41 protein-coding genes and 1 pseudogene (2 of these 42 only partly in view) are annotated in these 57,671 nt (G+C 41.2%); 32 read left to right on the forward strand and 10 right to left on the reverse strand.

From position 1 onward, the window contains the following. Positions 1–896 carry the 5' portion of a T9SS type A sorting domain-containing protein gene (locus IPM48_02150; protein MBK9270372.1) on the reverse strand. 625 nt of this gene lie to the left of the window's left edge, so the window shows 896 of its 1,521 coding nt (coding positions 1–896); it begins with the start codon at positions 894–896; its stop codon lies off the left edge, out of view. Between the two features lie 260 nt (positions 897–1,156). On the opposite strand from IPM48_02150, the gene IPM48_02155 reads away from it, so the two are divergent. The 9 genes from IPM48_02155 (at position 1,157) to IPM48_02195 (ending at position 7,720) form a co-directional block, all read left to right on the forward strand. Then, entirely contained in the window at positions 1,157–2,338 is a 1,182-nt protein-coding gene (locus IPM48_02155) for a class I SAM-dependent rRNA methyltransferase (protein ID MBK9270373.1), read from the forward strand. Positions 2,339–2,342: 4 nt separating this feature from the next. Beyond that, entirely contained in the window at positions 2,343–2,699 is a 357-nt protein-coding gene (locus IPM48_02160) for a hypothetical protein (GenBank protein MBK9270374.1), read from the forward strand. 127 nt (positions 2,700–2,826) lie between these two features. After that, the gene (gene rpsF, locus IPM48_02165) at positions 2,827–3,282 is read left to right on the forward strand and encodes a 30S ribosomal protein S6 (protein MBK9270375.1); all 456 of its coding nucleotides are present in this window, start codon (positions 2,827–2,829) and stop codon (positions 3,280–3,282) included. Between the two features lie 34 nt (positions 3,283–3,316). After that, positions 3,317–3,583 carry a 30S ribosomal protein S18 gene (locus IPM48_02170; GenBank protein ID MBK9270376.1) on the forward strand — a complete coding sequence of 89 codons (267 nt, stop codon included), beginning with the start codon at positions 3,317–3,319 and terminating at the stop codon, positions 3,581–3,583. 36 nt (positions 3,584–3,619) lie between these two features. Next, a complete protein-coding gene (gene rplI / locus IPM48_02175) occupies positions 3,620–4,066 on the forward strand; it encodes a 50S ribosomal protein L9 (protein MBK9270377.1) in 447 nt (148 codons plus the stop codon). 104 nt (positions 4,067–4,170) lie between these two features. Next, positions 4,171–4,806 carry a pyridoxamine 5'-phosphate oxidase gene (gene pdxH / locus IPM48_02180; GenBank protein MBK9270378.1) on the forward strand — a complete coding sequence of 212 codons (636 nt, stop codon included), beginning with the start codon at positions 4,171–4,173 and terminating at the stop codon, positions 4,804–4,806. A 16-nt stretch (positions 4,807–4,822) separates the two neighbouring features. After that, a complete protein-coding gene (locus IPM48_02185) occupies positions 4,823–5,719 on the forward strand; it encodes a hypothetical protein (protein ID MBK9270379.1) in 897 nt (298 codons plus the stop codon). Positions 5,720–5,814: 95 nt separating this feature from the next. Beyond that, positions 5,815–7,098 carry an amidohydrolase gene (locus IPM48_02190; GenBank protein MBK9270380.1) on the forward strand — a complete coding sequence of 428 codons (1,284 nt, stop codon included), beginning with the start codon at positions 5,815–5,817 and terminating at the stop codon, positions 7,096–7,098. Between the two features lie 85 nt (positions 7,099–7,183). After that, positions 7,184–7,720: a hypothetical protein gene (locus tag IPM48_02195; GenBank protein ID MBK9270381.1), complete on the forward strand. Its 537-nt coding sequence runs from the start codon at positions 7,184–7,186 to the stop codon at positions 7,718–7,720. 253 nt (positions 7,721–7,973) lie between these two features. Here IPM48_02195 and IPM48_02200 read toward each other — a convergent pair whose 3' ends face one another. Beyond that, positions 7,974–9,428, reverse strand: a complete 1,455-nt coding sequence (locus IPM48_02200) for an anion permease (GenBank protein ID MBK9270382.1) — start codon at positions 9,426–9,428, stop codon at positions 7,974–7,976. A gap of 102 nt (positions 9,429–9,530) precedes the next feature. Between IPM48_02200 and IPM48_02205 the strand changes: the two genes are divergently transcribed. The 3 genes from IPM48_02205 to IPM48_02215 all read left to right on the forward strand — a co-directional run bounded on the left by IPM48_02205 (position 9,531) and on the right by IPM48_02215 (position 11,963). Next, positions 9,531–10,553, forward strand: coding sequence for an aldo/keto reductase (locus IPM48_02205; protein MBK9270383.1), 1,023 nt, complete (start codon positions 9,531–9,533; stop codon positions 10,551–10,553). Positions 10,554–10,660: 107 nt separating this feature from the next. Then, positions 10,661–11,374, forward strand: a complete 714-nt coding sequence (locus tag IPM48_02210; protein ID MBK9270384.1) for a pirin family protein — start codon at positions 10,661–10,663, stop codon at positions 11,372–11,374. Positions 11,375–11,384: 10 nt separating this feature from the next. Continuing rightward, positions 11,385–11,963 (forward strand): nitroreductase family protein, encoded by a 579-nt coding sequence (locus IPM48_02215; GenBank protein MBK9270385.1) that lies wholly within the window; start codon positions 11,385–11,387, stop codon positions 11,961–11,963. A 162-nt stretch (positions 11,964–12,125) separates the two neighbouring features. Here IPM48_02215 and IPM48_02220 read toward each other — a convergent pair whose 3' ends face one another. The 5 genes from IPM48_02220 to IPM48_02240 all read right to left on the reverse strand — a co-directional run bounded on the left by IPM48_02220 (position 12,126) and on the right by IPM48_02240 (position 20,086). Beyond that, positions 12,126–13,910, reverse strand: a complete 1,785-nt coding sequence (locus IPM48_02220) for a T9SS type A sorting domain-containing protein (protein ID MBK9270386.1) — start codon at positions 13,908–13,910, stop codon at positions 12,126–12,128. Between the two features lie 30 nt (positions 13,911–13,940). Beyond that, complete coding sequence (locus tag IPM48_02225; GenBank protein ID MBK9270387.1) at positions 13,941–14,762, reverse strand: hypothetical protein; 822 nt, start codon at positions 14,760–14,762, stop codon at positions 13,941–13,943. Between the two features lie 35 nt (positions 14,763–14,797). Then, a complete protein-coding gene (locus IPM48_02230) occupies positions 14,798–16,870 on the reverse strand; it encodes a hypothetical protein (protein MBK9270388.1) in 2,073 nt (690 codons plus the stop codon). Between the two features lie 545 nt (positions 16,871–17,415). Continuing rightward, a complete protein-coding gene (locus IPM48_02235; GenBank protein MBK9270389.1) occupies positions 17,416–18,150 on the reverse strand; it encodes a class I SAM-dependent methyltransferase in 735 nt (244 codons plus the stop codon). A gap of 43 nt (positions 18,151–18,193) precedes the next feature. Beyond that, positions 18,194–20,086, reverse strand: a complete 1,893-nt coding sequence (locus tag IPM48_02240; GenBank protein MBK9270390.1) for an amidophosphoribosyltransferase — start codon at positions 20,084–20,086, stop codon at positions 18,194–18,196. Between the two features lie 193 nt (positions 20,087–20,279). Here IPM48_02240 and mutL point away from each other — a divergent pair, with 193 nt between their 5' ends. The 8 genes from mutL to IPM48_02280 all read left to right on the forward strand — a co-directional run bounded on the left by mutL (position 20,280) and on the right by IPM48_02280 (position 32,594). Next, complete coding sequence (gene mutL / locus IPM48_02245) at positions 20,280–22,073, forward strand: DNA mismatch repair endonuclease MutL (GenBank protein ID MBK9270391.1); 1,794 nt, start codon at positions 20,280–20,282, stop codon at positions 22,071–22,073. Beyond that, entirely contained in the window at positions 22,070–22,672 is a 603-nt protein-coding gene (locus IPM48_02250; GenBank protein MBK9270392.1) for a rhomboid family intramembrane serine protease, read from the forward strand. Before mutL ends, IPM48_02250 begins: the two co-directional genes overlap by 4 nt. Position 22,673: 1 nt before the next feature. After that, entirely contained in the window at positions 22,674–23,558 is an 885-nt protein-coding gene (locus IPM48_02255) for a rhomboid family intramembrane serine protease (protein MBK9270393.1), read from the forward strand. Continuing rightward, on the forward strand, positions 23,555–24,601 hold the full coding sequence (locus tag IPM48_02260; GenBank protein MBK9270394.1) for an endonuclease/exonuclease/phosphatase family protein: 1,047 nt from the start codon (positions 23,555–23,557) through the stop codon (positions 24,599–24,601). The genes IPM48_02255 and IPM48_02260 overlap by 4 nt, the downstream gene beginning before the upstream one ends. 7 nt (positions 24,602–24,608) lie before the next feature. Beyond that, complete coding sequence (locus tag IPM48_02265; GenBank protein ID MBK9270395.1) at positions 24,609–26,351, forward strand: hypothetical protein; 1,743 nt, start codon at positions 24,609–24,611, stop codon at positions 26,349–26,351. Positions 26,352–26,458: 107 nt separating this feature from the next. Then, positions 26,459–28,402, forward strand: coding sequence for a tetratricopeptide repeat protein (locus IPM48_02270; protein ID MBK9270396.1), 1,944 nt, complete (start codon positions 26,459–26,461; stop codon positions 28,400–28,402). A gap of 343 nt (positions 28,403–28,745) precedes the next feature. Continuing rightward, on the forward strand, positions 28,746–31,811 hold the full coding sequence (locus IPM48_02275) for a M1 family metallopeptidase (protein MBK9270397.1): 3,066 nt from the start codon (positions 28,746–28,748) through the stop codon (positions 31,809–31,811). 6 nt (positions 31,812–31,817) lie between these two features. After that, positions 31,818–32,594: an enoyl-CoA hydratase/isomerase family protein gene (locus IPM48_02280; GenBank protein MBK9270398.1), complete on the forward strand. Its 777-nt coding sequence runs from the start codon at positions 31,818–31,820 to the stop codon at positions 32,592–32,594. A gap of 9 nt (positions 32,595–32,603) precedes the next feature. Here the strand turns inward: IPM48_02280 and IPM48_02285 are convergent, their stop codons facing one another. Both IPM48_02285 and IPM48_02290 read right to left on the reverse strand, forming a co-directional pair. After that, positions 32,604–33,209: a TIGR04282 family arsenosugar biosynthesis glycosyltransferase gene (locus tag IPM48_02285; protein ID MBK9270399.1), complete on the reverse strand. Its 606-nt coding sequence runs from the start codon at positions 33,207–33,209 to the stop codon at positions 32,604–32,606. Between the two features lie 91 nt (positions 33,210–33,300). After that, the gene (locus IPM48_02290; protein MBK9270400.1) at positions 33,301–34,551 is read right to left on the reverse strand and encodes a S8 family serine peptidase; all 1,251 of its coding nucleotides are present in this window, start codon (positions 34,549–34,551) and stop codon (positions 33,301–33,303) included. 870 nt (positions 34,552–35,421) lie between these two features. Between IPM48_02290 and IPM48_02295 the strand changes: the two genes are divergently transcribed. From IPM48_02295 to IPM48_02310, 4 genes are read left to right on the forward strand one after another with little or no spacing between them, the layout of a single operon-like run. Continuing rightward, on the forward strand, positions 35,422–36,714 hold the full coding sequence (locus tag IPM48_02295) for an acetyl-CoA hydrolase/transferase family protein (GenBank protein ID MBK9270401.1): 1,293 nt from the start codon (positions 35,422–35,424) through the stop codon (positions 36,712–36,714). A gap of 45 nt (positions 36,715–36,759) precedes the next feature. Then, positions 36,760–38,394: a Na/Pi symporter gene (locus IPM48_02300; GenBank protein ID MBK9270402.1), complete on the forward strand. Its 1,635-nt coding sequence runs from the start codon at positions 36,760–36,762 to the stop codon at positions 38,392–38,394. After that, positions 38,375–40,954 (forward strand): cation-translocating P-type ATPase, encoded by a 2,580-nt coding sequence (locus IPM48_02305; protein ID MBK9270403.1) that lies wholly within the window; start codon positions 38,375–38,377, stop codon positions 40,952–40,954. The genes IPM48_02300 and IPM48_02305 overlap by 20 nt, the downstream gene beginning before the upstream one ends. Before the next feature lie 22 nt (positions 40,955–40,976). After that, the gene (locus IPM48_02310) at positions 40,977–41,672 is read left to right on the forward strand and encodes an alpha/beta hydrolase (protein MBK9270404.1); all 696 of its coding nucleotides are present in this window, start codon (positions 40,977–40,979) and stop codon (positions 41,670–41,672) included. 1,406 nt (positions 41,673–43,078) lie between these two features. Here the strand turns inward: IPM48_02310 and IPM48_02315 are convergent. Next, on the reverse strand, positions 43,079–44,455 hold the full coding sequence (locus tag IPM48_02315) for a TolC family protein (GenBank protein MBK9270405.1): 1,377 nt from the start codon (positions 44,453–44,455) through the stop codon (positions 43,079–43,081). 207 nt (positions 44,456–44,662) lie between these two features. Here IPM48_02315 and IPM48_02320 point away from each other — a divergent pair, with 207 nt between their 5' ends. The 8 genes and pseudogenes from IPM48_02320 to IPM48_02355 all read left to right on the forward strand — a co-directional run. After that, complete coding sequence (locus tag IPM48_02320) at positions 44,663–44,989, forward strand: cytochrome c (protein ID MBK9270406.1); 327 nt, start codon at positions 44,663–44,665, stop codon at positions 44,987–44,989. Beyond that, positions 44,970–45,866, forward strand: coding sequence for an NAD(P)-dependent oxidoreductase (locus tag IPM48_02325; GenBank protein ID MBK9270407.1), 897 nt, complete (start codon positions 44,970–44,972; stop codon positions 45,864–45,866). The genes IPM48_02320 and IPM48_02325 overlap by 20 nt, the downstream gene beginning before the upstream one ends. 126 nt (positions 45,867–45,992) lie before the next feature. After that, positions 45,993–46,436 (forward strand): annotated as a pseudogene (locus tag IPM48_02330) (hypothetical protein). Positions 46,437–48,034: 1,598 nt separating this feature from the next. Beyond that, complete coding sequence (locus IPM48_02335) at positions 48,035–49,918, forward strand: T9SS type A sorting domain-containing protein (protein ID MBK9270408.1); 1,884 nt, start codon at positions 48,035–48,037, stop codon at positions 49,916–49,918. Between the two features lie 346 nt (positions 49,919–50,264). Next, positions 50,265–51,992, forward strand: coding sequence for a T9SS type A sorting domain-containing protein (locus tag IPM48_02340; GenBank protein ID MBK9270409.1), 1,728 nt, complete (start codon positions 50,265–50,267; stop codon positions 51,990–51,992). A 13-nt stretch (positions 51,993–52,005) separates the two neighbouring features. Beyond that, positions 52,006–53,925 (forward strand): T9SS type A sorting domain-containing protein, encoded by a 1,920-nt coding sequence (locus IPM48_02345; protein ID MBK9270410.1) that lies wholly within the window; start codon positions 52,006–52,008, stop codon positions 53,923–53,925. A 31-nt stretch (positions 53,926–53,956) separates the two neighbouring features. Further along, the gene (locus IPM48_02350) at positions 53,957–55,879 is read left to right on the forward strand and encodes a T9SS type A sorting domain-containing protein (protein ID MBK9270411.1); all 1,923 of its coding nucleotides are present in this window, start codon (positions 53,957–53,959) and stop codon (positions 55,877–55,879) included. An 8-nt stretch (positions 55,880–55,887) separates the two neighbouring features. Next, positions 55,888–57,671, forward strand: the 5' portion of a protein-coding gene (locus IPM48_02355) for a T9SS type A sorting domain-containing protein (protein ID MBK9270412.1). Its footprint extends 148 nt past the window's final position; 1,784 of the gene's 1,932 nt are visible here — the first part of the coding sequence; its start codon is at positions 55,888–55,890; the stop codon falls past the right edge of the window.

Genomic DNA, 57,671 nt, shown 5'->3' on the forward strand with positions numbered 1-57,671 from the left:
TTGGAAGAAAATGCAAGACCAGTTAATTGTGCGGCTCCAGAGGATTCATTTCCTGTGGTTATTTGACGGAAATTGCTGAGTAAACCGGACTCGCGATCAAAATCCATCAGCATTAGACCATCGCTGGAAGTCATTTTGGCATACATGGTCCCGTTGGGTGAAAAACATGACTGCCCGGTTCCTGCATCCCAATATCTTGTTGCAATCCCAATATTTTGCTCAAGTCCTTTTTTAAGACCGGTCTCGTCAAGTAGACTCAGATAATAAGCATTATTCGTATATCCACAACTAATCACCCACCAGTCCAAATTGTTAGCATGTCTTACTGCTGTGAGATAGCCAGAAGGCATTATTTTTTCTACCATTGGAATATTTTTTTGAATAACATCACCAAATCCTGAATTCAAATTCATATTTACTATTGAGTATAGTAATTTTGAAATTACAATACTACCAGGAATATTTGTATCAGAATTCTTTTCATTCATAAAATAAATAATAATATACTCAAAGGGACTCTTGGGTCTAGGAAGAATTAAACTGCCTTGGCGGAGACCGTAATCTCCATAAGTGCATGAAATATCCCACAAATAGCCTTCATTGATTTTTCCGTTGGGCATAGGGCGGAACAGGCGGTCATTAACGTAGCATCCGGAGGTGTGGAGTAAAAGTTGACCAGACAAATCGCAGATCGATGCGTTGTTACTATGAACTCGAGGATACCTACCAAAGTGTTCCATGCGGAGTGGAGAATAATTAAAGTCTAGTGAAAATCTATAAAATTTGCTGTCTGTAGTAGTCGTACTATTTGTGCCACCTAAAACCCAAATATAGTCCCTTTTGCCCTGAGAAAATAAGGATGTTGTTAAAAAAACAAATAAAAAAATTAATTTCATGTTTCTAAAATTAAAATTGGAGGGTTGTGATCAAACTCACATTCAGTTTAGATTTAATTGTGTGATTAAAATTGTTTTTATTAAGTATTAGTTTATTTATAACGATTTAGGTAAAAAATAGTAATTATATAGCATGAGAAAAACTATTATTTTTATTTCAGAGAATTAAAATATCGGGATTAGCCAAGTTGCCATCTCTAAAAAGTCAATTTACAATATTGATTTATATTTGAGCCAATAAATATGATTAATTTTTGAGCATTCCATGTATCTTTCTTAAAAACCAAAGAGACCAGTCTGTCCTGCGCCGACATCCCTGGATCTTTTCCGGAGCCATTGAGGCTATGGACCCTGGACTCGGCGACGGTGATTTGGTAAGCGTTTACAACAAGCAAAAATTACAAATAGCCTACGGCCACTTTTACCACGGCAGCATCGCGGTTAAAATTTTGAATTTTGGACCTGATGCTTATTCTGAATCCATCTGGTTTGATAAAATCCAAAAGGCCTACGATCTCAGGATCTCGCTCATCCAATCCGGCTTGCTGGACTCTGACGCCTGGCGATGGGTAAACGGTGAGGGAGATGGTCTTCCCGGACTGATCATAGACCGATTTGGTTCTTTGATCACCATCCAATGCCACAGCATCGGCATGCATCGATCCATAGCACTCATCAGCCAGGCTATTCTGGATGTGGACGCCGCAAACATCCTTTGCATCTATGACAAAAGCAAAGAAAGTCTTCCGGCGGAATATGCCGCTGGATTGAGCAACGGAGTGTTGTTTGGAGAGTTAAAGCCAACCCGCATTTGTGAACATGGAATAAATTATTGGGTAGATCCGGTCCATGGACAAAAGACGGGTTTTTTTCTGGACCAGCGTGACAACCGGGCTCTGGTTAAAAAATGGAGCAGGAACAAAAGAGTGCTCAACACTTTCAGCTATTCTGGCGGATTTAGTCTTGCTGCCCTTAAAGGCGGGGCCCGTGAGGTACTTTCCATCGACTCCTCCGCCAAAGCCATGCAACTGCTGGATCAGAATTTGGAAATCAATGGATTTAATCACACGGTCCACCAATCCATCCAGGGGGATGTACCGGGGTGGTTTAAAAATTACCAGGGCGATCCCTACGATCTGATCATCCTCGATCCTCCGGCCTTTGCCAAATCCATTCATAAGCGACACCAGGCCATCCAGGCTTATACCCGTCTGAATTTTGTAGCGATGCAGAAACTTAGCCCAAAAGGGCTCCTGTTCAGCTTTTCTTGTTCCCAGGTGGTGACCGAGGAGTTGTTTTACGGTGCAGTCAGTGCAGCAGCGATTCAAGCGGGAAGAGATGTAAGGCTTTTGGCCAGACTCAGTCAGGGTCCGGATCATCCCGTCAATTTTTTTCATCCGGAAGGGCACTATCTCAAAGGATTGTTGTTGTATATAGAGTAATACCTTGTTTTCAACCAATCCAACTTCTTCAGATGAATACAATGAAAAAATGGCAAATGAAATTGATTTAACCCAATGGTGCACTGATCTTGCCCGTTCTTCCCCAGACCACCAACAAAGCTTGCTTCTGATTGGCGAAAGGGTCAGTGAATTGTTGCAGCAGGATCCGGGTTTGCTGTTCAGCCACCTGTACCGGCTGGATATCGAAGAAAAGGACCTCCGCAAGATCTTAGAGGATTATGCTCCAGAACTATGGCCTGAAAAGCTGGCAGAAGCCATTTGGCAACGACAAATGGAACGAATTGAATCAAAGAAAAGGATCCGGGTGAATCCGGTCCATGAGGAGGGCTGGGACTTCTAAAGTGGGCAAAGACCCCTTGAAACCTGCCAATATTGGGATTTTATTTGCAATTTTTTCCAGTTTTAATAGTCTATTTTGCCGATTGGCTGTATATTTGCAGCCCTTTTAAAAAAAATTGAATTATCAAATGAAACATTTTGAAGTAAACTTTATCGTGGATCCGGTGCTGTCGGACGATGAAGTCAAATCGACAGCGCAAACCTACCAGGAGATGCTGACCACAGAAGGTGCGTCCATCGTCCATGTAGATGAAGCGGGACTTAAGCCTTTGGCTTATCCCATCAACAAGAGGAGTACCGGTGTGTACTACTGCATTGAATTTTCAGCTCCGACAGGATCTCTCATCGGGAAAATGGAGCTTGCCATGAAAAGAGATGAGCGCATCATGCGTTACCTTACCGTCAGCCTGGACAAATTTGGCGTCAAATACAATGATGACAAAAGAAATGGCAAGATTGGCAAAAAGGTCCGCAAAGAAAAGCCAGTGCCTGTTATGATGTCCAAACCTTATGTTCCAAAAGCAGCAATTCCTGAAATCATTGGAGATGATCTCGGCGAAGATGTTTTAAAGGTGGACGAATAATTCATTTATTTTTTTCAATTTAAACTGTAAAAAAATGGCAACGCAAGACGAAATAAAGTTCTTAAGCAATCCTAACATCGGCAAAAAGCATAAAAAATACTGCCGCTTCAAAAAATTCGGACTCAAACACATCGATTACAAAGATCCCGATTTTTTAATCCAATTTATTAACGAGCAAGGCAAGATATTGCCACGCAGACTGACCGGAAACTCTCTGAAATACCAAAAAAGAGTGGCTACCGCGATCAAAAGGGCACGCCATCTGGCCATTTTGCCTTTTGTTTCTGATTTGCTCAAATAGGGATTTCTGACCTTCACCTTTTTAAATTCAAAAGACATGGAAATTATTCTTCTTAACGATATAGACAAAGTAGGCGACAAGTATGATGTAATCAAAGTAAAAGCTGGTTTCGGAAGAAATTATCTGATCCCTAAAGGCCTCGCTTTGGTAGCATCTGAAACGAATCTTCGGAGACTTGCCAATCTCAAAAGGCAAGAGGATATTCTGGAAAATAAAAAGCTGAGTACCTATCGGGAATTGGCTGCTCAATTGGAGGGGGTAACTCTTCGGATTGGTGCTAAAACCGGAACTTCTGGCAAAATTTTTGGCTCTGTGACCAATGTTCAAATTGCACAGGCGCTAAAAGATCAGATCAATCTTGAAGTGCAGCGCAAGAAGATAAAAATTCTCGATGACATCAAAGAACTTGGTCTGTACAGTGCACAGGTGGATTTTCACAAAGAAGTCATTGGAAAGGTCAATTTTGAAGTGGTAGCAGAATAAGCACTCCGCAAAAATGAGAACATTTGCCTGATCTGTCCTTACCGGGGCAGAAATAAGAATTATATAAATAATATCAAACTCTTTTCATTACTTTTGCTTCAAGCATGGACTACAAAGATCTGAGAAAAGAGTATCTAAAGCACAGTCTTGAGCTTTCTGATTTGGATCCGGATCCCATCCTGCAATTCAAACGCTGGTTTCACGAAGCCATTCGCGCCAAAGTAGATGAGCCAAATGCCATGGTTTGTGCCACAGTCAGTAAAGAGGGTAAACCCTCTTGCAGGTATGTTTTATTAAAAGGCTTGAGGGAAAATCGATTTGTTTTTTTTACCAATTACAACAGCCGCAAAGGAATTGAATTGACAGAAAATAAGTTTTGCAGTCTGGTCTTCTTCTGGAGGGAATTGGAAAGACAGGTGAGAGTTGAAGGGATGGCTGAAAAATCTACAGAAGAGTACTCCGATGAATACTTCGAATCAAGGCCGTTGGGAAGCAGGATTTCCAGCCTGGTTTCTCCACAGAGTGCAATAATCCCTTCAAAAGCGGTATTGGAAGAAGAATTAAAAAAGTGGTCAGAACTGGATGCCGGACTGATCAAACGTCCGGTCCATTGGGGAGGTTTTGAAATTATTCCAGATCGAATGGAGTTCTGGCAAGGAAGACAGGATCGTCTGCACGACAGGGTTTGTTACCAGAAAAAATTGGATTCCAGTTGGGAGCTCTTTCTCCTGGCACCTTGAGCATAAACCAAAACACATGAAAGAAAACAAAAAATCCAAAACGGATCAGAAAAAAGGCAAGGTCGTCAAATTTGAACCCTCAAATGATCAGGAGATAGGTTTGTTTGTCGAAGAAATCCTTCTCAATCACGAAGAAGATTTTAAGGAGGATTGTTTTTTTGAAGATATCATTGAAGCAGGCAGGGTCCTGTGGAATCTGGCCACTCTTCGGAAATTTCATCCCAAATTATTTTTGGATCTACTCCCGGAGGTGGAATTGGAGCTCGCCGAAATTGGATTGGTCAAATCCAAAATTCAGGAGATTTTGAAATTAAAAGAAACTAAATATTCCAGAGGAATTTATTTGGCTGATGAGGTGGAAATGTTGGATCCGGAAAATTCCAGTGCTCCAACAATTAAGGTCAACCTGATCAAAACAGAAAATTTTGCAGAATTTTTGAAGTCCAGTGTGATCGAATACCCTGAATTATATATGTTTTTTGGAATTGAAGACGAAGACGCATACGATGGGTCCGAATATATGGAAGACGAAGATGACAGTATCCCGGGATACATGGACCGGTTTAACCTCGTTTTAATGCCAAGACCAAACTTTGTATTGTGGGCAGAAAAATGGCTGAACGAAAACAACAAAAAGTCACTTTTGGAGGCAAAGAGTTTTGCGATTTCAAGTGATTGGGACCAAACCCCGATGGATGATTTGATAGAAACATACTATCAAAAAATGATGGAAGTCATTCTGATGAGAATTACAGAGAAAAAGAACTGGCCCAAAAAACTCAGTCTTTCTCTTTTTTACGATTGGTTTGAATGCCATAAGACGGAAGTCACCTACGATCTGGAAAGCGATATGGTGCTTAAATTTGGAGAGGGCTACCCCGATGATTTTGACTTTGACGCGAGCCTGAATTGATGGTCACTTGCCGGTTGTGAATGGTCCATTTTTGTGCAGCGCGGGAATAAAACTGAGCATATTGTAGAACGAGTTGATATAAGAAAAAAGAGCCTATGCAAAAATTTATTCTTCATCCCCTCCTCTTTGCCTTTATTCTGATCCAACCGATGTTGGCTCAGGATTTTATTGAGAAAGAAAGTCGGCTGATCCTCGACGATCTGATTCAGCATAGGCGGCATCTGCACCAGAATCCTGAACTCAGCAACAGGGAATTTAATACCGCCCAGTACGTTGCCAAGCACTTGCGCGAATACAATCTTGAAGTGAAGGAGGGGATTGCCCACACAGGCGTTGTTGGGATTTTAAAAACCAATCGACCCGGTCCCGTGATTGCGCTCCGGGCAGACATGGATGCCTTGCCTGTTGAAGAAAAATCAGGACTGCCCTTTGCCTCGCAATTAAAAACCAATTACAATGGCCAGGAAGTATCAGTAAGTCACGCCTGCGGTCATGATGCCCACGTCGCCATCCTCCTGGGCACCGCCCAATTATTGGCCAAACACCGCCATCGGTTGAAAGGAACCATTGTTTTTATCTTTCAGCCAGCAGAAGAGGGACCTCCCGAAGGCGAAGAGGGTGGCGCTCCGATGATGATTCAGCAAGGAGTATTGGAGGATCCAAAGGTGGAGGTCATTTTTGGATTGCACATGAATGCCCATGCTCCTGTAGGACATCTGTGGTACAAGCCGGGTGCATTTATGGCATCTGCAGACTGGTTTAAAGTGGAAATCACCGGAAAACAAACCCATGGTGCCAAGCCCTGGGACGGTGTTGACCCAATCACCGTTGCGGCACAGATCATACAGGGATATCAGACCATTGTAGCCAGACAAACAGACCTCACAAAGACACCTTTGGTGTTGACGGTGGGAAAAATCAATGGTGGGTTAAGAGAAAACATCATTCCCGAAAAAGTAATTTTTGGTGGCAGCATAAGGGTCATGGATACCAGCATTCAATACCAAACACACCGGAGCATGCATCTGATGACAAAAAACATCGCAGAGGCCTATGGAGCAAATGCCAGTTTGACCATTGTCCAGAGGTGCCCGGTGACTTTTAATACCCCTGACCTGGTGCAGAGAATGATCCCTTCCCTGCAAAAGGCTGCCGGAGCAGATCGCGTGTCATTGACCGATGGATCTACCTGGTCAGAAGATTTTGCCTGGTATGGTACCAAGGTGCCTTCCTTTTTTTTCAATCTGGGTGGCAGACCAGTTGGCATAGATCCTGATAAAGTGTCTCCCCACCATACACCCGGATTTGTGATAGATGACAGCCAGCTGGATGTTGGCGTCCGGGCTTTTTGCCATTTGGTAATGGATTACAGCCGGTAGGATGCACTTTTGCCATTTTATCAAATCCAGCCATTAAAAAAATCAAGTTGACGGCAGAATTTTTCAGAATGTTTAACTTTGTCTCATGAAACTCCACACCATTATTTCGATTTCTTTTCTGCTTATTTTGGCCTGCAAACCCAAGGTAGATTATGAGGCAAAAATGCAACAGTTGGCTGCAGAATGGACCGATGCATCCGCCCAATTAAGTGAAATAAAAATCAAGATCCGGAACAATCTCAATTCGATGCAATCCCTGATGCCCAACATCAAAATGGACAATGATGCATTCCGGAAAAGGAAACCGGACGAACAGAAATACCTGAAAGAAATGAAAACTGCCTTTGAAACTCAGTACAATGGATTGAGCAGAATGCAGGGAGAATTCTTGGACTTTGAGAAAAAATGGTCAGAACATTATTCACTTCTTCAAGATACACAATCTCAATTAAAATCAGACAAAACACCCGAAGACATTGAAGATCGGATCGTCCGGATTGAAAATATTTTGTTGGAGTCTCCCAGCAGCATTGACTCCTGGAACAAAAAAGCAGATGGTTCTTTGACCACGGCCATGACTGCCTATCAGCATATTTTCCAGTTGATGTATCAGAATAAATGAGTGAAAGCGTCTTTTGGAAAATTGGTTTTGGAAAATTTTATTGCATTTTCCTTTCCTCTCATGCTTAGAGGATCTCATCATGCTTAGTTCCCTACTCCTTTTTGCCTGCTTGATCCAGCTACGCAAAATTCACAACCCCACTTGCCTCTTCCTCTCTATCCTTCTTATTGTCCCAGATAATAGAATGACACAATACGCTTCTGGTCCAAGACCATCGACCTGGCTTGGTGAATATAGCGGATCCATTTTGTCTCTAACCAATGATTAAGTACACGAGAAAACCAATGGTCACAATGCTAATCAGGTTGAGGTAAAATCCCGCTTTCAGCATTTGATGCAAAGGGATTTTTCCCGATGAAAATACAATTGCATTGGGTGGAGTGCCCATCGGCAACATTCCCGCACAACTGGCAGCCAGGGTCATTGGAATACCAAGGATAAGAGGATTTAGATCCAAGGCCAAAGACAAACTTCCGACCACAGGCGCCATCACAATGACCTGCGCAATATTGGACATTATTTCACTCAGGAAAATAGAAATCGCGGCAATCAAAACAATGGAGAGAAAAACCGAAGAAGGCGAATGCAAGGATAGAAATTGTCCCATCTGTTGGATCACACCGGCATTTTCCAGGGCTTTTGCCAGCGTAAGGCCTCCACCAAACATCAAGAGGATTCCCCAACTCATTTTAGAAGTATCGGACCAATGCAACAAGCGTTCGTCTGTTTGTGGATCTTCGGTTTCACTGGGCTTATTCAGTTTAAGTTTTACACCGGATGGTATCATAAACAATAGCATTCCCGCTCCAATACCAATCATGCTGTCATGAATTTTTATTTGTAAAAACAATTCCAATGGTTCTCTAATGATCCATAGCATTGCAGCCAGTACAAATACCATCAGCGTTCTGATTTCAGAGGTTTTCCAAGGACCCAAAGCGCTTCTTTCTGTGCGAATAAAATCCATGGTTTTTTCCTGACTTCTCAGTCCATTGACAAAAATGACTTTTGTAAAAAGTAGATATAACAAAGCGAGTATCAAAATCGCGATCGGTAAACAAATTTTCATCCAGTCAAAAAATGAAATTTCCAATTGTAGTTGCTCTCTGGCATAAGCCACAAAAGCAACATTGGGTGGAGTCCCAATGATGGTCGCCAGACCACCGATATTTGCCGCATACGCAATTCCCAACAGAATAGAAATTTGAAAATATTTTAAGTCAGTGTCCGGATTTGTTTTTCCTATAACCGAAAGCACAGAAGTTGCGATGGGAAACATCATCATCGTGGTAGCCGTATTGCTCAACCACATGCTGATGAGAAAACTCGCCACCATAAATCCCATAAGTATTTGGTTGCCCTGGCTTCCGGTCCAAACGAGGATGTTCAAGGCAATTCTTTTATGCAAATTCCATTTTTCAATGGCAAGTGCGATGAAAAAACCTCCCATAAATAAAAAAATGATGGGATCTGCATAGTGGCGCGCTGTTTGTTGAATTTCTTCGATACCCGACAACGGAAATATCACCAATGGCAACAAGGCTGTGACGGGAAGTGGTAGTATTTCAAAAATCCAAAAACAAACCATCAATATCGCCACGCCTGTGGTGCTGAGCATTTTTATCTCTGATTGAAAGGGATTCCATAGGAAGTAAATTGAAATCAACAAGACAACGCCAAATCCCATCCACAGTTTTTGATCTTTCATGAGGGCTAAATTAATCCCATTTTCAATACCAACACGATCAATCTACTCCTCCAACTTATCATCGGTTCAAACGTTACATTTTCTCAGCAAAATCTATCTACAATGCAATATCAATTATTGGGCAAGAGTGGTCTGAAGGTTTCTCCACTTTGTCTCGGAACCATGGGATTTGGAACCGAATGGGGCTGGGGACTTTCACCAGAAGACAGCCATCAGATCTTAAAACATTTTGTAGACGCGGGTGGTAATTTTATTGATACGGCCAACCGATATACGGAAGGCTCCAGCGAAAAAATCATTGGAGATTTTATTTCCACAGACAGAGATCATTTTGTAATTGCCACCAAGTACAGCTTGCACGACAATCAAACCAACGTCAACGCTTCGGGCAACAACCGCAAAAACATGATCCGAAGCGTAGAGCAAAGTCTAAAGCGCCTGAAGACCGAGTTTATTGATTTGTTGTACCTCCATATTTGGGATCGATTGACACCCATCGAAGAGGTGATGATGGGATTGGATCATTTGGTCAGACAGGGCAAGGTACATTATCTGGGAATTAGTGATACGCCAGCCTGGGTGGTGAGTCAGGCACAGACGCTGGCTGAATCCAATGCCTGGAGCAAGTTAATTTCTCTGCAAGTGGAATACAGTCTCTTGCAAAGAACCCCCGAAAGAGAATTGATTCCGATGGCCAAACATTTTGGGATGACCGTAATGCCCTGGGCACCCCTTGCCGGTGGTGCATTGACCGGAAAATACCTAAAAGGAGAACAAGGTCGAATTAAAACAGGTAGCAGCAGATTGAATGAAAGGGCTGAAAAAATCACCAAAACTGTCCTTGAAATTGGAGATCAATTGGGGGTGCCGGCTTCGCACGTTGCCTTGGCCTGGACCAGACAGCAGGGCTTTTCCTGCATTCCAATTGTGGGTGCTACCAAATTGAATCAGTTGGACGAAAACATCAAATCATTGGCATTGGTCTTGTCTGCCGAACAGCTTGAAAAATTAAATTTGGTAAGTCAAATCGAATTGGGATTTCCCGGAGATTTTTTCAACGAGGCTGGTGTAAAAACCGTGACCTATGGAGGATTTTACGACCAAATTATCAAACCCTTTGAGTGAATTTAATAATCTGGATTCAGAATTGCTCAGTCTCTGAACTTATCCTAAGAAAATTGAATTCTAATGGGATATCCACCATTTTTAAAATAAAATCGAGGAGTTAAGAAATGGCAAATACCGTATATCACGCAGCAGAAACGAGAGGAAAAACCAAAATTGGTTGGTTGGATTCAAACCATACTTTTAGTTTTGGTTCTTATCAAAATAATCAAAGGATTCATTTTGGTGTTTTGCGTGTCTTGAATGATGATGTCATAGCAGGGGGAAGCGGTTTTGCTGCCCATCCTCACAGCGACATGGAAATTATTTCCATACCCTTGTCCGGGAGTTTAAAACACAAGGACAACATGGGTAATGAAGTGGTGATCAAGACCGGAGACATTCAGGTGATGAGTGCCGGTACGGGCATTCAGCACAGTGAATACAATGCAAGTAGCACGGAGCCCTGTTCATTCTTGCAAATATGGATATTTCCCCATCAAAAATCTGTAAAGCCACGGTACGATCTCTTTTCTTATGACACCGACTTGGAAAATCAATGGCAGCAATTACTTTCTCCCAATCAAGAGGATAAGGGTGTTTGGATTCATCAAAACGCATGGATCCACCTGGGAAAAATGTCAGAAGGAATTCAACTCAATTACGCGCTAAAGAATCCAAAAAATGGCTTGTACATTTTTGTGTTAAATGGAACCGTAAAAATTTACGATCAAATCTTGAATCCAAGAGATGGATTTGGGATCACCGATCCTGATCATGTGGAAATCGAAGCCGTACAAAATGCAGAAATCATCGTCATGGAATTACCCATGCATATTTAATAGTATAAAAATGAATCAAATTAAAAAGGCACACACGAAATATCCGGTTTTGGAATTAATTCAAAATCGCTGGAGCGCAAGAAGTTTCCGCACGGACAAGGACATCTCCATGGACGATCTTTACACCTTAATCGAAGCCGGTAGTTGGGCTCCAAGTTCAAGCAACGAACAACCCTGGAAATTTATCCTTGCACCGAGGGGCAGTGAGCAGTATCAGAAAGTGTATGATGCATTAATGGAAGGCAACAAACCCTGGTGCAAGAATGCTGCTGCATTTGTAGTTTGTCTGATCAGAACCCAGGTCGAAAAAACGGGGAAGGATAATTTTTATGCGATGCACGATTTGGGGCTTGCCAACGCGCAAATTTTATTGCAGGCTACTTCGATGGAAATTGCCAGTCATCCGATGGCCGGCATTGATAAAAATAAATTGACCGAATCTTTTAATATTCCTGAGGGAATCAAACCTGCGGTGGTCATAGCGTTGGGTTATCTAGATGAAGCTCAAAAACTCGAAGAGCCTTTTCTCACAAGGGAATTGACGCCTAGGAATAGGAAGCCTTTGGAGGAGATTATAATGCAGTTTTAAGTTTTAAGTTATTAGTTTTAAGTTATAAATCAGAGTATAACTTTTATTGCTTACAAATTCTTAAAGACTTAACACTTAAAACTCAACACTTAAAACTATTTCCTGTGATTTCATGAATTCCGTTGACAGGTTTATTATAACTTATAACCAATTACAGAGCCATCACTTCACGACTACAATTTTCTCCGACTTTAGCAAAACTCCTCGTTCAAATAAATTAACAAGGAAAATTCCTGTAGGCAACAGCTCTGTATCGATGACATTACTACCTTGAAATACGCGTTCACGGAGGACGGTTTGTCCTTGTGAATTTATTAGATGTAAGTACATACTTTCGGGCAAATAGTCATGTACATTTAGGACGAAGTGATCAGAAGCAGGGTTTGGAAAAATATCAGTTTTAATCTCAATTTTTCCTTCATCGTTAGTTGCTGAAGTTCCCACATTCAGTGTCCTACATAGAGTATCTGCGCCATATTTATTATTAACAATCAAACAAACCTCATAGATTCCATCCTTCTCGAAGCAGTGTATCGGAGAAGTATCCCTACTTTGTGTACCATCACCCAGATCCCAATACCATTCTGGTTCAGATTCTTCTGTTAAATACCCACTTAAATCCACAAACTCAAAACAGCGGTATCTGGCAGTGTCCTGATCATATCTCCACCAGGCCCAAGGCACATTGTCGATACCCAAAGTGTCACAATCGCTGCCATCGATAGGGCCGAGTCGGAAATGAGGAAAAAGTGGCATTGACCATATTACTGTAAATAAACGAATTTTCCGCAAATTAAAATCACTTTTCTCAGGAGCTAAATTAGGTTTTTCTATTGTGTGGTAAAAGCGAGAGGGGCGCATTGCAAAATGAATATAAATTTTACCATCAGGACCGGCAAGCATTTCTCCCATTTTTGCTTCAAGATGAAAGCTGTCTGTAACATGACTTATGACTCCATCAGTTGTTCCAATGATTTGCCTGTTACCCATTTTTCCATCTAAAATACTATATTGATACACGAAATCATCAATCGTTGTATACAAGTACTTAGAATTTGGGGAAAAACAGCCACCGGAGCCTCTACCATATGAGTAATCTGGGAATACATCGGATTGTCTATTAGACAATAGCCCTGTGCATCGGTCAAAATGATAAAACTCAACCCTGCCATGATCATCCCAATTATCATAAATCCTGGTTGTCATAGCATAATATTTTCCATCAGGAGAAAAAAATGCCCAACCGCCAGAATTGTCAGTAAATCTCTCCATATTTTGTATGAAAATGTTCTGAATCTTATTTTCAGAAAACAGTATGGTATAAAACTGATTTGATTGGAATCTTGGAATTAAAATCCACCAATCCCTGCCATTGGCGTGTTTGCAGGCTGCTAACATGCCAACAGTTGTTGTATCATTGAGAAAAATTTCATTCTTTGTCAATCGCATGGATGTGCTGTTTTCTTCAATGAGCACATTTCTTAGATTGTAAAAGTATGCATAAACTTCGTTGACCCCGGGTCTGGGGTCTCCTATTGTATTCCATAATCCAGTGAATAGTGAATAACTTGAATCATTCAAATAATCTGGTAACATCAGACTCATTTGAGGAGATCCATCGCAATAAGAGAATGGGCAGATATCTTCGTACCTACCAACATATTTGTGGAATCTGTTTTGCACGGTCTTGCCGTCAAAATGATACCTAAATTCTCCTGCTTTATTGCTGATCATTGCGCTAAAGTACGCCGTATTATTGATAAATTTGGACGAGTAAGTAAGCGATGGATTGCCATCCTGAGTATCAAAACTCAGGATGGCTGGTCCATAAATAGAATCAATGGGTAAAATATCATTAAATCCAACAACCCAATTAAAATCATGTTTCTGTGCCAAAGCTCCAGAAGCAAAATATAAGACAAAAATCACTGAAATTACGAATTTCATAATCTAAGTATTTTGGAAAAATTAATTTACCTAAAGCTTTATGAAAGGTATGGCCTTCATTGGTATCTTGTCTGACAGTATTTGGATTCTGTAAATACCAGTTGGCCATTCAGATGTATTCACTTTTGTATTGGACTCTTTATGACTTAACAAACTATAAATCGGAGTACCCATCACATCAAAAATAAGGATGTCATAAGGTTCAGATTTGACTTTATCATTTCTCCACTCCAGCTCTATCCATTCCTGTGAAGGATTGGGAGTTATTTTTAAATTTATGGAGTTTAATGGTATCTGATCCTTATTTTTTGAAATCAATTCTGACTCCTCTTCACACAAATCTTCATCATCAAACAATACTTCCGGTTTATAATGTGCATTGATGCTTCTGGCGAGAAATACAAGGCTGCCATGACTATTGGGACATAGATTGGATAAAGCATACAAATCAGCCAATTGAGTAGAATCTGCTTGAACCACTTGTGGAAAAACCAGGTCCAATTGCAGCTGTCTAACCGCTTTCTCATTGGTTTCTATATCTCCCGTTGGACTCAGATAATTTAGAATTTGCTGAGAAGAATTTTTAACAGTATTCATTGTGCTTAAATGTGAAGTGTCATTAGAATACAAAGTGGAATCAATAAAGCCCAAGCTATCAGAGAAAAGATCTAGTTGTTCAAAAATATCTGTACTATCTTGTTCATCTTCTGCATATTCAAGCTCAGTGAATAAGGAGTCAATAACCAAAGAATAATCAAGAGCTATTTGCAGTAAAGAATCCATAATGAGTACATCTTCATATTGTACCGCGGCTGCTTGGTAAATCAAGCTGTCAAACATATGCAATTTCATCAGATTGCTTCCAAACTGTGCATCATAAAAAGAATCTAGTGAGGTGTGTTCAGAAAGAAGATCGGATAAAACCGAAGTAGTTGATATAATTGTCTGGCACCATCCCACTGTAAGATTTCTCCATTTGTTTCTCCAGAAAGTTCTCCTTCAGCGACTGCAATGTCCGTATCTGAAAAATATTCTTCGGGATACCTCCGCAATTCAGTAATTGGAATCTGACAAATGCTGGAGGATAGACATGGGGTAGTAACGGTAACATTTACCGTGGTAAACCAATCTGTACCTGAACTTGAGCAGGATTGTGACGGGTTGATGTTTTGTGGCCATGTAGGCAAACTACATCCTGCTGCTTTTATTTTTGATAGTTGGTTAATACTTCTAATCAATATAGCATCTATGCGTTGGCTTTGTTGAGATGGAGCCCAGGTGTTTTGAGAGACTTGTCCGGCTTTAGGATTGCGAGAATCCGGTTGTGGGCCAAAAAAACCATCCTCGATGACGAGACCATTAGAGTAAGTGCCTTGGCTGCGATTTCCATACCAGGTTGTTCTGGGGCTAGATCCAGTAAACTTGTATGCATTCACTGGGTTTATCACATTATTGCAACATACTATGTTTTGGATACCTTTTTTAATGATAATACCTTCAGGTACGTTTTCATCTTGCACAGATGATGTAATTGGATTGTTGATAATATAGTTATAATTAGAACCCCGTAGTTCAATACCTGATGAGAGCACCACATCATCCGGCTTTTCCAGACTAAAATTAATGTTATTTTCATGAATATAAATCCCTGTAGAGCTTTCCATAAAAACTCCCCAGCAACCAATGTCTAAATTAAAATCATTCAATGAAACATCACCACCACTTGCTTTTGCATTGATCAAACTAACCGCCCTTCGCTCTGGATGTGTTGGTCTAGGTGAAATGGTAAATGTATTGGATTGAATGATAGGTGCAATCCCAGGTATTGGTGAAATAGCATAGACTCCATGTCTGTCAAAAGTAAAATTATTATTAGGAAAAATTTTAGATTTTGACATTGCATTAAGATCATATATACCAGCGATGACGCTATCTGTAGTGTTGTTACTTACAAGATCCAACTTTGAAGATTGTGCTCTGATTGCTGAATGAAGTTGATACATATTACATCCGCGAATAATTCTGCCAGTGCTGTTTAACAAGTTAATAGCATACCCACCATCATTTATTAAATAATCACAAGGATTTTCATTGTATGTATATAAATTTCTAAACGTAACATTATCAACTGCAACTGTAGAATTTTCCGAGGTTATTCCATCATGTAAATCTTTGAAGTAACCATATATCATACGAAGACTTGCGTTATTCACAACCCAGACACCTTGTTTTGATCTATCTAAATTGCCAGTGGTATTAGAAGCGTCATTCAAAAGTGTTCCATTGCATAAAAATTTGCAATTATTAAATCCAGGAGCACTAGAACTTGATGTACCATCCAGTTTTATTCCAGTCCAGTTTCTATCAAATGTACAAAACGATATATAGTGTCCGATATCATACATTTCGATCGCGATTCTTGCATCATAAAATTTACAAGAATTGATCGATGCTGAGTGTTGTCCAGCATTCAATTTAAGTCCTTTATACATGTCATTAGTGCAAGATCTAAAATTTGTGTGAGATAGGTTCGTATACCCATTTACAACTATCTCAGATTCTGAGTCCATATACACTTCAGAATCAATGAATTCTAAATAATCTGTTTCAATTATACCATATATACAAATAACTTCACCATTTGCTCTAAAGTCTGAAATATAGGTTGTTTGTCCTCTTTGACCATATTCAGTTGCACCTGATGGGCAGTCGCAGGTATTTGTTGCCACTTTCTTGTTGAATGTTCTGAGGAATAAATTATCCAGTGGATTGGACTTTATATGTACTAAAGGTGAGGGAAGGGCATTTAGCCTAAACACCCCGCTGGCCATGATAAGGGATAAGAGGACAAGGAATTTGATGAGCTGATGAGCTGATGAGCTGATGAGCTGATGAGCTGATGAGCCCAAATTCGAGCTGGCAAAGTTACTGTTTGCCGGGGAGAAAAACATCTTTTTCATTTGAAATTGATTTGAGTTAAAAAATAATAATTACAGTCCAATTGGCCAATGCAATCTCATCTTGAACTGTAGCGAATAACTTATCTTCTCCTTCAAAAGCGCGTCTACTGATTGCCTCAGTCTAAATAAAATGTCCATGGTGATTTCCCGATATTCTCCTGACCCTCCTTTGTCCCAAAATTGGAGAATCAATGAATTCCTGACAAAAATACAAAATAAAGTTTAAATAAGTTCCAAATAAGTTGAGAAATGGGCAAATATCAGGTAAAACCCTTAGAGAAATAAATCAGGGAAAACCCTGACAATTTTTCAAAATTCTTTTCTATTTTAATATTTGTATAATAGAATTATAGATATGTAAATTATTACAATATAAATAAATATGATCTTTTTTGATACATTCTTCGGTGAAGCTTATTTGGTTTCATTATTCTTCAATAACTAATAATGCCTACAGCAGAATTTATAGGTTTATGACGCCTGTGGCGTCGCTACGGTTTCCAAATTTTCAAATTGACTAATTCTCTAATTCTCTAATTTACTAATTATTCCACCATAAAAGCCGTCTGATAATAATTATTGACCGCTCCAATTAATTTTGGCTTGAAATAAAATGCTTCTTCCATGATTTTCATGGCTCTAAATTCGTGCATCGGCACATTAAATTCATCAAATAAAATGACGTCTCCTGATTTTAAAAAGGGATGCAGACTGGCCAAGGTAAATAAAGTGGAGGAAAATAAATCTGCGTCGAGGTGAATGATTTTTCGGGTGGATTTTAGCGATTCGTGCTGTTGGATAAAATTTGGAAGTGTGTCTTGAAAAAGGCCTTTGATAAAACTGGCGCGACTGTCCTGCACTTCCGGAATGTTGGCCATCAAGGTCCCCTTTCCAAAAAACATGCCCCAGTGTTCCGGCAATCCTTCAAACGTATCAAAGCCTATAAATTGACTTTCCGGATTTTTATTTTCTTGCAGCCACCAGCGAAATGAATGTCCTTCAAAGACTCCGAATTCCAAATAGATTATTTTTTGAGAAGCCAGATCCTGTTGATCAGATACATATTTATACAATTCCAATCGTCTGGAGTAATCCCGATGGTTATTGTAAAAATCATTCTTAATATTTTTCCGATCTTGCCTGGAAGCCCAGCGCGAAAGGCTCATCAGGTTGGCAAAAAATGATAGCGGTTTTTCCAACCAGCCCAATACAATGTGCAATTGAAGCCTGAGAATAAAACCTTTTGCCAAGGCATTAAAATGAATAAACCATTGGCTCATCATGACAATTTCTGATTTTTAAAAATAAAAATTCAAACATGGATTAATAAGCGCGAACTTCCTTTTTCTGCATATAGTTAATGAATGCATTGTTGACTACGCGATTACCTCCGGGTGTAGGGTAGTTTCCTGAAAAATACCAGTCTCCTTTGTGCTCGGGGCATGCTTTGTGCAGCCCTTCCAGCGTTTGAAAAATAATATCCACCGGAATTCCTATGTTTTTTGGGGTCAGTATTTTTGCGATTTTTTTGGAAATGGCTTCGTAAGAATAGAGCTTGTACAAATCAATCATCCCGTTTTGAATTTCTTCAAATGCTTTTCCATTTTCAAAAACGCAACGATCGTAAGCTTCATCCAATAAATATTCCTTTCCATCTTCCTGAAGCAGCTCGACCAAAGCGTTAAAAGCGACAAATTTTCCCAATTGGGACATGTCTATGCCGTAACAATCCGGAAAGCGTATTTGAGGAGCAGAGGATACCACGATGATTTTGGCAGGTTTGAGGGTGTGAAGGATTTTAATAATGCTGTCTCTGAGTGTGGTACCTCTGACAATTGAATCATCCAGTACCACCAAAGTATCCTTGTGGTTTTTGACAATACCGTAGGTCACATCGTACACATGCGAGACCAATCCCCCCCGGATTTGATCATTGGCTATGAAAGTCCGCATTTTTTCGTCCTTGACCACCAGTTTTTCGATCCGTGGTTTTTGTGAAAGTATCCGCGTGATTTGATCTTTGTCCGCATTGGTGCTAAGCTTGAGGATGTCCTGAGTTTTCTTTTCATTGAGATAATCGTGCAAACCTTCTGTCAGACCATAGAATGCGGTTTCAGAAGTGTTTGGAATATAGGAAAAAACAGTATTTTCAAGATCGTAATCCACGGCTTTCAGCACAGAAGGAACCAATTGGCGACCCAAATTTTTTCTCTCCTGATAAATGTCGTAATCATTACCTCTGCTGAAATAAATCCGCTCAAAGGAACAGGATAATTTTTTGCCCGGTTCTATGCAATATTCCTGCTTAACCTCGCCGTGGTGTTTGATAATCAATGCACTGCCCGGACTGATTTCCTGAATATCGGTTCGCCTAACACCCAAGGCTGTTTGCAAAGCCGGACGTTCGGAGGCAACTGCAACAATCTCATCATCCTGATAGTAAAATGCAGGTCTGATCCCATTGGGATCGCGTAGGATAAAGGCATCACCGTGCCCAATCATACCTGCCATCACATACCCCCCATCAAATTTTTTAGCGGCTTTTTTTAAGACCCTGGCTATGTTGAGATGATCAAATATCAGAGGGTTGATTTCCATTTGATTGTAACCTTCCGGTTTGTACCAATTGAAAAGATGCTGCACTTCTTCGTCGAGGAAATGTCCGATTTTCTCCATCACGGTCACCGTATCAGACATCACTTTTGGGTATTGACCCAGACTGACCAACTTGTCAAAGAGTTCGGTGATGTTGGTGAGATTGAAATTACCGGCCACCACAAGATTGCGGCTGATCCAGTTGTTTTCCCGAATAAATGGATGGACGGTTTCGATTGAATTGTCACCGTGTGTGCCATATCTGAGATGGCCTAAAAGCAATTCCCCTGTAAAGGGTTTATTGGCTTTGAGCCAGGCGGGATCATTGAGTTGGTGTTCCGGCAGATCCTTGAAATGCTTATAAACGGATTCAAACAGATCCTGCAGGTAGTTGGAAGAATTGCTCCTTCTGCGGGAGATGTACTTTTGGCCCGGACTTACCCCCAGTTTGATGGTTGCCAAACCAGCACCGTCCTGACCTCTGTTGCGTTGCTTTTGCAACAAAAGATTCAGTTTTTGCAGACCGTAGAAGGCCGTACCGTATTTGTTATGGTAATATTCGAGGGGTTGGAGAAGCCGGACCAATGCAAGTCCGCATTCATGTTTGATTTGGTCGCTCATGATCTGTATGACCGCACAAAATTAAGCATTTATATTGATCTGGCGGAGGGTTTGAGGGCTTTATTTTTTAGAGGCTTAAAATCTGATCCCGGCTTCCTTTTTAAGTGCTAACTTTGTAGCTCTGTGGACACAAACTGGACAATGATTTTAAGATTTTTCAAAAACTTTCCATTTTTCCTTCAACACTTCCCCAATGGCCGATCTCATTAAGTTATTACCCGATGGGGTGGTCAATCAGATTGCAGCGGGAGAAGTGATTCAACGACCTTCCTCTGTGGTTAAGGAATTGTTGGACAATGCCATCGATTCAGGTGCCACTGAAATCAAACTTCTGGTAAAAGAAGCCGGCAAATTGCTAATCCTGGTCCAGGACAATGGTTGCGGGATGAGCCCAGCAGATGCCCGAATGGCTTTTGAGCGGCATGCTACTTCCAAAATCAGGACATCCAATGATCTTTTTGGGATCCGCACCATGGGATTCAGAGGCGAAGCCATGGCATCCATGGCTGCTGTGGCTGAAGTGGAATTAAAGACCAAACGGGCTGAAGATGCTGTAGGGACCAGAATCTTGATATCGGATTCAAAAGTAAGAATTCAGGAGCCTTGTGCCTGCATTGACGGGACTCAGGTTTCAGTACAACATTTGTTTTATTCTGTTCCTGCCAGAAAGAAATTTCTGAAGTCTGATTCGGTCGAATTGAGACACATACATGATGAATTTGTTTCTCTGGTGCTTGCCCACCCCGAGATTTCCTGGAGTTATAACAATGGCAACAATGAAGTGTATAATTTGTCTTCCGGTGGATTGAAGCAGAGAATCGCAGGGATCTTTGGAAAAAAATACCTGGAAGAACTTATCAGTTTAGAACAGGATACCGAAGTCGTGGGCATTCGTGGATTTATTGGAAGTCCCGTCCTCGCTAGAAAATCCAGGGGAGAGCAATTTCTTTACATCAACCGAAGACCCATCAAAAATCACTATCTCAACCACGCCATCTCCTCTGCTTATGAAGAACTCCTGGCCTATGGCAATTATCCCTTTTATGTTTTGTTTTTGGAAATGGATTCACAGAAAATTGACATCAATGTGCATCCCACCAAACAGGAGATCAAGTTTGAAGACGAGCGCTTGATTTATAATTTTTTAAAGGTTTCTGTCAAATACGCACTTGGAAAAAGTGTTCTTACACCCGGTCTTGATTTTGACAACGCCAGCCCTGGACTGGATCAAATGATTGGTGGTGGAAACTCCCTTATGAGAAGGACTTTCGAATCAGCGCCACCTTCGTCAAAAGCCAACTGGAAAGATCTTGCTTTTCCCGCGGCGGACAGGGATACCGTTCAAAAGCGTGAGGAAACTATATTTAATGGTCAAGACCCAACCATTGGACAAGGTATTTTTGCATCCAGTTCCGGTTTGGACAATCACTGCATCCAGATTTACGATTCATACATCCTTTTGCCCAATGCCAATGGGCTTTTATTTATTGATCAACAGGCTGCCCACGAGAGAATTCTCTATGAATCTTACCTGAAGAACATGAAGGACCAAACATTTGAAAAACATCGATTGCTTTTTCCGCAAACCATGCACCTCAACAAAAGCGACGCAGAACTCATGCAACAGATGATGCCACAACTCAATGCCGTTGGATTTGACATTGAAGATTTTGGAACAGGCTCCTTCATAGTGCACGCCATGCCTGCGATGCTGGAAGGTAAATTCAATGAAATCACTATCATCAAAGCGACTCTGGAGGAATACAAGTCCAATTTGGAATTTGATCTCAGCCCAAGTGAAAATGCGGCCCGCTCCCTGGCCAAATCTTGTGCCATCCGAAAAGGAAGACCCATGGGGCAGGAGGAAATGAGCTTGTTGGTGGAACAACTTTTTTTATGCGATGCACCACAGATAAGCCCATTCGGAAAGCGCACCAGCTTTCAGATTAAAATGTCAGATTTTAAGAAAAATTTTTATGCCTTATGATGCCTATCACCGATGCAGTTAAGTATTTGCTATTGATCAATGTTCTGATGTTTGCTGGCACCAACATGCTGATGGGAAGCGACAAATACATTCTGGCTTTGTTTTATCCGGAAAGCGATTATTTTAAACCCTGGCAGGTGGTCACCCACCTCTTTATGCACGCCAATCTATCCCATCTGATGTTCAACATGCTCTCCTTATTTTTTATAGGACCGCTCATGGAAAAAACATTGGGCACCCAGCGATTTTTGAGCTTTTATTTTTTGTGTGGATTTGGAGGAGCCTTTCTTCACACCCTGATCAAATGGTATCTCATTCATTATATGGGAAATTACGAAGAAGCAGGAATTCCGGCGCTTGGAGCATCCGGTGCGATTTTCGGATTATTTATTGGCTTGGCCTATTTTTACCCCAATCTGGAAATGTATCTGATGTTTATTCCGGTTCCCGTCAAGGCCAAATACATTGCCTTTGTCCTGATTGCTGTGGATCTATTTTTGGGTGTAGGAGGATTTAAAACCGGTGTAGCCCATTTTGGTCATCTCGGCGGAGCTTTGTTTGGTTTTTTAATGTTGTATAAATTTTACAGACCGCGTTAGAGTGTTTGAAGAATTAGGGAAAGATATAAAATACCAGATCAGAACGGGAGGAATCATTACCCGTCTGATCCTTTTTTGCATTTTGATTTTTTTTCTGCTCAATCTGTTGCGATCATATTATATGATCAGCGATCGCGGTGTTGACACCGGCGACTTCAACCTGTTGCTAAAATATGTGGCCATGTCTTCAGATCCCAAATTTGTGCTGCTGCACCCTTGGGTTTTGATCACCCATCTATTCGTTCACATGGGTTTGTTTCATCTTTTATGGAACATGGTAGCCCTTCATTGGTTTGGAAGAATTGTCGAAGACCTGATCGGAAGCAAACATCTTGGTTTGATTTTTTTCGAAGGAGGCTTGGCCGGAGGTATTCTGTTTATGTGTACCGCCTGGTTGGTTCCATGGTTGTCAGGAGCAGATCTCGCATACGGTGCTTCGGCAGCAGTGATGGCCTTGCTACTTGCAGCTGCTACGATTTCGCCCAATTATACCATACGATTGCTTTTAATCGGACCAGTTTCCATTAAATATCTGGCTGCTGCTTTGATCCTGATTGATTTGATCTTTGCAGGTCAAAACTCCAACAGCGGTGGCCGCGTCGCCCATTTGGGTGGTGCTTTGTTTGGATATTTGTATATTTTTCTTCTGAGAAGCGGAATAAGCCTTGACCCAAGCCAATGGTTTGGATCTGATGCGGACATTAAAGTGCAAAAGAAAAAAGCGAAAGTGGTGCATGAAGAAAAAAAGAAGTTTACCAAACCAATTCCAAAGGATCCTTCCGATCGCCTCGATGTGCTGTTAGATAAAATCCGGCAGCATGGATTGGATTCTTTGACAGAAGCAGAAAAAAAAGAGTTGGATCAAATCAGTCAGTCAAAGCCATGATCCATTTTTTGTTTTCTCTCAACATAGTCTGGGGACTAATCTGTCTGATACTTTATCTGGTGGTGGGAGTGGATCCAAAAAATTTTTGGTTGTTTTCCATTTCCAGTTTATTGATCCCTGTCAGTTTTGGAATCAACATCTTCTTTATTTTTATCTGGTTGTTTGTAAAATGGAGATATGGAATCCTTTCTTTGATTATTTTATTGCTTGGATATGGTCAGCTGAATAAATTTATTTCCCTCAACGAGGCAAGTGATGTTCCAAAATGCAGGACCAATGGATTCAGACTCATGAGTTTTAATTTGTATGGTTTGAAAAATACCAAAGATCCCAATGAACAAATTCAGTTGGCCAAAAAAAACCAGTTTCTGGGTTTTTTAAGGAAAACAGAACCGGATGTTTTTTGCGTCCAGGAAAACAACTTGTTTGCAGATAAGATCATCACAGAAACAGGATTGTTTAAGTACGTGCATTATTCCATCAAACACGGTGCGGCGATTTATTCTCAACACCCGATCATGGATCAGGGTATCATAGACTTTGGAAAAATGACCAATTCCTGTGTCTGGGCGGATATCATGATCGAAGGCAGACGGTTGAGGGTTTACTCCACCCATCTGGAATCCAACAGAATCTCAAGCGAGGTCCATCAACTTAAAGACAATGAAGAAGAAGATCAGGAGGAAAAATTGGGATTGATCAGAAGCATGGTGCGGAAATACAGGAGAACTTCCGTCAGGCGGGCGAAACAAGCAGATCTGATCGAAATGCACGCTTCACAATCCGAAATCCCCGTCATTATCGCGGGTGACTTCAATGATACGCCGTATTCTTATGCCTACCGCAGATTGGGCCACAACAGAGCTGACAGTTTTTTGGAAAGAGGATTTGGAATAGGGACTACTTTTGTGGGTTTAATTCCTGGATTGAGAATCGATTTTATTTTGGCGGATAAGAAAGGAATCGAATTTTGTAAACACCAGGTTTTGCAAACACCATTTTCAGATCACAATCCGATCTTGGCTGAGATTTATTCAAAATAATTTGCCCATGAGATCCGCTTTTACATCCATTGTATTGATTGTTTTTTTTGCAGGTTCAATGCTAAATGTCCAGGCTCAGATGTCTTTTCAAACTAGCTTTGAGAAGGATACTCTGCAAACCACTACTTACGAAGATTGCATCCTATTTTATCAAAAACTAGAAATTCATTTCTATCAACTTCATGTAATAAACATTGGGGAATCCGACACAGAGGAACCCCTGCGCTTGGTGGTGATCGATCGCGATGGATTGGTAGATCCCTCTGAAATCAGAAAAAAAGGAAGAGGTCTTGTCCTGATGAACCATGGGATCCATCCAGGAGAGCCGGAAGGCATTGATGCGGGAATGATGTTGGCTAGGGACCTTCTGATCCATCCGGAAATGAATCGATTCTTGGATTCTGTAAGTGTGCTGATGATTCCTGTGTACAATATAGGCGGGAGCAAGCTCCGCAATTCGCTGACCAGGGTCAATCAAAACGGACCGAAGGAATACGGCTTTCGCGGCAACCGAAATTATCTTGATCTCAACCGGGACTTCATAAAGGCTGATGCAGAAAATACGAAGAGTTTCCAAAAAATGTTTGTCCATTGGGAACCGGATGTTTACATCGAAACTCACACCACCAACGGCGCTGATTACCCTTACCGTTTGACCTTGCTGGGATCCCAAAAAGACAAACTCAGTGCGCCGGTGGCTGAATTTATGTACAAAGATTTTTTTCCGCATTTGTACCGCTCGATGGAGCTCGAAGGAGATCCCGTCTGTAGGTATGTCAATACCGATTCAAGTCCAAGAAATGGTTTAAACGGATTTATGGATTCGCCTCGATATTCCTCGGGCTATACTACCTTATTTCACACCGCTTCTTTTCTGATCGAGACCCACATGCTCAAACATTACAAACCCAGGGTGCAAAGTACGTATCGCCTTTTAAAACACGGTTTGGAATATTTGTACGCCCACAAACACAAGTTGCTCCTTGCCCGTCAATCTGCTTTTGAAATAGACTTTCAAGCCAAAAAATTTTGTTTGAAATACCAAGCTTCAAAAAATCAAACCGATAGCATTTTGTGGAGTGGTTACGACACCGTCATGGTGCATTATCCTGAATTGGGTCTCAGCCTCCACCGATATGATCCAATGAAATCCTATACCATCAAATTGCCATGGAAAGACCGCTTCGAATGTGCCGGAGAGGTCGATATCCCAAGTTACTACTTGTTGCCGAGAGCTTATCGCGCGGTGGCAGAAAATCTCAAACGAAATGGGGTAAGGCTCGATACATTGAAACGGGACAGCCTGGTCGAGGCCTGGTATTATAAAATTGAAAAGACCAAACCAAGCAATTCGCCGTACGAAGGACATTTTTTGCACCAGGAAGTCCATACCATCAAAATCAAAAGCTCATTCCCATATTTCAAAGGAGATTATATCATCTCCACAAAGCAAAAAAGTCTGAGGTATCTGATGACTGCATTGGAGCCGGGCAGCACAGATTCCTATTTTGTCTGGAATTATTTTGACGGAATTTTACAGAGAAAGGAATATTTTTCAGATTACCTCTTCGCCCCTTTGGCTGAAAAATTATTGACAGAAGATGAAATTCTGAGGGCCAATTACCAGAAAAAATTAAGAGATGATCCTGAATTTGGAAAATCCGATGCGCGCAGATTGCAGTGGATTTACCAACAATCCAAGTACGCTGAGCCCTATTATTTAATTTATCCGGTAGCCAGAATCGAATAGACGCATGAATTATACTTCTCATATTGCTTCATGCAGCTATCTTTGCGCCGGAAAATGAAAAATTTCTAAAATCGCCATAAAATATTGTTCAACCAAGCAGAATACCGATGAATACAATGATCCAAAAAATCCTCCACAATCGGAACATCCATCTGATCGCAGTGGGATTGATTTCTTTTTTATTGTATCTGAATACAACAGCCAATCAATTTGTTCTGGATGATTTTATAGTCATCAAAAACAATGAATTTACCACCAAGGGAGTCAGAGGAATCCCTGATATTCTGCGATACGACAGTTTCAGGGGTTTTTTGAAGAGCGAGCAATCTGCATCTGCCGTAACGGGTGGAAGGTACAGGCCATTTACTTTGGTCTTTTTTGCAACGATGTGGGAATTGTTCCCCGACAATGCGATGGTGTTTCACCTAATGAATGTGATTTTCTTTTCCCTTCTGTGTTTGGTCATTTATCTTGTCCTCCATCAATTGTTGAAACTAAATTTTCCGGAACAAGCCAGACCGTTGGCCTTCCTGACTGCTTTGTTGTTTGCATGCCATCCGGTTCACACCGAGGTGGTGGCCAATGTCAAAGGATTGGATGAGATTTTCTCTCTCTTGTTTTCCTTACTCGGTTTTCATTTTATTCTGAGAGGTATTGATCACAACAAATTGTCGGAATTCTTCAAAGCATTGATACTATTTACCGTCGCCATGTTTTCCAAAGAAAATGCGGCTCATTTTCTATTGCTTTTTCCGATCGGAATCTTGTTTTTTAGAAAGACTACATTGTCACAGGCATTCAAATCAGTCTGGCCTGCATTGACAGGATTTGCTTTGTACATGGCGGCAAGGATCGCGGTGATCGGTTTTACTTTGTTTGAAAAAGGACCGATGGATATGATGGTCAATCCATTTTTAAAATACCGCGGCACAGAGTTGATTGAAGCGAGTACTTCTGAAAAATTGGGCATGATTTTCTATTCTCTTTTAAAATACCTGGGTCTTCTGATTTTTCCACATCCCCTGACACATGATTATTTCCCAAAGCACATTCCTTTGATCAAACTCCAGTCTCCCATTCCATTACTTTCTTTGTTGGTTTATATGTTGATTGTTTTCTTTGTTTTGAAATTTTGGAAGACCAATAAAATAGCAAGTTATTCCATCCTTTTGTTTTTATTTCCCACCCTATTCATTAGCAATTTATTTTTTCCGATAGGTACTCCCATGGGAGAGCGTTTTATTTTTAGTTCGTCGTTAGGGGCCTGTCTGTTGTTTGCATTTTGGATGTTAAAGGGTATCAACAGTATCAAGTGGAATACGCTGAGTTTTTCTTTTCTATCGATTATTCTGGCTTTGTTTTCCTATAAGACAGTTGCGAGAAATTTTGTTTGGAAAGACAATTACACACTTTTTTCTACCGACGTCAAAGTATCGTCCAATAGTGCAAAAGCCCATAGTTCTTTGGGATTTGACAGGATGAGTAAGTTCAGGGAAACCAGGGATACCGCCTTGGCTTCAAAAATCTTAGACGAAGGAATACTGCATCTCGAAAGAGCTGTGGCGATCAATCCAAGAGAAACCAGTTGTTATCATTACCTGGGGAACGCTTATTACATGAGAAGAAATTATTTAAAAGCCATTGAATATTACAACCGTTATATTGAGTTTATTCCAAACGATTACGATATTTTGAAAAATCTCGGAGTGGCCTACCGGGAAGAAGGCCGAGCAATGGCTTTAAAACAAAATGATCTTGAAACCGCTTTGGATCATTTGTTCAAATCCTTGCAATTGAACCAAAATGATGCACGCACCGTGGAGTCCATCGGAATCGCATATGGTGCGATGGAAGAATTTGATCAGGCTCTCAATTATTTACACAAAGCAGCGGATATGGCGCCCAGAGACGCTTACATTGTAGTAAATCTGGCCAACACTTATTATAAAAAAGGAGATCGGATGACGGCCACCGAATACATGAAAAAAGCTTATCAAATTGATCCCAAACTTGGCAATAAACTGAGTCAGACCCAGAAAGAGTTTTTTTAATGCTGAGTTTAGATAGGCTAAGTTTGATGCATGGTGTGGAGATAGGCTAAGTTTGATGCATGGTGTGGAGATTGGCTAAGTTTGATGCATGGTGTGGAGATTGGCTAAGTTTGATGCATGGTGTGGAGATTGGCTAAGTTTGATGCATGGTGTGGAGATTGGCTAAGTTTGATGCATGGTGTGGAGATAGGCTAAGTTTGATGCATGGTGTGGAGATAGGCTAAGTTTGATGCATGGTGTGGAGATAGGCTAAGTTTGAAACTTAGCCTATCTCCACACCATGCCATTTAAAATAAGCCCATTCAGCTCTGGACATCGTTCAAATTCTCCCTACTTTTGTAGAATGAATCTTTATAGACGCTATTTAACAATTGTCTTAATCTTCAGTTGGATTATTGGAGTTTCCCAGGATAAATCTGGCTATTTTCAGCAAAAATTGTCTTATGACATAGAAATTCACCTGGATGATCAAAAGCACGAATTGGCAGGAAATATCAGCATCCGATATCAAAACAACAGTCCGGATGTCCTGGACAAAATTGGTTTCCATCTTTGGCCCAACGCTTACTCTAAAAAAAACACCGCTTTTGCCAGGCAAAAACTTCTTCACCGCAGTTTGAAATTTTATGAAGCGGAACCTGAGCAAATGGGTGGTTTGGACAGTCTATCCTTCACTGTAGATAATTTTCCTGCACGCCTGGAGTGGGTCAAAGGAAATCCTGACATGGCCTGGCTGATCCTTCCTAAGGCTTTAAAACCAGGACAAACAATTGAAATAAAAACTCCATTTACATTAGATATTCCCAATTCTTTCAGTCGGCTGGGGCAGGCGGATCAAACCTATCAACTGACGCAATGGTATCCCAAACCCGCGGTGTATGATCGGAAAGGATGGCATCTGATGCCTTATTTGGATCAGGGGGAATTTTATTCGGAGTTTGCTGACTACTCCGTCAAAATCAATGTGCCGTCATCCTATCTGGTGGCTGCAACAGGTAGCTTGCAGAATCTGGAAGAGAAATCTTATCTCTTGCAAAGAAGTGAAGACAGCAAAATCGCCATTGAATCCGGCAAGGACCTAGTTTTCCCCGATGGATCGGATCAAAACAGAAAAACCCTGCATTATCTCGCGAAGGATGTTCACGATTTTGCCTGGTTCGCAGACCGGAAATTTTATGTGCAGCTTGATACCTTGCATTTGTCCGATCACAAGGTCGTGGAATGCTGGACCTTTTTCAACGATCGCGAACTGTGGAAAAATTCAGTTTCTTTTGTTAAGCGGGCCGTCCAATTTTACTCGGATTATGTAGGCGAATATCCTTATCCACAGGCTACCGCCGTCGAAAGCGCACTAAGCGCCGGAGCAGGCATGGAGTATCCCATGATTACCGTCATCGGAAGTGCGGGTAGCGAATCTTCTCTCGATGAAGTGATCACCCATGAAGTTGGACACAATTGGTTTTACGGCGTGATCGCAAACAATGAAAGAGATCATCCCTTTATGGACGAAAGCATAAATTCCTACTATGAAAATCGCTACATGGATCAATACTATCCGGTTCGCATGGAATTTTCAGGAATTCCATTCTCACGATGGTTTGGCAGAGTGGATGCAGAACAATTGGGTTATCTATTGATGGCGAGAAATTATTTGGACCAACACCCCGATCAAAATTCTGAAGAAATCCTAAGCATCAATTATGGGCTCGATGTATATAGCCGCGCTCCCAAGCAAATTGCGCAGGCAGAGCGCTTGTTGGGCACAGATAAATTTGATCAGATCATGCAGACTTATTTTCAAAGGTGGAAATTCAAACATCCATATCCGGAGGATCTGTACGAGATTTTCAAAGAATTGAGTCCGCTAAAAATGGACTGGTTGTTTGAAAAACTCATTCATAAAGACCAGAAAATTGATTACGCCATCCAGGATATCAAATTAAAGGAGAATTTGGTCCAGTTGAAGATAAAAAATAAAACAGCTGTAAACACTCCTTTGCACTTATCAAAAATGCATAGAGATGAAATTGTTTTTGATACTTTGGTAGATGGATTTGCTGGTTGCAACATCATCACCCTGAAAAAAGATTCGACAGATCAATTCCGCATTGATGCCAGAGAAGAGACCTACGAATTGTACAGACACAACAATAGCATTCGCACCACCGGTTGGTTTAAAAAGACAGAGCCCTTTAAATTTAAAATTTTGCCTGCGTTGGACGATCCTTATCGCAATGAAATAGGGATTACCCCGGTGTTTGGATACAATGCATACGATGGAGGAATGATTGGCTTGTTTTTTTCGCAACCCTGGTTACCACCCCGATCCTGGCGATTTAATCTTATACCACTTTATTCGATCAGGACCCATTCTTTGGTGGGATATTCTCAATTTTACCTCAAGCGATTTTTTACAGAAAGCCAAATCCATCACTATCAAATCGGTTGGGATGCAAAAACCTATCATTTTGATCAATCGAATTTGCACAAACCACTCAAGTTGAGGTACTATCAGCTTAGCCCTTATCTGGAGTTTGCTTTCAGGACCAATCTCTCCAAACTTCTGGAAAGCAAGTTGAGGTACTCCTTTCATTGGATTCACGATGCAGACGCAACGCAAATGATTGGAGATACTACGTTTTATATTGGACCGGTGCGCAAGTCTTACATCCACGAACTCAAGTACTATTTCCAGGACCCCCATATTCTTAGACCAAGATCGTTTGAGCTGTTGGCACAATTTCAATCCTACCGCATTTTAGGAAGACAGGCGAGTTATCTGCGAGTGGATGCAGCGTTCAACCAAAAATGGATGATACAGAAGAACCGCTATTTTGAGATGCGTTTGGCCAGTTCATTTTTTCCTCATAACACCGAACGCGAATCGAGATCATTTGCCTCTCGGGACGAAAACATTTTAACCAGAGGCAGTGCCGGAGCATCGTTTCAAAATTACCACGATTATTCCAATCAGGAACCCTTCATCGGGAGATCTCATTACGACGGAATTTGGTCACAACAAATCGCATGGAGACAGGGCGGAATGAAAATAGCCAATGGCATTGCCCAGCGCAACAATCTCGGCAACACCAACAGTTTTTTAGCGGCCATCAATCTGAGCTCGGATCTACCGGTGAAAAGAATTGGAAAATACATCAGACCGTATTTTGACATGGCTTATGTGCATAGTTATGATGCCAGCGATCCTTCCTGGCTGGCCAGTGGCGGCATCAATTTGAGGTTAATCGATCGGTTTGTCAATCTTTATTTTCCGGTCTGGCACAGCAAAGCCATTCGCGAGTTGTATCAATCAGACCATAACAACAATTACTGGAGGCAGATCACCTTCTCTCTTCGATTTAAAATCAATGGGATTTCTGATCTGGCCCAATTTATTACAATAAATTAAATCATCATGTCCACCATTTTTTTGGAAATAAAAGAAAACGTTGCTTACATCAAACTCAATCGACCAGAAGTATACAACAGCTTCAACCGGGAAATGTCATTGGATCTACAAAAAGTGCTTGATCAATGTGGATCTGATTCCTCCATTCGCGCGCTTTGGATCAGTGGCGAGGGCAAAGCTTTTTCTGCAGGGCAGGATCTCAAGGAGGCCACCGATCCGGATGGCCCTACCATACAAACCATTCTAAATACACATTACAATCCACTCATTGAAAGGATCAGAAGCGTTCCCAAACCGGTTATTGCTGCCGTCAATGGCATTGCTGCCGGTGCGGGTGCCAATCTGGCTTTGGCCTGTGATGTGGTGGTGGCATCCAATGAGGCTTCCTTTATTCAGGCTTTTGGAAAGATCGGACTTATACCGGATTGTAGTGGCACGTTTATGCTGCCCAGATTGATTGGCTGGGGGAGAGCAGCTGCATTGATGATGACCGGGGAGAAAGTAATGGCTGAGGAAGCTTTAAGAATGGGAATGATCTACAAGGTGTATACCGCAGATCAATTTGAAGCAGAAAGCAAACTGCTGGCGCAAAGTCTGGCAGCAATGCCCACCAAAGCCCTTGCCTTCACCAAATTTGCCTTAAACGAATCGTTCCACAGTTCACTTCATGTACAACTTGCCAATGAATTAAAATATCAAATCATGTCCGGAGAAACTTTGGATTTTAAAGAGGGGATCAATGCTTTTCTGGAAAAAAGAAAACCGGTTTTTAAAGGACAGTGAAACAAAGATTCAATGGATTTTATTGGCGTATTCCAAATATGCCTTCCAGTCCTCTAAATGATCTATGTCTGCCAACATATCCAGCGACTGATGCGAAAAATTGAGTGCATCAAGGGTCTCAATGGTTTCCCGGTATAAAGTATCAGTACTCCAGTTTTTATTGAGAAACAATTCAGGTATTACTTTCTTCATACCAATCAGATAATATCCTCCATCGTTGGAGGGCCCGATGACCACATCGACTTTGTCCAAAGCGTCCATGGCCTTTAGAATTGCTGCGCTGGTCAAATAAGGACAATCGCTTCCTATCAGCAGCATGCGTTCGCTGGATTGCTCTTGATCTTGAAATGCTGTCAACATGCGCTTTCCCAAATCTCCTTCCGACTGTTTCATTTTGAAAAAGTGATTATTGGACCACTCATCGTTCACATCAATAAAATCAGAATAATAGAGGCATTTTGTATGGGGCAAATTCAATACAGACGCTCTGGTAATTGTCAAGAGTTCGCGATAAATAGATAGCGCTTTTTCAGCTCCTGTCACTTTTTCAATTCTGGTTTTGACCTTACCGGCAATTGGATTTTTAATGAAAATGATCAATACATCTTTTTTCATAATGGAAAGAACTAAAAATTTTTGGACCTGCGCTGTACTAAAAAAAATCCCCGTCGGAAAGACAGGGATTTTAATTATTTGATGTGTCAGTTTATCGAACCGCAATTTTGTAACTCAAACCACCGTTGGAGACCGTCCCATTCTGATTGGGTCCTGCCTGTATGTTGTGCATGATGCCTGCAACATGAGGAGCGGCCATCGAAGTACCACTCATGGTAGCGTATGCACCTCCTTTATATGTAGAATAAACCGAAGATCCGGTGGCGATCCAATCGCAAGGCGGAATTCCAAAATTGGAAAATGACGACCAGCCTTTGGCACAGGTCATAGAGGCGATGGTATGCAGGTTGGCTGCATTGATACATGCCGGAGTATAAAGCGTAGCACTCGCAGAAGAATTTCCGGCCGCGATGGCTACTCTGGTACCCGCATTGCTCATTGCAGTCAGAGCTGAAACATACGAAGAATTGGTCGCGCAGTTGCTTCCCCAGTAACCTCCAAGACTAATGTTGACCACGTCACCTGACTCATCATTGGCGGCGATATGATTCAAACCGGATAAAATGGCGGACGTTGTTCCAGAACCATTGCATCCAAGAACCCTCACCGGCACAACACGTGCACCTGCTGAAACTCCGACCACTCCAATGGAATTATTGATCGCTGCAGCAATGCCTGCACAATGGGTTCCATGACCGTGACAATCATCCGGGGATTTGGATCCTTTGACAAAAGATTTGGCAAAGCTACTGCTGGTTTCAACATTTAAGTCCGGATGGTCCAGATCGATTCCGGTATCCAAAATCCAAATCCATTTGCCTGAACCGCTTCCATCCGCAGATCCACCCGCATTGCTGATGCCGCATGGTGTTTGCTGATTTCTCAGACCTGGACTTAAAAATTCAATCGAAATGTCAGGTAAGCGAATTTCCATGTCCTGCTCAATGATTTTGATATTGGGATTGGCGAGCAAACTCTCCAATTGATTTTTGCTGAGGACAGCAGAAAATCCCTGGAATAGTTCAGCATAAATCTCAAGTACAGACTCTTCACCCACCCCGATGGACTGAAGGAGTTCCTTTGCTTTCGTCTTCACTATTTCCATTTTGCGCTCCGCAAGAATCGGCCTGTCCAATCTGGAGAGGCTGGCAGGATTGATCTTGGGTAACTCAACGACACCATCCTTAAACAATACAATGTATTGGTCAGGAATGGCTCCTTGCTCCGGCTTCAGAAAAGCAGCAGAATATTCATTGGCTGGATCGTGCTTGCATGCACCAAAAAACAAAATTGTGATAAAGCACATTACCACAAAAAGTTTAGAAGTTTTGTCTGTTTTCATCTCTTAGACTTATTTAAATGTGATAAAAAAATGGATTCCTTGCAAAGCTAATCATTTCTAATTACTTAAGTCAAGCTAATTTTACCTCACCGCTATCTTATAATAGATTCCTTCAAATGACACCGTACCGTTTTGGATTGGATCATCTTGTCTTTGATGGAGAATGCCGGCCAGATGATTTGCCGCCATGGAGGTCCAATTCAAAGTGACTTATCCCCTCCCAAGTAGTTTGAATAAACTGAAGTGCCAGTTGCTACCCAATCACAGGGGGATCTCCGAAATTTGAAAAAGACGACCATTCTTTGTTGCAGGTCGTAGAGACCTTTGAAAAATCAGGAAGGCGGGATTCAATTTCCTGCTCTATCATTGGGATGTTAGGATTGGTCAACCGTTTTTCCAAAGTGGATTTTTAGATCAACGCTGAAAAACCCTGAATCTGACCCATTCAATTTTCTTTAAAACAAGAATGGGACGCATTGCTATTGGGAGATTGGCAGAATAAATCTTTGAAAAATGTACCTCAATCTTTTTATACTTGAAAATGTACTGATCTATTACAGATTTTTGTTCGCGCTTTAAGAAGAGACCCGAATTTTCATTCGTGTTTTCATGCTTGCGGGAATTAAATAAAAGGAAAACAGAAATTAAAAAGTTGAAAAATTTATATCCTTAGAGAATTTTGGATAAATTTTTAAACTTGACAACGAGGCTAATTTTGAATTTTACCAAATAAAATATTGAAGAATGCCCTTTTTGATTAAAATTAAGAAATAAAATTCATTAAGAATTATTTTTTACCAAGCATTATTATATTGTTTTGGATAGAATAAATTTTGATTTCATTACATTTGTGGAATCCAATATACTCCGATGAATCCCAAAATGGTAAGTCCAAGAGAAGCAATAGATCACATAAAGTCAAATCAAAGGATTTTCGTGCACGGCAGCGCGGCAACTCCGGGAAGCTTATTGCGTGCCCTGGAAGGTAGAGCTTCTGAATTGAGAGCTGTAGAGATTGTCAGTCTCACTACTTTGGGTGAGATGCCTTTGGCCAAACCGGAATACTCGGACAGTTTCTATTTTAATTCCGTATTTGTGTCAGCCAATATCAGGCATTTGGTCAATAGCGGAATGGGAAGCTATATTCCCGTTTTCTTAAGCGAAATTCCTATATTATTCCGAAAAAAGATTCTTCCCATTGATGTTTCTTTGATCCATGTGTCTCCACCCGATGCTCACGGATATTGCAGTCTGGGTGTATCGGTGGACATTGCAATGGCTGCCGTCAAATCTTCTTCTTTTGTGATTGCCCAGATAAATCCTAAAATGCCGCGCACCCATGGTGATGGCTTTTTGCATGTGTCAGAAATCAACCTATGTGTTGAGTGTCATGACGAATTACCGGAATTGGATTATGGCGGCAGTGCTGGTCTGATTGAAAGTAAAATAGGGCAATATTGTGCCTCTTTGATTGAGGATGGATCCACCCTCCAAATGGGGATTGGAACCATTCCCGATGCAGTAATGGATCAACTTGTACACCACAAAGATTTGGGAGTTCATACAGAAATGTTTTCTGATGGTGTAATGGAGTTGCTGAAAAAAGGAGTGATCACCAATCGCTACAAAAAGAAACACCGGCGCAAAGTGATTTCCAGCTTCGCCGTTGGAAGCAGACGCCTGTATGATTTTATGGACGACAATCCTCTTTTCTCCTTTCATGAATCCGACTATGTCAACGATGCGTACATCATTAGCAAAAACCCAAAGGTCGCCGCCATCAACGGTGCCATTGAAGTGGACATTACAGGTCAGGTTTGTGCAGATTCCATTGGTACCTATCAGTTTAGTGGTGTGGGTGGCCAAATGGATTTTATGAAAGGCGCTGCCATGTCAGAAGGCGGAAAACCCATCATTGCCATTTCTTCCACCACCAGTAGAGGAGAATCCAAAATTGTTCCTTTCATTCAAGCAGGTGGGGGAATTGTAAGCACAAGGGCACATGTGCATTATATTGTCACTGAATACGGAATTGCAAATTTGTATGGAAAAAATTTAGAGCAACGCGCGGTTTCATTGACTCAAATTGCACATCCCGATCACAGAGAGTATCTGGATCGCGAGATTAGACAACGATTTGGCAGAAAAATATTTAATACCTAAATTTAATTATTTTGCAGGAACATTTTTTTCAAAACGCCAACAAATATGCCATCTGGTTTTGACATAGGTAGCATTCAAATATGGCCATTGCTTGCCGGTCTTGGCTTGTTCTTGTTTGGACTAAGTGTTATTGAGGAATCTCTTGGAATCCTCATCGGCAGGCATGTCAAAAACTTCTTGCGCACCCACACCAGGAATCCGATCAAAGCGGTATTGACGGGTGCGGCAGTGACGGCTATCCTGCAAAGCTCTACTCTTGTGACCCTATTGGTCATGTCATTTACAAGTGCCGGCATCATTGCCTTAAAAAGTGGAATCGGAATCATCCTTGGAGCCAATCTAGGGACCACATTTACCGGATGGCTGATCTCTTTGCTCGGATTTAAACTCAATATTCAGGAAGCTGTTTTACCGCTACTGGCCATTGGTGGTTTGGGAACTCTATTGATTAAGTCATCCGTATTTAATCAACTGTGTCGTTTTCTGATGGGATTTAGTTTTATGTTTCTCGGCCTGGGTTATATGAAAGATGGATTCGCAGAATTCGCTGCGACCATTGATTTTGGAATATTAGAAGGGCAGCCCATGGTCTATCTGTTGGTTTTTGGTTTTTTTCTTGCTGCCATGTTGCATTCAAGTTCAGCCTGCATGGTTATTTATTTATCGGTTTTATCGGCAGGATTGATTGATCTTACACAAGCTTTTTATCTGGTGATTGGATCCGATTTGGGAACTACCATGACCGGATTGGTGGGAACGGTCGGAGGCAATTCCATCAGGAAAAGAACCGGATGGGCTCAGTTTTATATCAATCTCATCAGTGGAACACTTGCTATTTTTATGATGAACCCATTGAGCCAATTGATTGTAGAAATTATGATGATAAAGGATCCTTTGATTTCCCTGGTGACTTTTCACAGCATTTTCAATACCATTGGAATTTTGACTATATTACCATTCCTGGCAAAATTTACTCAGTTGCTTGAAAAAAATATTAGCTCAAAAAAACACAGCAGATTAAAATTTGTCGCAGAAATAAATCCAAAAGAATCTCTTTCTTCTTTGTTTGGCTTAGAAAAAGAAGTGTCTCATTTTGTAGAGCAAACGATTGTTATCAACAAAACATTAATTGACTCGGCTGACAAAAATACAGACAACCACCATCTTTACTCTGAGCTTAAAAAATATGAGAATGAACTGAATCAATTTGTTTTAAAAATTCAAAGGAATCACCTCAATGATTCAGAAGCCAAAAGGTATGAAATGCTCTCTTCTTCTTTAAGGTATTCTACCCTTTCTGCCAAAGACATCAAGGATGTTTTGCACAATTTGGAATATATTAAAGATTCAGAAGATCCGCTTCTGATTCAGTTTTATCTAAAGCTTTTTCAGCTCCAATCTGAGTTTTACATCCGTATTTCAAGTTATTTGAAAGAACAAGATGAATACTCCAGAAATTTGGAAGTAATAAAATCAAATATCAAAAGAATCCACCATCTTTTGTCAGAAAGCATGGTTGTTCTGTCTGAATCCATTACATACAATCTGGATTATTCTTCAATCATGAATTTAATGCATGAGATCAACAATTCAAATGAATACCTGTATAGGTCTATTGAATTGTTGTCAGAAGTCAAACTAGTTTCATCCAATTCCTCAAATGCAACCATACCGGCTTAATCAGAATGAAGTACTTGAGCAGTTTGAAACTTCTGCCAATGGACTTACAGATGCGGAGGCGGAGGAAAGACTATCCCGACAAGGTCCCAATAAAATTGAAGCCCATAAAAAATCACCGATCCTTTGGATGTTCTTCAGGCAGTTTGCCGATTTCATCATTCTTGTACTGATCGTAGCCGCTGTGATGTCAGGTTGGATCGGTGATCTGGCTGATGCCCTGATTATTTTGATCATCGTCGTTCTCAATGCGACCGTTGGATTTGTTCAGGAGTACAAGGCAGACAGGGCTTTGGAAGCTTTAAAAAAAATGGCGGTTCTTCATTCGAAAGTGATTAGAAATGGAGAAGTCAAAGATTTACTTTCAGAGTCATTGGTGACAGGAGATCTTGTATTGCTTGAATCCGGCAATTCTGTTCCGGCTGATCTGCGTTTATTGGAGGCCCATGGTCTGAAATTGGATGAATCTTCTCTGACAGGCGAGTCCGTCGGCGTCGATAAAATCGCTGAGCAAATTCTGGAGGAGCATGTCGAGTTGGGTGATATGCGCAATCTTGCATATAAAGGTACGACCGTTACAAACGGACGAGCCAAAGGAGTGGTGATTGCTACCGGTATGAATACAGAGTTGGGACGTATTGCGTCTATGTTACAATTGAAAGAATCAGATACTCCCCTTAAAATTCGCATGAAGGAATTTGGAAAGAAATTATCATTCTTTATTATTCTGATTTGTTTTCTGATCTTTTTAGTGGGTATCTTGAGGGGAGAAAATTTGGTGGCCATGTTGTTGATTTCGATAAGTCTTGCCGTAGCTGCCATTCCTGAAGCTTTACCCGCCCTGATCACCGTCTCTTTGGCCAATGGTGCCAGGCGAATGGTCAGAAAAAATGCCCTGATCCGCAAGTTGCCGGCGGTAGAAACCCTCGGATCAGTTTCTATCATATGCACAGACAAAACGGGCACGCTGACATTAAATAAAATGAAAGTCCTCCATCACCACATACAGGATGGAGCAGAGCTGGAGAATATTCCCTTGCTATGGCTGGGTGTCTCATTAAATCAAGATGTGCAGATCGACGCGAATGGACAAATGATGGGAGATTCAACAGAACTGGCCATGGTAACAGAATTCATCCAACAATTTGGTTTAGAAAAACATCAGCAGCTCAGAGCTACATTTCCAAGAAGCCTGGAAATTCCTTTTGACTCTGAGCGAAAATTAATGACTACCATTCACAGAGCGAATGAAAAATACTTGGTGGTTTGCAAAGGAGCCATTGAAGCGATCATTCAACAATCCTCTATCCGTCCTGAACTGTCTTCTGAATTACAAAAAATAGCGGATGCATGGGCTTCAACCGGCCACCGTGTTATCGCATTTGCGTATAAGATGATCGATGCCTTGCCCGATGATAAAAATAAAACGTCATTGGAATCCAATTTGATTCCCTGCGGTCTTTTGGCCATGATGGATCCTCCCAGGCCAGAAGTTTTAAATGCAATTGATGAATGTAAAAAGGCCGGTGTGAAAACGATTATGATCACAGGAGATCACCTTTTGACAGCAAATGCCATCGCTCATCATATTGGATTGGTAAATGAAAGAAGTAGATCTGTTTCAGGAAAAGAACTATCTGCGATGACAGAGGAAGAATTCATGGAAACAGTTGAAAAAATAAGCGTTTATGCCAGGGTGTCTCCGGAACAAAAACTAAAAATCATCAGAACCCTTCAGAAAAAGGGACATTTTGTGGCCATGACTGGAGATGGCGTCAACGACGCTCCTTCTTTGAAGGCTGCTGACATAGGGGTCGCTATGGGAATCAGCGGCACAGATGTGAGCAAAGAGTCTGCGGATATGGTATTGTTGGACGATCGTTTTGGGACGATCGTCAGTGCCATAAAGGAGGGTCGAAGAATTTATGACAACATACGCAAGTTTGTCAGATATATCATGACCTGCAACAGTGCTGAAATCTGGACCCTGTTTTTGGCTCCGTTTGTTGGCTTGCCAATCCCACTGCTACCGGTACATATCTTATGGATTAATCTGGTCACCGATGGTTTGCCAGGACTTGCACTTGCCGGAGAAAGAGCAGAAAAGGATATCATGTCAAGACCTCCAAGACCCGCAACAGAAAGTTTATTTGCACAGGGGATAGGCTTACATATCGTTTGGGTCGGCATTCTGATGGCTGGTTTAACCCTTGGTGTTCAGGCCTGGTCGGTGCATCAAAAAATGGAGAACTGGCAGACCATGGTTTTTACCGTGTTGGCATTTTTACAACTGGCACATGCCTTATCGATCCGAGGAGAGCGAACCTATCTTTTCAAACAGGGTATATTTACAAACAAATGGATGATCATTGCGATTCTTTTCACCTTTTTATTACAGTTGATGGTGATCTACCACCCTTTCATGAATCGCATTTTTAAAACGCAACCACTTGATTTGAATCAATTGCTGATTTGCATTGGGGTGGCTGCAGTTTTGTTTCACGCTGTTGAAATTGAAAAGTGGATTAAGTATTTGATCCGAAAAAGAAATCATTCAATGTAAGTATCGATACTTTTATAAAGTTATGAAAGAAAACTCAAGTAAATTATTTCTACATGGAGCATTGGGCGCTGCCATTCAATTCGAAAAGCTGAAAAACATGTATCAGGATGAACAGCTGCCTTTGTTGCTGGATTTTATAGGTCATGGTCAAAATGAAAAGCTTACTGGAAATCTGAACGTTGAATGGTTGTCTGAGCAGTTGGTGACATTCATCGAAAAACAAGGAATAAGCAGACCCAATATTTTTGGTTATAGTCTTGGAGGTTATGTGGCAGTTTATACTGCTTCTAGGTTTCCCGATTTAATTGGTAAAATTGTTACCCTGGGAACAAAATTTGCATGGAGTCCTCAAGTAGTGAATCAGCAATTTGGTTTTTTGGATTCCGAAAAAATCAAAGCAGAAATGCCCGCTTTTGCTACAGGATTAAAAGAGCTGCATGGAGATAAATGGGAAATTTTAACCCAACAAACTTTTGGTTTGGTCCATAGTTTGGGAAATCATCCATTGATCGATGCGCCTTGTCTTTCTAAAATTCAAATTCCGGTCTTTATCATGCGAGGGGAAAAAGACAAAATGGTAAGTGAGGAAGAAAGCATCGACACGGCGGATCAAATTCTCCTTGGCAAATATATTTGTTTGCCAAACACGCCCCATCCTTTGGAAAAAGTAGATCTGCAGATGCTCTATGAAAAAATCCAGGAATTATTCCACCATTAGTTTTTAATTTCTATTTTATCCCACATCTGTCCAAAATAATTTTTAGAAACTAACTTTTCCACTTTTTGTCGCTCACGACTGAACGATCCAAGCTAAAAGCTTGGTAGAGTGCGACAGCACTCTAAGTGAAGGAGCCGCGAAAGCGGAGTACCAAAAAAAACGCAGCCTTTTCTAAGGCGGCATCTTCCTTGGTTCTATTAGGCTTAATTGGGTTCATTTTGCAAGGTTCTCTGTTGGGACAGATTTTGGGCGCTGTATATTGCCGCTCCATAATTTATTTTCACTATGCTAGTTTGTTTGATGGGTGCATCATATTAGTTTCAGTTAAAGGAGCGACAATATAAGGCGCTATTTCCAAAATCTGTCCTTCTTGGGCCGCTGACGAAAAGGCTCTTAATATTAATCATTAATTAGATTGAAATATCAGAAAGAATGATGGTTTTCAAGCATTTCAATGCGGCCTAGGGCTCCGTAGTGATTGAGCGATCCACGACTTTAGGAGTGGTCGAGTGCGACAGCACGAGAAGTGAAAGAACGCGTTAGCGCTTGTGGGAAGCTAAACAAAAGAATGGGCCATCGAGGCGGCGCACTCCAAGCCGTCCTTTGAGGGACGGTTCCCTCCTTTTGGAGTGACTTTGTGTCACTCCAATGTTCCCCGTATGGGGAACACCAGTCAGTCACATAGCGAAAGAGCTGCAGTTGGGTGAGCGAGGTGATCGTAGCGAAGTATCCTGCCACGCAGGATACCATCGTACGACAGTGCGATGGCGAAGTGAACCGCGAAAGCGGATAATTGAAACAACGAACTATCTTTGTTTTATCCCTTGCGCCTTGCCCCCAATTTGTTAGCAGGCCAAAAGAAAGTAACATACATGAAGTTTGATAAACAAAAGAAATTTTTTAAATTGCAATAACTGTTATGGGGTTCAATTTTAAAATATCGTTACAAAATTTGTATACACATGTAAATCAATAGCCATATTTTCAATTTAAAATTATTTTGGACAGATGTGATTTTATCCTTATTCATACAAACGTTTGATCGAGAATAAAGCTTCTGTGAAAAAATATTAACAGCGACATAAAGCTAAAGAAGTTCCAATTTAGCAAGTTAGCATGGTTTGAAAATTTGGAAGGAACCGCAAGGTTATTATGCGTGGCAACACAAATTGTAAATAAACACCTAAAAAACTTGCGAAAAAAAACCTCAATTAATTATTGGATGCAAACTCCACTCAGATAAGCTTGCGCGGGCTGATCGCGACGATCCAGAAACTTATTGCCGATTTAAAAACCGAAACAAACAAAGTTACTTTGTTATCAGTATATCCTCGCTATATCCCTCACTTTGGGTGGCAGATGGTCTTTCCGGCAATTCATTTCTCCGTAATACCGGAGTTCTCAATTTAAATCTTTCCCAGGGCTTTGTCCAAATCAATTTTGGCCATGATCAACTGAATCTGCGCTTCCAAAATATGGGCCTGAGCTTGATACATATCCCTTTCGGCTTGGGTGATTTCGATGGAAGATCCAATACCTTCTTTAAATTTAATGTTGCTGGTGCGATAAATTTTTTCGGCGAGGGCAAGCGATTTTTTTCTGGTTTCAAGGGTGTTGAGGGCATTCAGATATTGGGTCCGCGCATTGTTGAATTCCAGGCCAACACCCCGCTCAAATTCTGCGAGCTGCATTCCTGTCTTGGTAGCAACCGTCTTCGCCCTTCTGATCTTTGCTTTGCGATCAAATCCATCAAAAATTGGTACATTTAAATTTAGTCCGACAATGGAAGTGGGAAACCACTTGTTTTCCTTGCTGTCAAAAAGATCGTTTCTCTGTAAAACTTCCTGATGGGTGATAAATCCTGTCAAACTGGGAAGATAGGATGCCTTGTACCTTCTCACATTGATGTCTGCAAGCTTTTTCGCTTGCTCTATCACCAGATACTCAGGTCTGGCGCTGGTGTTGATCTGAAAAGATGGATCCATTACTTCAGCATAGGACTTGTTGAGAATTTCATTGAGCGTTTCTGTCTGAACCAACTCCTTTTCCAATGGATAGGACATCTGAAACTTGAGAAGATTAAGTGTAAACTCAGCCAATCGCTGCAATTTTTCTCTTTCTGCTTTTAGGTTTTGAAGGGAAAGCTCAATGCGCTCTACATCGAGTTGTTCTGCAAATCCAACTTTGTAGATTTGCTCCGTTTCCTGATAGACTTTTTCGAGATTGCCAATGTTCTTATCTAAAACACTGATATTTTCTTTGACTGAAAGCGAACTCAAATAAGCCTTGGTTACCTGATAGCGTACGTCCGCTTCAGATTGTTGAATTTGTTTTTGAATTAATTCCGCATATAGTTTTTGGGCTTTAAGTCCTACAAAAAAACTTCCATCAAAAATCAAGGTATTCAACTGAAGTCCGGCGGTGAGGTTGTTTTTTAATCCAAACTGTGCCGGAAATCCGGAACCAAAATCAATGGTTCTGTCGGGCAACAAATCTTCCTTAAACAAGACACCATAGACTGCAGGAGAAATAAAATCCGGTATAATCTGGGTGGGAATATTCACAAAGTGACTATATCCCAGACTGCCGGTGATTTTCGGCATTCCGATGGCATAGTATTCCAGAACCTGATCTTTGGCATCCTGAATGTCCAGTTTTTGGATGGCCAGGCTTTTGCTGTTCTCCTGCCCGTAGCGGACTGCTTGTTCCAAGGTAAAAGAGGTTTGTGCCTGAAGGAGGGTTCCTGTCAGTAATAAAATGAAGAGAAAAGACTTAAATGTCATTGTTTTTGAATTAGGACTGAGCACTTAATAAAACAGAAGGAAAATTTGAAATTCATCAGGGATCAATAAACGTTTTCTAACAAACAAATCAAACTTTTGTTAGTCGAATCCGACGCTTTATTGCAAACAAATTCTTAATTAATTAAGGTATAAAGACTAGAAATTCTCAACTTTTTTGGGTTTTCAGGTTTTAATTGGACCATGAAAATGATAAATCTGATTTATACATTTGCCATTTTGGCAATGATCAGCTATCCAACTTGCAAGGATTCCCCGGCCAAACAAGATACAGGGGAAACTTTGTACCGGCGATATTGTGTGACCTGCCATGGAATCCAGGGGGATCTGATGACCAATGGCGCCAGAGATCTCAATCAATCTCTTCTCAACCTTGAAGAGCGTGTATTGATTATCACTGAAGGCAGAAATGTGATGACAGGATTCAGAGGTACACTCACAGACAACCAGATTCGAATGGTGGCTGAATATTCAATGGGATTTACAAACCGTGCCGGTGGATCAAAGCAAAAGTAAAATTTTGGTGACCGGTGCTACCGGAAATCTCGGCAGGATTCTTACAGGAGTTTTGGATAGATACCATCCTGGTCAAACCATGTATTTGTACCATTCGAATCCTCCAAAAGTGCTTTCGGAACAGTGGTTTCGGACGGATTTGCTGGATCCGGAATCTTATGAACCTTTGCTTTGCGATGTCAAAACAGTGATTCATTTGGCTCAGGTACCAGACGCATTTGTTGCGGAGTCAAATGATATTCTGAAGGACCAACTTAGAATGACGGAAAATCTGCTTCACAGTTCACTCGCTTTGGGTGTTGAACAAATTATTTTTGTGAGTACTTTGTCCACCTTAATTCGAAGCTTGGATCCCAATTTAATCACTGATCAGGGCAATCATTCACCCCAGTTGCACAGCATACTTGCTAAATCAAAATACAAGGAAGAATTGTTACTTAAAAAAGCAGAAGCAGAAGGTCTGGAAGTCCTGCTATTTTATTCTGCACCCTATTGGGCAAATACCAGAGTTGGATCTAAAATGCCATCCGAACTTCAAACAGAATCTTGTTACTTTCAGTGGACCTATGATCCAACAAAATTGGCAGATTTGATCGTCAAAGCGATTGATAAACCGCTTTGGGGTTCCCGTATCGTTCTGGCGGAAGAAAATCCGGTTCAATCGAGATCTCAGACATCGTTTTTGGCAAATCGGCCATCTTTGATAAGAAATTTAAAATCATGGACTTCCGTATTTATAAAAAGCGCAAAATTATTCTTTAATAAACCCCGATCTGAAGAAGCGTTTTACAAATTTAGATCGTTTGTCTTAGAGGATCGTAAATCAAGAGATCTTATTGAAGAATTAGAAAATCCCGTTTTAGTCAATAGAATTTGAATATTATTTAAACATTAAATTTAATTCTATTTATAAATAATTTATTATTAGTAACTTAAACAGACAGTTAATTTTTGCCAAAATTATCCCTTAGGAAATCATTTATAAAGTGTATTTTCGCGTAAAATTTCAAAACAAATAAAATATGAAAAGACTATTACTATTTTCCATTCTTTGTACACTGGTTACTGGCCTATCTGCACAGAAGGTCATAACAAGAGTAAACTCCCCGCTTCGATAGCCGGTACAAAAAATTTTGTTGCGGCTACATTTGGTGGAGATGTCACTGCCGGAGTAATCACTGCTGATGCTACCTGTGCTGTACCAATTATAGCTTGTGGTGCTTTGACCAACGCGGCAGAAGTCAGTGGCAAAATTGCTTTGATCGACCGTGGAACCTGTGCTTTTGTTGACAAATGCCTCAATGCCCAGAACGCCGGTGCGGTGGCAGTAATTGTTTTTAACAACATAGCAGGAGCTGTGCCATTTGGCATGGGAGGAACCAGCCTGGATATCACCATCCCGTGCGTAATGCTTTCATTTGAGGACGGTGTTGCCCTTAAGGCTGCCTGTGCCGCAGGAGAGCCCATCAATATTACCATTGGTGCTTTGCCAAGACAGGAGAACGATTTGGCCATTTACAACAATGTACTTCCAAATTATTCGGAAACCTATGTCTTCAATCCACAATGGGGTGCTATTCCAAACAAGGAGATCACTACAGCGGGTGAATTCTTTTATTTGCCAGGTGGTTTCTTCAGAAATGAAGGCACTGCTACGATTGATAACATCAACTTATCCCTTGATATCAGCAAAGATGGAAACCAGGTCAATTCACAAATCACCGATGACAACGTGTCTCTTGAGGTAGATTCCATTTCAGGCTTATTGTTTGACGGGTTTGACTTCAGTACCCTCCCTGCAGATGCAACCAGGATCGGAAGATACAATATTGCTTATGCAGTGGGAAATGGACAACCTGACCCCATTGATTCTGACAACAAGTATTCCACCTATTTCAATGTGACAGACAATATCTACTCCAAGGGTCGTTTTAATACCACCACCAAGATAGGACAAGTGGCCCAATACTGGGGAGGAGGAACTGAATTCCGCGAATTGTTGTCACCCATGACTCTGAGATATGCCAAAGGAGCAACCATTGATAGTTTGTTTACTGCCATTGCGTCCAACGAGCCTCTGGCTGGTGTTTTCGTGGAAGGCAGGCTGTACAAGTTTAATGACCTCAATGGAGACAATGACATCACCAATGACGAACTGGAATTGGTGGCCATTGGTGCTTATTCTTTCCCGCAGGATTACGCAGCCACTACAGGCAACATCCGCTTTGGTTTGGATGACCTGGTGGGTGATCCAACCACACCTTACACCGTAGAAGATGACAATGTGCTTTATTTTGCCAGTGTTTCCTATCCTGGTGGTGCTAATACTTTTTTCAACGGATACGATATTGAATTTTCCCAAAGGAATTATTTCAGGTTTAAAGAATCCCTTATGGAACTCGATATCACTGATTATCCTTATCTATCCGTGAGGGCACAAGATGCAACCACCGGTGGTCCAGATATCGTGAATGCAGGTTTATTTTATGTGGATGCCAATGGAGACGGTACCGCCCAGGATCAAGAGATTGCTTTCTTTTCTCCAACCATTGCCATCGAAGTGAACTATCAGGAAATCAATACGAAGGACATCAGCGGAGATCTAGGTGTTCAAATTGAATTGAGTCCGGTTCCTGCCAAAGATTTGATGGTCGCCAAATTCAGTTTACCTGAAGCCGGAAAGGTTAATTATCAAATCATTTCATCCAATGGAAATTTGGTATTGAGCCAGGATGACAAAATCACTGCCAAAGACTTTACCACCACGTTTAACTTAAACGGATTGGCCGCAGGTACTTATTATTTGAAAATCAACACCGATAAGGGCTATATCAAGAAGGCCTTTATGAAAGTGAATTAATAAGGGATATTTAATAAAATAAATATATTGAGAAAACCCTCCATGCCTATCCGCTGGAGGGTTTTTTTATTGTAGAATCACTTTTTTGTTTTTGAATCGTTTTATATTGATTCCATGTTTGCATTTACATTTTTGTAGCTTTGTCAAATCAATTCGAATAAATCTTCAACCGTAATAAATAAATTATGAAAAAAAATGTACTCTTCTTGTTTCTTTCGTTGGTTGTTTTTGGACTCCATGCCCAAAAGATCGTAACACGAATCAATTCGCCTGCATCCCTTGCAGGAACCAAAATTTTTGCCGGAGCTGATTTTGGCGCGGATCTTTCCAGTGGCTTATGGACCGCAGATGCCATCCTGGCAGAACCTCTTCTGGCTTGCACGGATATCACCAACGCCGGCGCAATGGCTGGCAAAATTGCCGTCATTGAACGCGGAATTTGCTTTTTCGATGAGAAGGCGCTCAGAGCCCAGCAAGCAGGGGCAATTGCCGTGGTGATTATCAATCATGGTGATTTTAGCAATCGCGGTGGTCCTCCTTATACCTTGTTTGTGGCTTTTCCAAACATTGCCGCTCAGGTCACAATACCCTGTGTGATGTTGGGATACGATGACAACCTTGCCCTAAAAGCTGCTTTTGCAGCAGGTCAAACGGTCAACATCAGCTTAGGTGCTTTGCCAAGACAAGAAAATGATCTTTCCATCTATACCAATGTGTTGCCCAATTATTCTGAAACCTATGCATTCAACCCGGTCTGGGGTGCAATACCAGAAGGAATGGCAAAAGCAGAAGGACAGAATGTCTTTCAGCCCGGCGGTTTCTTTCGCAACGAAGGCACTGCCACCATTGACAATGCCAATCTCGAATTTTCCATCAGCCGTGGAGGAACGGAAATGTTTAAAACCATCACCAATGATAATGTCTCCGTTGAAGTTGATTCTATCATTGGCCTGTTGAACACCCCCTATGATTTGTCCAATCTGTCCCCTGGAAACAAAGTGGGAAATTACTCCATTCGCTACGAAGTTCGCAATGATAAACCCGATCCGGTTGATTTTGACAATGTATATAACACATCTTTCAACATCACGACAAATATTTTGTCCAAATCCAGATTCAATACCTCGACCAAGGCTCCCTTTGCATCACAGTACTGGGGAGGTGGCACCGGCTACAGAGGATTGATGAATGCTTTTCAAATAAGGTGCGGCGCTGGGACAACTTTTGACAGCCTTTTTACAGCCATCGCCTCCAATGAACCTTTGGCAGGAATGTTTGTGGAAGGAAGAATTTACAAAGTCAATGACCTCAATGGAGACAATGACATTACCAACGATGAGTTAGAACTGGTGGCCATTGGAGCCTATTCTTTTCCAAATAACGTCAGTGGCAATTTCGGCACCATCCGAATCGGATTGGACGATCTTGTGGGCGACCCCACCACTCCGTATACCGTTGACTCTGATGATGCACTTTATTTTATGAGCATCGAGTACCCGGGAGGAGCCAATTCTTGCTTTATGGCCTATGATGTAGATTTGTTTCAAAGACAATACTTCAATTACAAGAACAACCTGCAAGAATTGTCATTAACGGATTACCCCTATATCTCCGTCAATGCCACTGATGCCACCACCGGTGGTCCGGACCTCGCGAACGCGGGATTGTTTTACATTGATGCAAACGGGGATGGCACTCCTCAGGATCAGGAAATTGCCTTTTTTGCTCCTTCCACCTCACTGGAAATGAACAACTACAATCCTAGCACCGTTTGCCTTGAAGGGGTGGCAGTAAAAGATATTTCTGATCTGCTGGGCGTACAACTCGAACTCAGTCCCAACCCCACCAGGGATCAGATCAATGTTCATTTTACCCTGCCTAAATCATCAGCTGTCCAATATCAGATCATTGGCATGGATGGTCGCGTGATGATAGAAAAAACAGAACAGCAGATTGCAAGAGAATTTAATAGCAAAATCAATGTAGGCCATTTGACTTCCGGAACTTATATCTTTAAGATCCTCACAGAAATGGGTTACATCAAAAAGTCATTTGTGAAAATGAATTGATGGTTAGTTTTCGATGCTATCCAGTTCCCAATTTGACTTTGGGTAGTGGGCGAGTTTTAATCTAAAATTTGAAATATTAATAATCAAAAAATTAACTACCCGATTTTTCTACCCAATTCATTTTAAAAATTCAACGAAAAAGCCCTTTCGCACGATCTGTGGAAGGGTTTTTCATTTTGTACAAGGGAGATTTCCGCACAAATCCCTGTAATAGCTTGGTATTTAATGAATTTTAAAAGCTTGCAGGCAGCGTTTTTCAATTATAACAGTTCTTTAAAAGTATCCCTGTGTCTGTGCCGAATCGCATGGGTTACTCGGCATTTGTATTACTTCATTCTGAAGCCTTATGATTTTTAGAATGGTCTTAGCGGTGATTTTGTGGGAGATCTCAGGATATGGAATAGCCCAGTGTATAAAACCTCTCACAGACCGGTGCGAGGAGGCTTTGGTGTTTTGTTCTCTATCAGAGCTTAATGGTTTTAAGTGCCAAACTTCCGGAGTGCCCAATAAACTCAACTGTCCGGTGGGAAGTCCGGGCAATAGGCTTAATTCTACAGTTTGGTTGGCATTTACAAGTCAGGGAGGAGGTGTAAACCTGAAGATAAAACCCCTCCATTGTAAGGGTAAAGGAGGGATTAAAGCAGGGGTTACCGCTGAATGTCATTGTCAAACGTATTTTCTTGCCAGCCCCGATTGCTCTGATGAACAGGTCATCGAGTTAATTGGCAATCTATCCGGTGCGAAAACCTATTATCTTTTTGTGGATGCCTGTGACAGCAGTGTTTGTGAGTTTGAGATCACAACTTCCGGCGGTAGCCAAGCCCGATTACCGGCTCTGGGACGTATTTCAGGCCCAAGATCAGTCTGTCGGGAAGCCTGTGACATCCGTTACTCTGTTAATATTGCAGGAGGTTTGGACCCCGCCTATAGATGGACTTTGGGAGGCGAGCTCCTTCATACCAATACAGGGGAAGTTTTATTAAATTTTGAGAAGGAAGGTAGCTTTGAGCTTTGCGTAAAAGCGCTCATTGGTAATCCGGTGTCTGGTTCCATCTGTGAGGAAACTGAACAAATTTGCATGTCCATACAAGTCAGCCAAATCCCTGACAGAATTCAGTCCATGCGGGTCATTTGCACAGATGAGTTACCATTTGACTGGCACGGCATTCTGATTGATACTCCCGGCACTTATAAAAAGAACATGATGGATCAAGTAAGCTGTTGCGCTTTTGATTCTGTGATCCATGTCCAAATCTGGCAGAGGACCCGGGGACAAAATTATTTTTTCATCGCCCCACACAAAAATGCTGCATTTACCGATCCCCATAGCAATAAAGCTTTTCTAGGTTGTTATAACGGCAGAGAAATTACCATACAAGGATCAGCTGAAATTGGAAAATGCGACAGTAGTTATTTCTTATATTCAATTGCTCCGGAATGGCAGTCCTCCTTTGAGTACCAACGCTTAAAATTTGAAGCCATCCACACACTAAAATTATCTGATGTCACCCGTTTGTGTGGTACGGATCCATTGATTAAATATTCTTACTCCTGGTATTTGTCATCGGACCCAATAAAGACAATTCTGTCCAGAGATTTGAGTGTAAAGGTGGAAAGGACAGGTAAATACTGTGTTGAAATCAATGCTGAAGTTTTATTTGGAAATGCGAGAAGGGAATTCACCTGGGAGGTGTGTGAGCAAATGAACGAGGGCCTGATCAAAGTTGGTCTCCCTGAAAAACCATTGCCCGACAGCGCTTTGACCGAATTGGATAAGTTCCTTTCGCTAAGAAAGTATCATCTGCCAAATGGGAATCTGGAAGCCGAAACTTTCAAAGCAGACATTTTTCCAAACCCCGCATCCCTTCATACCGATTTGCAAATTTCATCCAATAGGGTTCTGAATCAGTGGACCTTGATTGATTTGAATGGAAAGATCATCCAAATGCAAAATTTATCCCAAGTAACTTCATTCAAACTTCCCATTCACCATGTATTGCAAGCCGGATCGTACTACATTCAATTAAAATCAGCTGATCAAATTTTGACAAAAAAATTCATTTTTCACCTATAAAATTTCAAGCCCAATGAGTAAAAATTATTTCCTGATTATAATCCTCATTGTCCTTGGGGTACAGACAATAAAAGCTCAATGCACCCCAGCATTTGCTGAAAATTGCGAGGATTCTTTTGTATTTTGCTCCTTATCTGCATTAAACGGATATTGCTGTCAAAATCCCAATTATGCAAATCCAACCGGTTGTACTCCTTTATGTCCGAATGGTGGTTCTTCATACAATACCGGCTGGTGGGCATTTACCAGTCGGGGTGGTACAGCTTCTATTACGATTTCTTTTAGCAACTGTTCGGTCAATGGTCAGGGATTAAAAATGGGAATATGGGATGCTTGCGATTGTGATGAATCTATTGTATGTAATCCTGCATGCAATGGTCCCAGTACATATACATTAAATTTCAACCTTGCGAATTGTAAGACCTATTATTTTTTTATTGACGGGTGCAATGGTGATGTTTGTGATTTTTGCTTGACCACCTCAGGAGGTGGTGCTCCTTATATACCACCGATCAACAGCATTAGTGGGATGAAGGACGTATGTGTTGAGGCATGTAATGTTAAATATTCAGTCATTTTGGGTGGATATTGTGAACCATTTTATGAATGGAACCTTGATGGCAATCCGGTTGGTAATGAAAATGCAGAGCTGACTTTGGACTTTCCGGATGAAGGAGATTTTCAGCTTTGTGTTACGGCATACATTGGTAATCCTCAGGGGGGATCCATTTGTGATCAGGAAGGTCCGAAATGTACCACAATCAGAGTGAGACCCATTCCTGACAAAGTTGGCCCTCCATGGATTCTTTGCCCGGAACTACTTCCATTCAAATGGCATTCCAATCTGGTGGATGGTCCTGGCATTTATCATCAAAGCTATGGAGATCCAGGGAGCTGTTGCAAGTTTGACTCTGTCAGGGAGTTTATCATATTAGATGTCCCGGAAATGCCCGAGGTATTTCATTTGGGATGCAACGAACTAGATGCCTATATAGATCCTACGACCAGGCAGAGTTTTAACAATTGTCAGTACAACAGACCCATCCTCCTCAAGAAAAGTACAATGCCTTATCGATGCGACAGTTCTTATTTATTAAATGCGGTATTTTTGAACCATCAAGTTACATTCAGAGAATATTGTGATAGTGGTAAATTGTATCTTGAACCAAGAATCATAGATCGTACCAATAATTGTGATTTTATCAACCCACTCAGTCAGGACTATCGCTTCCGTTGGTATATAAAATCAGACAGCACCAAGAAATCAATTGATTCTATAGAGCGAATCGAACTGACTATGAAGGAGGAATACTGTTTGGAAGTTTTTGTCGATGCCACTTACGAAAAGATTCTTAAAAAATGCAGTTTTACTTTTTGTGAACAATGGGACGAATCAGAATTTTTTCCTTACGAAGTTTGTATCGATGGTGACTTTGAAGCAAAACCCGGTGACAGCGTACAATATACCATTGATACCCTTTTAAAACCGATGGTGAGTTCACAAACATGGACTGTAGAAGGTGGAATTATTCTGACGAGAGATGGAGGAAAGGACACCAGTGATGTGCTCGTCCTTTGGGACGATACTTCTTCCGTGAGAATGATTTGCTATCAATACAGCAACGAATGTGGCCTGAGTAAAAAATGCTGCAGAGACATTCGATTCACTTCCGCGGTTGGAGATTTTATTATCAATCCGGAAGACATCAGAATTATTCCCAATCCCGTGAATCAAAAATTCATTATTCAAACACCAAAAGAAATGAAAATTCAATCATTGCATATATTTGATCAGATGGGACGTATTGTAAAAGAATGGAAAAAACCAGGTACACTTGAATTTGACATATCCACAAATCCGGATGGATTGTATTATTTACTCATCCAAACTGATCGGGGAATGCTGAATAAGAAAATGATCCTTTTAAAATAGAATTCTTAAATATGATTAAAAATCCTGACACATGATAAAAGTATTAATCTCCTTTTCTTTGCTTTCAGTTTATTTTATGACTGTCCAGCTGAACGCTCAGTGCACCCCCCCTTCAGCAGACGAATGTGACCAAGCCAACGTCTTGTGCTCACTGTCTGAAGTAAATGGATACTGCTGCCAAAATACAGATTACTCAAATCCAACAGGATGCTCGCCACTGTGTCCAAGCGGTGGGGCACCCCACAATACAGGTTGGTGGGCCTTTGTGACTCAAGGTGGTACAGTCAATATTACCATCACCTTTTCGAATTGTACCGTCAATGGAACGGGTGTCCAAATGGGAATATGGGGCGACTGCACTTGTGGCGAATCTATTGTTTGTAATCCAGGCTGTAGTGGGCCTGGAAGTTATACCCTTTCAGGAAATCTTATTCCTTGCAAAATTTATTATTTATTTGTGGATGGTTGTAGTGGGGATGTCTGCGATTTCTGTTTAGCAACAACCGGGGGACTTCCTCCTATGTTGCCACCATTGGGAAATATTACGGGTCCAAGAGAGGTTTGCATTGGAGCTTGCAAAACAAAATATACTGTGGATGTTGCAGGTGCATGTGAGCCTGTTTATGAATGGACATTGGATGGAAATGAAGTTGGCAATGGAACCGGAGAAGTCACTTTGGATTTCCCTCAAGAAGGCGATTTTATTTTGTGCGTCACCGCTTATATAGGAAATCCTCGGTCAGGATCTATATGTGATCAAGAGGGGCCAGTCTGTATCACCATTAAAGTAAGGCCTGAGAGAGATCGAGTGGGTCCACCTTGGAACCTTTGTTCTGAGGATTTACCTTTTGATTGGCATGGAATTTCAGTGGCCAAATCTGGAGAATACCGCCAGACATTTAGAGACTGGAATGGTTGTTGCGTTTTTGATTCGGTTAGAGAGTTTATAATAAAGCCCGTACCAGACACAGCTATTATTTTTCATCTGGGATGCAGTGCTGCCGATGGATATTTGGACACCATAGCAAATCAATATTTCTTTTCTTGCCAATACCAAAAGCTGATTACCCTCAAAAACTCTACCAACCCTTTACTTTGTGACAGTGCCTACTTGCTAAATGCAGTCTTTCTAAATTACAATACCATCTTCAGAGAATTCTGCGATAGCGGTTATTTGCATATTGACGCCAGAGTCATCGACAGAACGATCACTTGTGGTAATGATAGCGACTTGATGAGATCTGTCCGGTACCGTTGGTATCTGAATTCAGACAGCACCAAAACCACGATTGATACACAATCCTACTTATTGATTGACCAAAAGGATGTATATTGTCTGGAAATTCTGATTTATGCAGAATTTGGAGATCAGAAAAAAATGTGCAGTTTTAGTTTTTGCGAGCAGTGGGACGAATCAGAATTTCTGCCATACCAGGTATGTATCCTCGGAAATTTTGAAGCAAAGAATGGCGACAGTGCACATTACAGCATCGACACCATTCCGGAAGATTCGGTGCGACAACAGATCTGGACTGTGGAAGGCGGCAAGATACTTACAAGAGATGAAGGAAAGGACACCAGTGATGTGCTCGTCCTTTGGGACGATACTTCTTCCGTGAGGATGATTTGCTATCAATATAGCAACGAATGTGGCCTAAGTAAAAAATGCTGCAGAGAAGTCAGGTTTATCTCATCTCTTGACGAAGCAATATTAAAACCGGAAGATATCATTCTGGTCCCGAATCCGGTTAGTCACAGCTTCCGGATCATCATAAAAGAAAATTTAAAAATTAAATCACTGCAGTTGTTTGACTTACAAGGAAGACCTATCCAAACTTGGACTCAAAATTTTTCAGAAGAATTTGACCTGTCTGAATTTACCAACGGCATTTATCATGTTCGCATCCATGCAGAACAAGGTACCATTCACAAAAAAATAGTTTTCATTAAATAAAACAACCTATGAAAAATTTAATAAAATTGATTGGAATCATCTGGATCTGTGCTATTCATTTATTGCCCACTCCAATCCATTCTCAATGTAATCCACCTCCGAATGAAGAATGTGAACAAACAGAGGCTTTATGCGGCCTATCCTTATTAAATGGATATTGTTGCACCACGGTGGATTATGTCAATCCAACTGGTTGCTCACCGCTGTGTCCAAGTGGCGGCACACCAAACAACACAAGTTGGTGGGCCTTTGCCACCAACGGTGGCTCAGTAAGCATCAACATCAATTACAGCAATTGCAGCGTCAATGGGCAGGGCCTTCAAATGGGACTCTGGGGAGACTGTGATTGTGGAGAATCTTTGGCTTGTTACTCGAGTTGCGGAGGACCCAGCAATTACAATATTTCTGCCAATTTGGTGGCATGCAAAATCTATTATTTATTTATCAATGGTTGCAGTGGAGATGTGTGTGATTTTTGTTTGACCACCACGGGAGGACTGCCCCCAAATTTGCCTAGCATCGGAAGTATATCAGGACCCGTGGATGTATGCGAAGGTGCTTGTAATATTAGATATAGTGTCAATCTAAACAATTCCTGTTTACCGCATTACGAATGGACCCTGGATGGCAATCAGGTTGGCTCAGAAAATCCTGAGATAGCATTTGATTTTCCCAAAGAAGGAGATTTTCTTTTGTGCGTTACAGCTTATATTGGAAACCCTCAATCCGGAAACATTTGCGATCAGGAGGGTCCAGTTTGTAAAAACATAAGAGTAAGGCGCATACAGGACAGATTCGGACCGCCGTGGTTACTTTGTCCTGATGTCCTGCCTTTCAAATGGCATTCACAATTGGTAGTTGGTTCTGGCATTTATTCCCATGAGTTTGGAGATCGCCTGAGCTGTTGCAAGTTTGACTCTGTCAGGGAATTTATTGTGTTGGATCCGCCGGAGATGCCGACAGTATTTCACCTGGGTTGCAATCTAATGGATGCATACATTGATCCGACGACCAGACAGAGTTTTAACAACTGTCAGGTCAACAGAGCCATCCTTCTCAAGAAAAGTACTGTTCCTTATCGCTGTGACAGTTCATATTTATTAAATGCGATTTTTCTGAACCAGATGGTTAGTTTTAGGGAGTATTGCGACAGCGGTAAACTCTATCTCGAACCCAGAATCATTGATCAAACGATTGTCTGTGATTTCAACAACGAACTATCCCAGGATTATACCCTGCGATGGTATTTAAAATCGGACAGTACCAAAAAAACAATTGATTTTGCGGATCGACTATTGCTGACCAGAAAAGATTCTTATTGTTTGGAAGTTTTGGTCGATGCATATTACGGCACCGTCAGCAAAAAATGCAGCTTTACCTATTGCGAACAATTGAATGAAGACGATTTCTTTTTGTATGAAATTTGTCCAAAAGGCGATCTCGCCCCAAGACCCGGGGACAGTGTCTATTATACCATCGATACGACCTTGCATCCGCAGACCAACTCACAACGATGGACCATCGAAGGAGGCCGCATTTTGACGCCAGGAGAAGGCAAAGACACCAACGAAATTATCGTTATTTGGGATGAAGCGGCTCCTGAAAAATTATTGTGCTATCAATACATTTCGCCCTGTGGAGAAAGTAAAAAATGTTGTCAGGAAGTGAAGATTATTTCTTCTGAAAAAAATATTTTGCAGCTTATAGATGGTGTAATGATTATTCCTAATCCAACTTCACATTCCTTCCATATATGGATGAAATCAGATTTGGAAATAAATACAATAAATCT

Source organism: Saprospiraceae bacterium, assembly GCA_016715965.1.
Taxonomy (GTDB): Bacteria; Bacteroidota; Bacteroidia; order Chitinophagales; family Saprospiraceae; genus Vicinibacter.

Coding starts and splice junctions, on each gene's coding strand:
- IPM48_02345 (MBK9270410.1), top strand. CDS start 52,006: ATGAGTAAAAATTATTTCCTGATTATAATCCTCATTGTCCTTGGGGTA.
- IPM48_02290 (MBK9270400.1), bottom strand. CDS start 34,551: ATGAAAACAGACAAAACTTCTAAACTTTTTGTGGTAATGTGCTTTATC.
- IPM48_02275 (MBK9270397.1), top strand. CDS start 28,746: ATGAATCTTTATAGACGCTATTTAACAATTGTCTTAATCTTCAGTTGG.
- IPM48_02305 (MBK9270403.1), top strand. CDS start 38,375: ATGCAACCATACCGGCTTAATCAGAATGAAGTACTTGAGCAGTTTGAA.
- IPM48_02230 (MBK9270388.1), bottom strand. CDS start 16,870: ATGAAAAAGATGTTTTTCTCCCCGGCAAACAGTAACTTTGCCAGCTCG.
- mutL (MBK9270391.1), top strand. CDS start 20,280: ATGGCCGATCTCATTAAGTTATTACCCGATGGGGTGGTCAATCAGATT.
- IPM48_02285 (MBK9270399.1), bottom strand. CDS start 33,209: ATGAAAAAAGATGTATTGATCATTTTCATTAAAAATCCAATTGCCGGT.
- IPM48_02260 (MBK9270394.1), top strand. CDS start 23,555: ATGATCCATTTTTTGTTTTCTCTCAACATAGTCTGGGGACTAATCTGT.
- IPM48_02190 (MBK9270380.1), top strand. CDS start 5,815: ATGCAAAAATTTATTCTTCATCCCCTCCTCTTTGCCTTTATTCTGATC.
- IPM48_02225 (MBK9270387.1), bottom strand. CDS start 14,762: ATGAAATTGCATATGTTTGACAGCTTGATTTACCAAGCAGCCGCGGTA.
- rpsF (MBK9270375.1), top strand. CDS start 2,827: ATGAAACATTTTGAAGTAAACTTTATCGTGGATCCGGTGCTGTCGGAC.
- IPM48_02210 (MBK9270384.1), top strand. CDS start 10,661: ATGGCAAATACCGTATATCACGCAGCAGAAACGAGAGGAAAAACCAAA.
- pdxH (MBK9270378.1), top strand. CDS start 4,171: ATGGACTACAAAGATCTGAGAAAAGAGTATCTAAAGCACAGTCTTGAG.
- IPM48_02170 (MBK9270376.1), top strand. CDS start 3,317: ATGGCAACGCAAGACGAAATAAAGTTCTTAAGCAATCCTAACATCGGC.
- IPM48_02340 (MBK9270409.1), top strand. CDS start 50,265: ATGATTTTTAGAATGGTCTTAGCGGTGATTTTGTGGGAGATCTCAGGA.
- IPM48_02200 (MBK9270382.1), bottom strand. CDS start 9,428: ATGAAAGATCAAAAACTGTGGATGGGATTTGGCGTTGTCTTGTTGATT.
- IPM48_02235 (MBK9270389.1), bottom strand. CDS start 18,150: ATGAGCCAATGGTTTATTCATTTTAATGCCTTGGCAAAAGGTTTTATT.
- IPM48_02300 (MBK9270402.1), top strand. CDS start 36,760: ATGCCATCTGGTTTTGACATAGGTAGCATTCAAATATGGCCATTGCTT.
- IPM48_02250 (MBK9270392.1), top strand. CDS start 22,070: ATGATGCCTATCACCGATGCAGTTAAGTATTTGCTATTGATCAATGTT.
- IPM48_02220 (MBK9270386.1), bottom strand. CDS start 13,910: ATGAAATTCGTAATTTCAGTGATTTTTGTCTTATATTTTGCTTCTGGA.
- rplI (MBK9270377.1), top strand. CDS start 3,620: ATGGAAATTATTCTTCTTAACGATATAGACAAAGTAGGCGACAAGTAT.
- IPM48_02310 (MBK9270404.1), top strand. CDS start 40,977: ATGAAAGAAAACTCAAGTAAATTATTTCTACATGGAGCATTGGGCGCT.
- IPM48_02215 (MBK9270385.1), top strand. CDS start 11,385: ATGAATCAAATTAAAAAGGCACACACGAAATATCCGGTTTTGGAATTA.
- IPM48_02205 (MBK9270383.1), top strand. CDS start 9,531: ATGCAATATCAATTATTGGGCAAGAGTGGTCTGAAGGTTTCTCCACTT.
- IPM48_02315 (MBK9270405.1), bottom strand. CDS start 44,455: ATGACATTTAAGTCTTTTCTCTTCATTTTATTACTGACAGGAACCCTC.
- IPM48_02240 (MBK9270390.1), bottom strand. CDS start 20,086: ATGAGCGACCAAATCAAACATGAATGCGGACTTGCATTGGTCCGGCTT.
- IPM48_02350 (MBK9270411.1), top strand. CDS start 53,957: ATGATAAAAGTATTAATCTCCTTTTCTTTGCTTTCAGTTTATTTTATG.
- IPM48_02270 (MBK9270396.1), top strand. CDS start 26,459: ATGAATACAATGATCCAAAAAATCCTCCACAATCGGAACATCCATCTG.
- IPM48_02280 (MBK9270398.1), top strand. CDS start 31,818: ATGTCCACCATTTTTTTGGAAATAAAAGAAAACGTTGCTTACATCAAA.
- IPM48_02185 (MBK9270379.1), top strand. CDS start 4,823: ATGAAAGAAAACAAAAAATCCAAAACGGATCAGAAAAAAGGCAAGGTC.
- IPM48_02195 (MBK9270381.1), top strand. CDS start 7,184: ATGAAACTCCACACCATTATTTCGATTTCTTTTCTGCTTATTTTGGCC.
- IPM48_02335 (MBK9270408.1), top strand. CDS start 48,035: ATGAAAAAAAATGTACTCTTCTTGTTTCTTTCGTTGGTTGTTTTTGGA.
- IPM48_02320 (MBK9270406.1), top strand. CDS start 44,663: ATGATAAATCTGATTTATACATTTGCCATTTTGGCAATGATCAGCTAT.
- IPM48_02265 (MBK9270395.1), top strand. CDS start 24,609: ATGAGATCCGCTTTTACATCCATTGTATTGATTGTTTTTTTTGCAGGT.
- IPM48_02295 (MBK9270401.1), top strand. CDS start 35,422: ATGAATCCCAAAATGGTAAGTCCAAGAGAAGCAATAGATCACATAAAG.